32 protein-coding genes and 3 tRNA genes (1 of these 35 running past the window's edge) are annotated in these 41,857 nt (G+C 40.0%); 20 read left to right on the forward strand and 15 right to left on the reverse strand.

Annotation, left to right across the window (positions count from 1 at the left end; genetic code table 11):
• The 4 genes from BM130_RS08370 to dinB all read right to left on the reverse strand — a co-directional run.
• On the reverse strand, positions 1-535 hold the 5' portion of the coding sequence (locus BM130_RS08370; RefSeq protein ID WP_010526443.1) for a Fe-S cluster domain-containing protein. Its footprint begins 329 nt before the window's first position; only the first 535 of its 864 coding nucleotides appear in the window; it begins with the start codon at positions 533-535; its stop codon lies beyond the left edge, outside the window.
• Positions 536-539: 4 nt separating this feature from the next.
• A complete protein-coding gene (locus tag BM130_RS08375) occupies positions 540-962 on the reverse strand; it encodes a SoxR reducing system RseC family protein (protein WP_010526442.1) in 423 nt (140 codons plus the stop codon).
• A gap of 177 nt (positions 963-1,139) precedes the next feature.
• Positions 1,140-4,076 carry a DNA polymerase III subunit alpha gene (locus BM130_RS08380; protein ID WP_010526441.1) on the reverse strand — a complete coding sequence of 979 codons (2,937 nt, stop codon included), beginning with the start codon at positions 4,074-4,076 and terminating at the stop codon, positions 1,140-1,142.
• 8 nt (positions 4,077-4,084) lie between these two features.
• A complete protein-coding gene (dinB, locus tag BM130_RS08385; RefSeq protein ID WP_010526440.1) occupies positions 4,085-5,227 on the reverse strand; it encodes a DNA polymerase IV in 1,143 nt (380 codons plus the stop codon).
• Positions 5,228-5,468: 241 nt separating this feature from the next.
• Here dinB and BM130_RS08390 point away from each other — a divergent pair, with 241 nt between their 5' ends.
• From BM130_RS08390 to BM130_RS08405, 4 genes are all read left to right on the forward strand, one after another.
• The gene (locus tag BM130_RS08390; RefSeq protein ID WP_254771982.1) at positions 5,469-6,800 is read left to right on the forward strand and encodes a bifunctional folylpolyglutamate synthase/dihydrofolate synthase; all 1,332 of its coding nucleotides are present in this window, start codon (positions 5,469-5,471) and stop codon (positions 6,798-6,800) included.
• Between the two features lie 59 nt (positions 6,801-6,859).
• Positions 6,860-6,937 (forward strand) — tRNA-Val (locus BM130_RS08395).
• A 31-nt stretch (positions 6,938-6,968) separates the two neighbouring features.
• Positions 6,969-7,043, forward strand: a tRNA-Val gene (locus BM130_RS08400).
• 131 nt (positions 7,044-7,174) lie between these two features.
• Positions 7,175-7,837, forward strand: a complete 663-nt coding sequence (locus BM130_RS08405) for a redox-sensing transcriptional repressor Rex (RefSeq protein WP_010526438.1) — start codon at positions 7,175-7,177, stop codon at positions 7,835-7,837.
• A gap of 79 nt (positions 7,838-7,916) precedes the next feature.
• On the opposite strand, the gene BM130_RS08410 is transcribed toward BM130_RS08405, so the two are convergent.
• Both BM130_RS08410 and BM130_RS08415 read right to left on the reverse strand, forming a co-directional pair.
• A complete protein-coding gene (locus BM130_RS08410) occupies positions 7,917-9,278 on the reverse strand; it encodes a sensor histidine kinase (protein ID WP_010526437.1) in 1,362 nt (453 codons plus the stop codon).
• Positions 9,268-10,644, reverse strand: coding sequence for a sigma-54-dependent transcriptional regulator (locus tag BM130_RS08415; RefSeq protein WP_010526436.1), 1,377 nt, complete (start codon positions 10,642-10,644; stop codon positions 9,268-9,270). The genes BM130_RS08410 and BM130_RS08415 overlap by 11 nt, the downstream gene beginning before the upstream one ends.
• Positions 10,645-11,106: 462 nt before the next feature.
• Here BM130_RS08415 and BM130_RS08420 point away from each other — a divergent pair, with 462 nt between their 5' ends.
• From BM130_RS08420 to BM130_RS08465, 10 genes are all read left to right on the forward strand, one after another.
• Positions 11,107-11,787, forward strand: a complete 681-nt coding sequence (locus BM130_RS08420) for an ABC transporter ATP-binding protein (protein WP_010526435.1) — start codon at positions 11,107-11,109, stop codon at positions 11,785-11,787.
• A 35-nt stretch (positions 11,788-11,822) separates the two neighbouring features.
• Complete coding sequence (locus tag BM130_RS08425) at positions 11,823-14,252, forward strand: ABC transporter permease (protein ID WP_010526434.1); 2,430 nt, start codon at positions 11,823-11,825, stop codon at positions 14,250-14,252.
• A 172-nt stretch (positions 14,253-14,424) separates the two neighbouring features.
• Positions 14,425-17,430: a protein translocase subunit SecDF gene (gene secDF / locus BM130_RS08430; protein WP_010526433.1), complete on the forward strand. Its 3,006-nt coding sequence runs from the start codon at positions 14,425-14,427 to the stop codon at positions 17,428-17,430.
• Between the two features lie 167 nt (positions 17,431-17,597).
• The gene (gene tatA, locus BM130_RS08435) at positions 17,598-18,050 is read left to right on the forward strand and encodes a twin-arginine translocase TatA/TatE family subunit (RefSeq protein ID WP_044138382.1); all 453 of its coding nucleotides are present in this window, start codon (positions 17,598-17,600) and stop codon (positions 18,048-18,050) included.
• A gap of 11 nt (positions 18,051-18,061) precedes the next feature.
• On the forward strand, positions 18,062-19,006 hold the full coding sequence (locus BM130_RS08440) for a calcium/sodium antiporter (RefSeq protein WP_010526431.1): 945 nt from the start codon (positions 18,062-18,064) through the stop codon (positions 19,004-19,006).
• A gap of 102 nt (positions 19,007-19,108) precedes the next feature.
• Positions 19,109-19,762, forward strand: coding sequence for an ABC transporter ATP-binding protein (locus tag BM130_RS08445; protein ID WP_010526430.1), 654 nt, complete (start codon positions 19,109-19,111; stop codon positions 19,760-19,762).
• A gap of 42 nt (positions 19,763-19,804) precedes the next feature.
• Positions 19,805-20,572 carry a TIGR02757 family protein gene (locus BM130_RS08450; protein ID WP_010526429.1) on the forward strand — a complete coding sequence of 256 codons (768 nt, stop codon included), beginning with the start codon at positions 19,805-19,807 and terminating at the stop codon, positions 20,570-20,572.
• Positions 20,573-20,574: 2 nt separating this feature from the next.
• A complete protein-coding gene (locus tag BM130_RS08455) occupies positions 20,575-21,285 on the forward strand; it encodes a tRNA1(Val) (adenine(37)-N6)-methyltransferase (protein WP_010526428.1) in 711 nt (236 codons plus the stop codon).
• A complete protein-coding gene (locus BM130_RS08460) occupies positions 21,285-22,634 on the forward strand; it encodes an MATE family efflux transporter (protein ID WP_010526427.1) in 1,350 nt (449 codons plus the stop codon). The genes BM130_RS08455 and BM130_RS08460 overlap by 1 nt, the downstream gene beginning before the upstream one ends.
• Positions 22,635-22,845: 211 nt before the next feature.
• Positions 22,846-23,565: a 2-phosphosulfolactate phosphatase gene (locus tag BM130_RS08465; RefSeq protein ID WP_010526426.1), complete on the forward strand. Its 720-nt coding sequence runs from the start codon at positions 22,846-22,848 to the stop codon at positions 23,563-23,565.
• 132 nt (positions 23,566-23,697) lie between these two features.
• On the opposite strand, the gene BM130_RS15430 is transcribed toward BM130_RS08465, so the two are convergent.
• Positions 23,698-23,871, reverse strand: coding sequence for a hypothetical protein (locus BM130_RS15430; RefSeq protein ID WP_169313093.1), 174 nt, complete (start codon positions 23,869-23,871; stop codon positions 23,698-23,700).
• 1,025 nt (positions 23,872-24,896) lie between these two features.
• Between BM130_RS15430 and mutS the strand changes: the two genes are divergently transcribed.
• On the forward strand, positions 24,897-27,515 hold the full coding sequence (mutS, locus tag BM130_RS08470) for a DNA mismatch repair protein MutS (RefSeq protein WP_010526425.1): 2,619 nt from the start codon (positions 24,897-24,899) through the stop codon (positions 27,513-27,515).
• Positions 27,516-27,570: 55 nt separating this feature from the next.
• On the opposite strand, the gene BM130_RS08475 is transcribed toward mutS, so the two are convergent.
• The 3 genes from BM130_RS08475 to BM130_RS08485 all read right to left on the reverse strand — a co-directional run bounded on the left by BM130_RS08475 (position 27,571) and on the right by BM130_RS08485 (position 29,823).
• Positions 27,571-28,929: a methyl-accepting chemotaxis protein gene (locus BM130_RS08475; protein ID WP_010526424.1), complete on the reverse strand. Its 1,359-nt coding sequence runs from the start codon at positions 28,927-28,929 to the stop codon at positions 27,571-27,573.
• Complete coding sequence (locus tag BM130_RS08480) at positions 28,930-29,478, reverse strand: CZB domain-containing protein (protein ID WP_010526423.1); 549 nt, start codon at positions 29,476-29,478, stop codon at positions 28,930-28,932.
• A gap of 257 nt (positions 29,479-29,735) precedes the next feature.
• Positions 29,736-29,823 (reverse strand) — tRNA-Leu (locus BM130_RS08485).
• 688 nt (positions 29,824-30,511) lie between these two features.
• Here BM130_RS08485 and BM130_RS08490 point away from each other — a divergent pair.
• The 5 genes from BM130_RS08490 to BM130_RS08510 all read left to right on the forward strand — a co-directional run bounded on the left by BM130_RS08490 (position 30,512) and on the right by BM130_RS08510 (position 38,079).
• Positions 30,512-31,594 carry a 3-oxoacyl-ACP synthase III family protein gene (locus BM130_RS08490; RefSeq protein ID WP_010526422.1) on the forward strand — a complete coding sequence of 361 codons (1,083 nt, stop codon included), beginning with the start codon at positions 30,512-30,514 and terminating at the stop codon, positions 31,592-31,594.
• 458 nt (positions 31,595-32,052) lie between these two features.
• On the forward strand, positions 32,053-34,083 hold the full coding sequence (locus BM130_RS08495) for a protein-disulfide reductase DsbD family protein (protein WP_010526421.1): 2,031 nt from the start codon (positions 32,053-32,055) through the stop codon (positions 34,081-34,083).
• A 767-nt stretch (positions 34,084-34,850) separates the two neighbouring features.
• A complete protein-coding gene (locus BM130_RS08500; protein ID WP_010526420.1) occupies positions 34,851-36,170 on the forward strand; it encodes an OmpA family protein in 1,320 nt (439 codons plus the stop codon).
• Positions 36,167-37,450, forward strand: a complete 1,284-nt coding sequence (locus tag BM130_RS08505) for an OmpA family protein (protein ID WP_010526419.1) — start codon at positions 36,167-36,169, stop codon at positions 37,448-37,450. Before BM130_RS08500 ends, BM130_RS08505 begins: the two co-directional genes overlap by 4 nt.
• A 251-nt stretch (positions 37,451-37,701) precedes the next feature.
• Positions 37,702-38,079 (forward strand): thiol-disulfide oxidoreductase DCC family protein, encoded by a 378-nt coding sequence (locus BM130_RS08510; RefSeq protein WP_052298947.1) that lies wholly within the window; start codon positions 37,702-37,704, stop codon positions 38,077-38,079.
• Here the strand turns inward: BM130_RS08510 and BM130_RS08515 are convergent.
• The 5 genes from BM130_RS08515 to BM130_RS08535 form a co-directional block, all read right to left on the reverse strand.
• Positions 38,069-38,611 (reverse strand): DUF4924 family protein, encoded by a 543-nt coding sequence (locus tag BM130_RS08515; RefSeq protein WP_010526417.1) that lies wholly within the window; start codon positions 38,609-38,611, stop codon positions 38,069-38,071. The two genes, BM130_RS08510 and BM130_RS08515, sit on opposite strands and share 11 nt — an antisense overlap.
• 48 nt (positions 38,612-38,659) lie before the next feature.
• Positions 38,660-39,046: an RNA-binding S4 domain-containing protein gene (locus tag BM130_RS08520; RefSeq protein ID WP_029626464.1), complete on the reverse strand. Its 387-nt coding sequence runs from the start codon at positions 39,044-39,046 to the stop codon at positions 38,660-38,662.
• A gap of 8 nt (positions 39,047-39,054) precedes the next feature.
• Positions 39,055-39,681 (reverse strand): aminoacyl-tRNA hydrolase, encoded by a 627-nt coding sequence (pth, locus tag BM130_RS08525; protein ID WP_138956829.1) that lies wholly within the window; start codon positions 39,679-39,681, stop codon positions 39,055-39,057.
• Positions 39,682-39,825: 144 nt separating this feature from the next.
• Positions 39,826-40,410, reverse strand: coding sequence for a 50S ribosomal protein L25/general stress protein Ctc (locus tag BM130_RS08530; protein ID WP_010526414.1), 585 nt, complete (start codon positions 40,408-40,410; stop codon positions 39,826-39,828).
• A gap of 98 nt (positions 40,411-40,508) precedes the next feature.
• Positions 40,509-41,447 carry a ribose-phosphate pyrophosphokinase gene (locus BM130_RS08535; RefSeq protein ID WP_010526413.1) on the reverse strand — a complete coding sequence of 313 codons (939 nt, stop codon included), beginning with the start codon at positions 41,445-41,447 and terminating at the stop codon, positions 40,509-40,511.
• Positions 41,448-41,857 lie beyond the last annotated feature (410 nt).

The following is a 41,857-nucleotide window of genomic DNA, read 5'->3' on the forward strand; positions in this document are numbered from 1 at the left end:
AAGCGCCGCAGGCAACGCAATTGTCTTCGATGACTACCGGGAGTCCGGTTTTTTCATCCATGTACATGGCATCGAAGTTACAGGCGTCGACACAGTCGCCCAGCCCATAGCATCCGAAAGAACAGCCTGTTTCACCTCCATAAAGTGCCGATGCTGCGGCACAGGATGGTGCTCCTTCGTATTGATTAAGGCGCGGGCGGTGCTCGCAAGTTCCGTTACAGCGAACCACCGCAATTTTGGGTTCGCTTTTGGCCACTTCTTTGCCAAGAATTTGAGCGACCTTGCCCATTACTTCAGCTCCTCCAACCGGACAGTTCAGGTCGGATATGTCGTCGGCTTTTACCAATGCTTCGGCAAAAGCCCTGCAGCCGGGAAAACCACAACCTCCGCAGTTGGCGGCGGGCAACACTTCTTCTACCTGATCGATACGTGGATCTTCAAAAACTTTAAATTTTTGGGAAGCCAAATAAAGTATGACCGCTGCCAGTGCACCAAGGCCTGCCAAAGTCAATATGGTTATCAAAACAATACTCATAACGCTAATCCATAGATGGTTTTATGGTAAATGAAAATGTTTTTAAAAATTTTTTATTGAAAATTTTTATCAGCAAATAGTAAGGGACTAATATGGCTAAGGCTAACAGCCCGGACAGGTTTTCATCCTTGGTGAGCGAAAAGGTAACGATAAGTGTCCCAAGCATTAGAATAAGCGGGAGAATATAGGCCCACCAGGCAGCCTGAAGGCCCAGTCGGCTTTCGCCAACAAGGGTTACCCGATCTCCGGCAGAGTAAGTGCGATCGCTGGAAGCATCAATAATCTTTTCCTGAAGGTCGGCCGCGGTACATACTCCTTTGGCATGGCATGAAGCACACGCCGATTGGGTTAAAATTCGGACTTTGACATGATCGCCTTCAGTTTGTTCTACGATTCCTTCGTGTTCTATCTGATTTTTACCAGCCATCTAATTTCTCCCCTTAATGGCCACAAATGTATATAATTAGGCAGGATTGGCCTTTTAAGGGATCTATTTTTTGTTTAGAACAAATTAAAATAACTTTTAACAAGTTGTAGTATTGAGTAATAGCAAAGCATGCTTATGCCAATTTAGACATAATTGCATTGACGAAAAATTTCTGTATTATTCACTTCTTGGGTCGGGACGAAGGGGTAGTGGCGCCATCTTTTCCACTTCAATAGAAGGATATCCGAATTCGCTGACGATTTTTCCCTGAATCAGATATACCCCATTTCCGGCGAAAGGCCATCGTTTGACTACCTTGGGGAAATGTACGGTGTCGAAAAATTCGCCATCGGGATCCAAAAAAGTTGCGAAATGCATGATTTGCCGCTTGACGGTTTTGACATATTTAATGGTTACCAGTTGGCCCGTCATTCGAACGCGCCGTCCCACATTGTGTTGCAGGTCACGGGCTAAAAGCTCGCCGCGATATGATGTTTTTAACATATCGAAAAAGGAACAACTTACAGGAAATCCCAGCAGTTCTATTTCATCGTAGGCGTCTTCGAGCTTTTGTTGTTGAAGCTGGGGCAACCGGTATTGTTGCGTTGCAGGGTTGAATAATCGGGGTGCTTTCTTTTTCTTTTTTTCTTTGGACAAAAGCAGATGAGCCTCCCACAACAACTGTGGTTTGCTCTTCCCGGTAAATCGAAATGCTCCCAGCCGGATGAGCAGAAGAAGCTGTTCACGGGTAATGCCGGTACGCGATACAAAATCTTCCAGGCTGTGATAAACGCCGTTTCTGTTTCGTTCCTTAATGATGGCCAATGCTGTTTTTTGTTCCAGATCGTGCACATGAATAAATCCCAGGTATATATCTTTCCCTGATATTGATGTCATATATTGAGATTTATTGACGCAGGGCAGATGAATGATGCCGCCTAATCGTCGGGCTTCGTTAACATAGAGCCATGTGGCGTAAAATCCACCAAAATTATTGATTACTGCCACCATGAATTCTAACGGATAGTGTGCTTTAAGGTATAAACTTTGGAAGCTCTCTACGGCATAAGATGCCGAGTGTGCTTTGGAAAAGGAATAGCCGGCAAAGGATTCGATTTGTCGCCATACTTCTGCCGTTAGTGCTTTATCGTAACCTCGTTGATGGCAATTAGCAAAAAATTTATCCACGATGGACTGAAAGGCTTTTCGGGATCGATATTTGCCACTCATGGCGCGGCGTAGCACGTCCGCATCGGCCAGGTCGAGACCCGCAAAATGGTGACACACTTTGATGACATCTTCCTGATAGACCATGATGCCAAAAGTCTCGCTTAGTTGTTCTTTTAATATGGGATGTGCGTACTCAAAGCTGTCGGGGTTATGAAACCGACGGATATATTCGCGCATCATACCTGAACGCGCCACCCCGGGCCGGATAATAGAGCTGGCCGCAACTAATGTCAGGTAATCCCGGCACCGCAGTTTTTTGAGTAGTCCGCGCATAGCCGGACTTTCGATGTAGAAGCAACCGGTGGTTTCACCCTTCTGGAGTAATTTTTTGATTTTGGTGTCTTTTTTAAAGTCATCGATGCGATGAATATCAATATTCTTTCCGTGATTTTGGTATACAATATTGATGCAGTCACGGATATGTCCAATGCCACGCTGTGACAGGATATCAAATTTTTCAAAGCCGATCTCTTCGGCGGTGTACATATCCCATTGTGTGGTTGAAAACCCTTTGGGCGGCATGTCCAATGCGGTGTAATCGGTGATGGGGGCTTCAGAGATAAGGATGCCGCCGGCATGAATAGTCCGCAGGTTAGGGAAGCCGGCCAAACGATGAGCTGTTTTCAGGATCATTTTCCCCAGATTGTCGGGTTCAAATCCCCTGGGTTGGAGTACTAACTGATCGATTTCTTCCCTGGGTAAGCCATAAATTTTTCCCAGTTCGCGAATGGCTGCCCGTGCCTGAAAAGTGGAGACGGCTCCCAATAAAGCGGTGTGTGCCCTGCCATAACGCTTGAAAATATAGTTTTGTACTTCTTCCCGCTCTTTCCAGGAGTAGTCGATATCGAAATCGGGTGGCGAAGAGCGTTTGGGATTGAGGAAACGTTCAAAATAGAGGTTTAATTCGATGGGGTCCACATCTGTAATTTTCAGACAATAAGCCACTACGCTGTTTGCACCGCTGCCTCGTCCCACATGATAGAAGCCGTGCGAGAGCGAATATCTGATAATGTCCCATACCATCAGATAGTAGGCTGCGAAGCCCAGTTTGTTGATGATGGATAATTCTTTTTCCACACGTTGGCGGGCAACAACATTGTCGGGTCCGTAGCGTTCCTTGAGTCCGTCTGAAGCCAGTTGAGCCAGCAGTTGTTCGTCGTCGTATCGGCTGCCGGTGTAAGTTTGTTTGTTTTTGCTGCCTTCAAAGCTGAAATCGAAAGAGAGCTGTTTTAACAGCGTGTTGGTGGTTTTTATGATTTCGGGCCAATCACTGAAAGCTTTCAGTAATTTCTGATGCGGTACCATCCAGTCGTATGGTGATGCCAGGTCATCGGGGCTTAGTCGGTCGAGCAGAATATTGCGGTCGATAGCCCTTAGCTGGCGGTGCAGTTCCATATCCTGACGGTTGTTAAAGACCACCGGTTGCCAGATGAGTATCCGTTCCTGGTGGTTACGCCATGGCGAAGTTAATAATTGTCTGAGTTGAAAATGACGAATGCCGATATATTCATTGTCTTTTAGTTGTTGTGGTGTTTTGTTGCCCCATGGCCATACAATGATGGCATCATGGAACGATGGCGGATTGGCAGGTAGGGGTTGTCCTTGTAAACGGTAATGACTTAAAAAACGATTTAATTCACCAAATCCTTTAAAGTTTTTGGCGATGCCGGTATAGAGCCACTGGCTGTTGTTGCGAAATTCGATACCGACAAGTGGTGTGATCTTGTTTTGTTGACAGGCTTTTACAAATTCAAATATTCCGGTGGTGTTGTTAATATCGGTGAGAATAAGTACATCGATTCCCTGTTTGGCAGCTGTGGCTGCCAGCTCTTCGGGTGAAAGGGTTCCGAAACGAAGACTGTAATATGATTTGCCTGCGATCATTTGTTGGTTTATACAGCTCTTCCTACTGCGCCGGCACCAAACCGGTGTCGTACGTTGTCGAGTGCGCGATAAAGTTGTACCTGACGTGGTGTGTCTTCAAATAAATTGAGTTGCGGAGCACCGCTGACAAGGTGGGATAGTCGGACACCAACGAGCCGCACCATTACTCTGCGTGTATAAAGGCGGGTTAGCAGCTCTTTGGCGACAGGGATGAGAAGATGATCAAAAGATGTGTAGGGTATCGTTTTTTGGAGTGTTCGGGTTTCAAAATCACTGTATTTAATTTTTACGGATATGCATCCGGTGAGCTTTTCTGCTGCCCGAAGTTGATAAGCCAATTTCTCGGTCATTTTTACCACATGGGCCATTAGCATTCTTATGTCTCCCGTATCTTGTTCAAAGGTACGTTCACTGCTTATGGATTTTTTTTCGGAATAGGGGACAACAGGTGTGGTATCAATTCCGTTGGCTCTACGCCAAATCTCTATTCCGTTTTTGCCAAGGGCATGGTACAACATTTCGGCAGGCATCTCTGCCAACGTTTTGATGCGATCAATTCCCATCGAACGCAGCAACTTGTAGGTTGATGGTCCAATCATGGGTATTTTGCGGATGGAGAGTGGCCATAAGAAGGGACGTACTTCGTTGTGACCAACTTGTTTTTCCCCATTGGGTTTGGCTTCTCCGGTAGCTATTTTGGAGACGGTTTTATTAATCGAAAGGCCAAAAGATATTGGCAGACCTGTCTCTTTTATAATTCTGTGCCGTAACTCGCGGCTCCATTTCAGACATCCGAAAAAACGATCCATCCCGGTAAGGTCGAGGTAATGTTCATCGATCGATGCTTTCTCATATAATGGGGCCGATTCCTCAATGATTTGGGTTACCAGGCGTGAATAACGGCTGTATACTTCCATGTCGCCGCGAATATAATAGGCATGAGGACATAGGCGACGGGCCAATTTCATAGGCATAGCCGAATGCACTCCAAAACTGCGGGCTTCGTAGCTGCAGGCGGCTACCACCCCCCGGTCTGACATGCCGCCTACAATGACCGGAACTCCCTGAAGACGCTTGTTAAGCAAACGCTCTACCGAAACAAAAAAAGAGTCCAAATCAAAATGAACAATGTGCCTATTATTAATGTCCATGCTTTAAAATGATTATTAATTAATCTTTTTTGAGACTACAATTTAAGCATAAAAAATAAAAAATGGAACGTGAATGGGATTGTTTATTCAAAAAAAAGTATGTTTAAGATTTGATCAGCCGTGAGAATTGCATTAGGTCAATGTGTTAAATGAATACTATTTGGTTAGAAGTAATTGAGAAATGTATGTTGTAGTTGTTAATTCGTAAATTCTTTTAAGTTTCTATGGGGAATAGGGTGCGATGACTTCAAAAAAATGCGACTTTTGTGGTGCTAATATTATTGAGATGACGTATCAGGAAACCATTCAGTACTTATTTGAGCAGCTTCCGATGTATCAGCGTACCGGGAAAGCTGCATATAAGAGCGGTTTGGAAAATACTTATGCACTTGATCGCCATTTTGGCCATCCTCACCGTAAGTATAAAACCATTCATGTTGCAGGGACCAACGGCAAAGGTAGTGTTTCACATCTGTTAGCTTCTGTTTTGCAAAGTGCAGGATATCGGACCGGGCTCTATACTTCGCCGCATTTGCTTGATTTCAGAGAGCGTATCCGTGTTAATGGGCAAATGATTTCGGAGCAGGCTGTGACCGACTTTGTTGAAGGAAACAGAGCGATTATTGATCGGCTTCATCCATCTTTTTTTGAGATGACAGTAGCAATGGCATTCGATTATTTTGCGCATCAGAAGATTGATGTGGCGGTGGTTGAAGTAGGGCTTGGCGGCCGGCTGGACTCTACTAACATTATTATGCCCGATTTGTCGGTAATTACCAATATCGGCCTGGACCATACTATGTTTTTGGGGCATACGCTTTCGGCCATAGCACGAGAAAAAGCCGGGATTATCAAAGAAGAGGTGCCGGTTGTAATAGGACGTTATCAGGCCGAGACAGCCACTGTTTTTAATCAGGTGGCTTTAGAACAGACCGCTCCGATTTATTATGCACAGCAAATGTTTAAAATAGAGAAGGTAGAACGGGATGATGCTTTTCAGAGGGTGCATGTGGTTTCGGATAATTTTTCAGGAATGTTTTACTTGCCTTTGCCGGGAATTTATCAGCAGGAGAATTTGTTGACGGTTTTAACATCGGTGATGTTACTGAGAAAGAAGGGCTATGCCATTGGCGATGACGCGCTTTATAGGGGGGTTGAAAAAGTGTTGGAACAAACCGGGCTGGCAGGTCGGTGGCAAATTATATCGCGTTGTCCGATGACGATATGCGATACGGGTCATAATGCCGATGGAATAGAGCGGGTGGTGGCCCAACTGAAACATACGTCGCATGAAACAATGCATATTGTTTGGGGGATGGTTAACGATAAAGATATTTGTAACATTTTAAAGTTACTTCCCAAAGATGCCTGTTACTATTTTACGCGGGCATCAATTCCCCGGGCATTGGATGAAAAGAAGCTGGGAGAGGAGGCTGCAAAGGTGGGGTTACAGGGAAAAACTTATCCAAATGTGCAGGTGGCGATAACCGCTGCTAAAAAAAATGCAACGGATAAAGATTTGATTTTCATAGGAGGAAGTACCTTTGTGGTAGCTGAAGCTCTTGAAAAATGAATTTTTTGTTTGGTGATTGAGAAAAACTCTTCTATCTTTGCATCGCTTTTGAGAAAAGAGGGCGATTAGCTCAGTTGGTTCAGAGCACCTGCCTTACAAGCAGGGGGTCAATGGTTCGAATCCATTATCGCCCACCACTCGTATAACATAATCTACTTTTTCTCAAAAGGGCGATTAGCTCAGCTGGTTCAGAGCACCTGCCTTACAAGCAGGGGGTCAATGGTTCGAATCCATTATCGCCCACCTAATTACAGGACCTTTTAAAGGTCCTTTTTTTTTGTTTAGTGTTGAAGTTTTTTTTTATTGACGATTTTCTTCGTCAGTTAAAAACTTCATTTAAATTTGTATGTTACAACCAGATTAAAAAAGTCTGCATGGAAGAAGGAAGTAACAAAAAAAGAAGTTTTACCGTGCCGGAGCCTGCATTACGTCGAATGCCGTGTTATCTGGCTTATCTGAAAATAGCTTCCCGTAAGGGAGAAAAATACATTTCGTCTACTAACATTGCCGGGGATATGGGGGTTGATCCTACTCAGGTGACCAAAGATCTTTCCTATACGGGTATTTCCGGAAAAACTCGTGTCGGCTATGAAGTGGAACCCTTAATTGATGCCTTGGAAGATTTCCTGGGCTTCAGGAAAGTGGACAATGCTTTTTTGTTTGGTGCCGGAAGTCTGGGACGAGCCCTTTTGCATGACCATGGTTTAAAACAGTACGGATTGAATGTGGTCAAGGCATTTGATATAGACCCGGCCGTTGTAGGACGCGAAATTGTTGGAGTTCCGATTCATCATATCGATGATTTTAAACTGATGCGGGAAGAGGGTGTGGAAATTGGTATATTGACCGTACCCACCGAGAGTGCTCAACAGGTTTCCAATTTGATGGTCGAGGGCGGCATTCGTGCCATCTGGAATTTTACTCCTGTCCGCATTAAAACACCGGACGATGTTGTGGTTCAGAATACTTCCTTATATGCTCATCTGGCGGTTATGTTTAACCGTTTGTATGAAATAAAACAAGAGAAGAAATTCTGAAACCGGTTCAGGGTATCGGATCTATTGTATCCTTTGTTCTTGTATCTTATATCTAATAATCTCTAATAATCTTTTATTTTTAAAAGGTTAAAGAGAATCTGGTTTCTACTCCCGGCTTGGAGTAGGCATTAATGCTTCCGCCGTGTAAGCGCATTATTTGCCGTGAAAGACTCAGACCGATTCCCGAACCTTGTGGTTTGGTGGTGAAAAACGGGATGAAAATTTTGTCCAACACGTCGGGCAGGATCCCTTTTCCATTGTCGATGACTTGTATGGTAATGCGACCGCTTTGGTTAAGGAATGCCATGATGTCGATTTGTGGGTTTTCACGCCCTTCGAGGGCATGAATGGCATTTTTTAGAAGATTGATCAGTACTTGTTCAATGAGGTGTTCGTCGGCTGACAGCTCCAGGGATTCAGGCTCTACAATGACTCTGCATGTGATGCCTTTTTCGTGAATCTCTTTTTCGTGCAGTTCCCGTATATTGTTAAGTAATCGGGATACTTTGAAGATGGTAAAATTGGGTGTCGGAATGCGGGTTAAATTGCGATAAGTATTTACAAAGTGTAGCAGTCCGTCGGTGCGTTTGTGTATGGTTTGTATGGCTTGTTCTACCTCTTTCAGCGATTCGGTTTCTTCCTTTCCTATGTTCAGCGCTTCGAAAGAGTTTATGATATTGTGCATTAATTCCTGAATGGTAGATGAAAGAGAAGATATAGGAGTAATGGAGTTCATAATTTCGTGGGTGAGTACACGTATCAGTTTTTGCCACGATTCCATCTCTTTTTCGTCCAGTTCCTGTTGAATATTTTTGATGGAAACCAGCATAATGGCCCGATTATGGATGCGAAACTCCGTAGCATAAATTGCCAGCTGAAGAAGGTCGTCTTTTTGGCGAACCCTTACCAGAATATTTTCGCCGTGTTTAATTGTAAGAAGTTTTTGAACAATTTCGGGGCTGAATTCGCGTAATCCTTGTATGTTGTGAAGCGTTCGTACCTGGAATAGTTTTTTTGTGGCGTTGTTGATTAGTTCAACTTGTCCGTCTTTCTGAAAAGCGATAAGAGCTATGCCAATGTGTTGAATAACGGTTTGAAGGTAGAAATAGTTTTCTTCTTTTTCGGCTCTTACGGCCTGAAAGTCTTGAATTACCTCGTTGAAAGATTTTTTAAGCTTATCGAACGAAGAGTCTAAACTTTCTACCTGGAATGTGCGTGTGAAATCGGAATAGCGGATAGACTCGAGAAAGTTATTCAGCACCCGGTTTGTGCGATCCACATAAAAAATCATGGCCACTATTTGAAATACAATAAGCAATCCTACCAGTATTAAGGTCATGGTGAGGTTGGTATTGTACCAAAGGAAAGAAAATCCGAATATGGTAGCTGTAAGCAGGATGGTGCGTGTGATGTAGTTGATTCTGAAATTATTAAAGCCCATATTTTTCCATTCTTCGGTAAAGTGATGTACGTGTCAGTCCCAGCTCGGAGGCTGCCTTTGAAATATTGCCGTTGTGCAATCGGAGTACTTTTTTTATAACTTTCTGTTCAATTTCTTCCAGGTTGTAGGTGTCAAATTCAAAAGAATCGGTTACTGTTCCATGCGAAGAGAGAGGAAAATCGTGTACATCCAGATTAGAAGAGTCACTCATAATCACGGCTCGCTCCAACACGTGTTGAAATTCACGGACATTGCCGGGCCAGGGATAGGCTCTGAATTTTTTGATAACCTGATTGCTCAGCTTGTTGATTTTTTTCTTGTATTTTTTAGAGAATATTTTCAAGAAATGTTCGGCCAATAGTGGGATATCTTCCGGCCGTTCCCTTAGCGGCGGTATCTCTATTTCGACGGTATTGATTCGATAGATAAGGTCTTGTCGAAATCTGTTTTCAATAGCCATTTGTTTCAATGGCATGTTGGTAGCACTGATAAGTCGGATATCGATAGGTTTGGCTTTATTGGCGCCCACTCTGGTAACTTCGCGACGTTCCAGTACGGTAAGTAGTTTGGCTTGCATGGGCAGAGAAAGATTGCCGATTTCATCTAAGAAAATGGTACCTCCCGAAGCGAGCTCAAATCTACCCGGCCGATCGGTTTTGGCATCCGTGAACGCCCCTTTTACATGTCCAAACAGTTCGCTTTCAAAAAGGGTTTCGCTTAAAGCCCCCAAATCTACGCTAATAAAAGGTTCTTCTTTTCTCAGGGAGTTGCGGTGAAGGGCCCTGGCTACCAGTTCTTTCCCGGTTCCGTTTTCCCCCAGAATCAAAACATTGGCATCGGTAGCTGCCACCTTTTTTATGGTGTTAAACACCTGTTGCATTCCCGGTGACACACCTATAAAATCGGCAAAGGGTTGATCCATAATTGTATTGATTTCCCTTTGCTTTTCCCGGAGGTCGGATGCTTCACGTCGAGACCTGTTGAGTTTGATAGCCGAAGAGATCGTTGCCACTAACTTTTCGTTTTGCCATGGCTTGATGATAAAATCGGTTGCGCCCGCTTTTATGGCTTGTACCGATTTTTCCACATCGCCATAGGCAGTAATGAATAGGACAACTGCCAGCGGATCGATTTCCAATATTTTCTGTAGCCAGTAAAAACCTTCTCTGCCGCTAATGGCATCCTGCGTAAAGTTCATATCCAATAGGATAACATCGTAGTCGGTTTTTTTTATCAACCCAGGGATGTTTTCAGGATTTGTTTCGGTTGTGATAAGTTCGACCTGAGGACGTAAAAGTAGCTTTAACGCAAATAATATGTCGGTATTATCATCAACTGCTAGAATTTTCCCTATTTTGGTGGACATGACTAAATAATATTTTGATGTATTTTCAATACTTCAATTATTTGATTCTTGTGTTTATTAAAACAGAACACCTTCTCCGCTATCCAAAAAGCATCAGCCTGCTTTTACCTTCTGACGGACTCACTTTAGCCATGGTCTTTTGTGACCAAAGTTGCTTTTTTGTTTCAAATGTATTAAAAATTGTTTAGGTTTTGGCAAAAAAATGTTCGTTAACGGACATTTTTATGAGATTGTTATGGAATAAATTTCAAAAAGTACTGGTGTAAATGGTTGTTGGAAAATATGTTAAGGTTTTTGGCCGGATTTGTGTATGAAGAACAGTTATAACCTATATAATATGCGACCGTAGTATTATAGAAGTTTATATTAGGTTTGCTTTTATTTTAGATGGGAGGGATAGAAAAGGGGTGAGGTGTTCGTGAATGAACATATTGTGTTCGTATTCGTACATATATAAAATTTATGATTCACACAAGAAATTTACAGAAGATATACCAAAGGGGAGAATACGTTAAGTATGCATTGCAGAATATCAATGTAGATATTAACGAAGGAGAATATTTAATTATACATGGACCCTCTGGAAGTGGAAAGACTACATTGCTAGGACTTTTAGGCTTGATAGATGCGCCATCGGGGGGGGAAATTTTTTTTAAAGGTACAGAAGTTGGTTATATTTCAGACCGGGCGAGGGATAAAATACGTCGTAACCGCATTACTTTTGTTTTTGAAAAAATTCATCTCCTCGAAAATTTAACGGTATCAGAAAATATAGCCTTGCCCTTAATGTACTCGTCTTATACCCGGAAAGAGAAGAAACAGATTGTTCATAGGTTATTGGATCGTTTTCGGCTAACCCATTTAAAAAGGCAATATCCTTCTGGTTTGGGAAATTTAATGCAACAAAAGATTGCCTTGGCCAGAGCCTGCTGTTGCTCTCCAGATCTTATTTTGGCGGACGAACCTTGTGGTAAGTTGAGTTCCGAAGAGACAGATGAATTTATGGAGCTTTTCCGACAACTGAATGAAGAGGGTCAAACCATTGTGGTGGCCACTCATTCAGAAGAAAATATAAAATATGGCCAACGCGTTCTTCATTTGTTTGATGGCCATGTAGTTTCTCATTCGGGCTTTGTTCGATAATCACAGCAGGTTCAGTTTTTTATTTTAGAAGAATTATGCGCATTTGGAACTATATTGCAATATCATTTCGTACTTTATTTTTTCACAGAGGTTTTTCTTTGTTGACTCTGGTCGGCCTGGCGATAGGCATCGCCATGAGTATTTTTGTTCTGGAATATGTTCTTTATCAGTTTTCTTTTGACAGCCATTATGATGATGCCACACATATTTATCGTGTTATATCGAAAGGTAAAATGGAGAATGAAGACGTTAATATAGCCCTTTCTCCATTGGTCCTGGCATCGAGATTAAAGGAATATCCGGAAGTTTCATCCATAACCAGAGTTCTCGATTCAAACCCAAAGCCGGTAGAGAGTTTTTATGCAAAAACTTTTGAGTCTAAAATTATTTATGGCGATAGTTCTTTTTTTTCAATTTTCTCTCGTCCTTTTCTTCTTGGGAGTGCTGATCAATGGCGTTCCGATTCGTTAGGGGTAGTTCTTTCACAATCGGTGGCATCCGAATTATTTGTCAATCAAAATCCGTTGGGGAAGCCCATTTGGATTAATGAAACGGATACCTTTTGGGTACGGGGTGTATTTCAGGATGTGCCGGAAAACAGCCATTTCACCTATGGTATTGTTTTACCTTTTGCGGTCATTGAAAAACAGTTGAAAGCATTCTACGGGATTAAACATTATAACGAAGTTAACCAAAGCTGGTTTTCATTAATGACATTTGTTTATTGTAAGATTCGTCCAGGCACCGATGTACAGCAGCTGGAGGAGAGTTTTAATACTGATATTGAATCTGAGTTGGAAAGTCAGCGTCAGGCTTTGTTTGCTTCCTCTTCACAAACTTTTTTAAACTTTTCATTTCAGAACCTGGTGTCTATTTACTTGTTTTCCAAATGCGATTACGAAATAGGGAAAACTACCAATCCTTTATACGTTTTTATTTTTTTAGGTATAGCCTTATTTATTTTGTTGGTTACGGCTTTCAATGTTATGAATTTAACGACTTCAAGAGCGTCGGATAGAATCCGGGAAGCCATTGTCAGGCGTTTTTTTGGTGCAAAAAGACGGAATCTTGTGATTCAGTTTATCAGTGAATCGGTATTATTTAGTTTTATGGCTCTTTTTCTTGGGTTAGTATTGGTGGAGTGGTTACTTCCTTTTTTTGGAAATCTTTTCGGTGTTGATTTTTGGGGGATGGCTAACCGGGGAAAGATTAATTTTACATTACTGTTGTTAATTACTTTATTTGTTGGGGTGTTATCGGGGATATATCCGGCTACCGTTTTTTCCGGAGTGAAACCGGTTCAATTCAATGCTGCCCAAACGAGGTTTTCTTCCTATCCCGGCCTTTTGTTTCGTGGCTTTTTGGTCTTTGGGCAAGTTTTTCTGGCCGTATTGCTATGTACTATATCTTTGGGGATGTGGAGACAGATGGACTATATTGAGAACTATGATCTGGGATTTGATACTAACAATTTGATGCTGGTTGAGGGCATTCGTTTTTTAGGTGAGGAGGATGTTGATAAGGTGATGGACAAAATTAAGCGTATAGAGGGGATTTCAGCGGTAAGTAAAATTTATGTTAACCCTGGTGATCCTGTGCAAATAATGTCTTTTAACTTAGCGGCGGATAGTAATCAAACCTATTTTTTGTCGGTTTATTATGTTGATTGTACCGTATTTAATACGATTGGTTCCGAGATTAAAAAAGGTACCGTTTCTTGCCAAGATTCCAGTTGGGTACTGATTAATGAAGAATGTGCTTCGTTGTTGGGTATTGACGATATTGAAGGGCAATATCTGCAGACCGATTTTCCGGGGTCCGAAGGTGTTGTTAATTTTCAGATTGGTGGTGTGGTGAGCAATATTTATTGGGAGAGCCTCAAAAACTCTTTGCGCCCTGCAATTTATATTCCTGTTCGGCATCAAAGTCATGGATTACCACGAAGTTTTGCGGTTCGATATTCAGGGGTTGATTTTGATTTTGTATATCAGGAAATAAAAAATATTTGGGATGAGGTAGAAACACGTGCATCTTTTACTGCTCAACCTATTAGTGAGAAAATTAATACTTTTTATAGTGAAGATTATAGGTACAGTATGCTGTCTACAGCCTTTGCCATTTTAATTGTTATTATTGGTGCATTAGGCATGACCGGATTGGTATCTTTTATTATTTCCACACAACGTGAAGATTTATTGATGAGAAAACTTTTTGGTTATTCCGATATGAGAAATGTGTTTAGTTTGTTTTGGGGATATTTGGGATTTGTTGTTAGTGGAATTATATTGGCCTTGATATTTTCGGTGACAATTTTGAATTTTTGGCTTAGAACGTTTAGTATTCACACTTCGGTTGATAGTTTTTGCTTTTTATTGCCTGCTTTCTTATTGGCTGGTTTAGCTTTGGGAATAGCCTTTTATGGCGTGGCAAGGTTAAGAAAACAATTGTCATTACATCAGTTTTGATTGGATTGATTAAAAAAAAGTTAATTTAATATTGTTTGTATACTGAGGCATGAAAAATCAAATAGTAAAGGAGTTCTTTTGAGGGCACATAGTCAAAAGGTTTTAAAAAAAATCGATATATTTGCGCGTTTAGAAAAAAATGTGATTTAGAATTAACAAAAAATAACAACAAATGCAGAATAAAGGAGCGATCAGGCTATTTGCCATTCTTTTGGCTTTGGTTAGTTTGTATCAGTTAATTTTCACCTTTCATACACGCGAGGTTGAGAAACAGGCTGAGGAGTATGCCTTAAAGCGTGGGGGGAGTGATCCGAATCTAATCAGTCAATACAGGTTTAACTATCTTGATTCCATGAAGAATGAGGTAGTTTATAATTTTCTTTTCGGATTAAGAAAATATACCTATCAGGAATGTAAAGAGCGGGAAATTAATTTTGGTTTGGACCTGAAAGGTGGTATGAACCTTATCCTTGAAATTAAGGTTGAAGATATCATCAAAGCTCTTTCAAACTACAGTCAGGATGAAACCTTTCATGAAGCCTTGAAACTGGCCAGGGAGAGAGAAAAAAATTCCACCGAAGATTTTATAACCTTATTTGGTGAAGCCTTTGAAGAGATAGCTCCTGAAGGTCGCTTAGCCGCTATTTTTAATACTGTTGAACTTAGAGGTAAGGTTGATTACAACTCAACCAACGAGGAGGTGCTTCAGGTCATTAGAGAAGAAGCTAAAGGGGCTATTGACAATGCCTTTAATATTCTACGAACACGTATCGACCGGTTTGGGGTTACTCAACCCAATATTCAGCGTTTGGCCCAAACAGGACGGATTCTTATTGAATTACCGGGAGTTGGAGATCCGGAGCGTGTGAAAAGCTTATTGCAGGGAACTGCTAATCTGGAATTTTGGGAAACTTATAACCAGGAAGAAATATTTGAAAGTCTTATAGAGGCTAATCGCGTAACCACCGAGCTTTTGGAAGCAGAAAAAAATGATACTACAAAAGCGGTTAGCACCGGGGCTGAAGAAGAAAAAGAGGATGACATTGCATTGCTGGATGAAATTGATAGTGACTCTCTGGGTGTGGAAGAGCAAGAGAAAGTAATCTCTTTATTCACTTATCTGGCGCCAAGTGGTCGTCCTAACAGCCCGGTTGTTGGATTAGCAACGTCCAGAGATACCGCTCAAGTAAATCGTTATCTGGCCATGAGCGAAGTTAAAGCTCAATTGCCGCGCGACTTAAAATTTATGTGGACTATTAAGCCCATTTCTGCTGATGAAGCACGGTACTGGACTAACCAACCTTTTGATAGCAAAGAAGAGTTATTTCAATTGGTTGCTTTGAGAGTTACCAGCCATGATGGTCGGCCCCCGCTTGAAGGAGATGCCGTTTCCAGTGCCAGGGCTGTCACCAATCAACAGGGTAATTATGAAATTGAAATGGCCATGAACAGTGAGGGTGCCAAAACATGGGCGCGCCTTACCAAAGCTAACATACAGAAGTCTATCGCTATTGTTTTGGATGGGTATGTCTATTCGTTCCCAACTGTTCAAAATGAAATAACCGGTGGTCGCAGTTCTATTACGGGCGATTTTACCCCGCAGGAAGCTAAAGACTTGGCCAATGTTCTGCAATCAGGTAAAATGCCGGCACCGGCTCGTGTGGTAGAGAGTACTGTTGTAGGACCATCGTTGGGTTCGGAAGCGGTTAATGCAGGACTTACATCTTTTATCTGGGCCTTTATTGCCGTTTTGATTTACATGATTGTTTATTACGGATTTAAGGCCGGTTTGGTTGCCGACCTGGCATTGGTTGCCAATATGTTCTTTATAATGGGTGTCCTGGCTGCCTTTAACGCAGTATTGACGCTTCCCGGTATCGCCGGTATCGTCTTGACCATCGGTATGTCGGTCGATGCCAACGTGTTGATTTATGAACGTATTAGAGAAGAGTTAAGGGCCGGTAAAGGACTTAAATTAGCCGTTGCCGATGGATATAAAAATGCTTTTTCGGCCATTATTGATGCCAATATTACTACCTTTTTAACCGGTTTGATATTGTTCAGTTTTGGTACAGGACCTATTAAAGGATTTGCTACCACATTGATGATTGGTATTGCTACTTCATTCTTCTCAGCTATTTTTATTACCCGGTTGGTTTTTGAAAGATTACTGAATAGTAAAGTAGATATTCGCTTTTCAACAAAGTTGACCGATCGTCTATACAAGAGTGCTCATATTAAATTTATCGAAAAGAGAAAACTCTTCTTTTTAATATCCGGTGTTTTAATTTTGATAGGGCTTGTTTCATTAACATTTAGAGGTTTGAAACAGGGAATTGACTTTACCGGAGGTCGTTCTTATGTTGTACGTTTTGAAGAGCCTGTATCTGCAAGCGAAATACAATCGGCTTTGGTCGATGCCTTTGAAGGTGCCAATGTTGAGGCCAAGACTTTCGGTTCCGACCATCAGATTAGGGTTACTACAAACTATCTGATTGATGAAGATGACAAAGAGACCGATGACCAGGTAATTAGTAAATTGTATGAAGGGTTGAAACCCTTCCTCGGTGAGAATGTTTCACTCAGCAAATTTCTTTCCGATTACCGCCAGAGCTCGCAAAAAGTAGGACCTACCATAGCTTCTGATATTAGAAGTAAAGCCGGTTATGCCATCTTTTTCTCTTTGGTGGTTATTTTCCTTTACATCCTCATTAGGTTCCGAAATTGGGAATATGGTCTTGGAGCTATTGGTGCTTTGGTGCACGACGTGCTCTTTGTGTTGGGAATTTTCTCTTTGCTCTATTCCATTATGCCTTTTTCGATGGAGATTGACCAGTCGTTCATAGCTGCCATTCTTACCGTGATAGGTTACTCTATTAACGATACGGTGGTTGTTTTCGACCGAATCAGGGAATTTAGGGGATTGTATCCAAAACGTGATATTAAAGAAGTATTTAATCTTTCGATGAATTCTACTATAAGCCGGACAATAAATACTTCTTTAACCACATTGGTTGTATTGCTGGTTATTTTCTTATTCGGAAGTGAAGTTATTCAAGGATTTGTCTTTGCTCTTATTGTTGGTGTTGTTGTGGGTACCTATTCTTCCTTGTTTATAGCATCACCCATCGCTTTCAATTTTATAGAGAAAAGAATGCGCAAGGGAAAGAAAAAATAAATTTAGCGAGGCCTTAAAAAGTACCTTGTTTAAAATTTGAGGTATTTGACTTCTATAAAATAAATTTTTGGTATAGAAAAAACTTAAATAGATGAATTGTTCCCCGGTAGGATAATATCCACCGGGGATTTTTTTTATATCTTTGGCAGAAATAAAAGGAGGCTATGATGATTACGTTTCTTTTTGGCATATCCATGGGCGAGATTCTCGTTGTCTTTTTGGTTGTTTTATTGTTGTTCGGTGCCGACAAGATTCCTGAATTTGCCCGAATGATGGGTAAAGGAATCAATGAATTTCGTAAAGCCGCTGATGATATCAAAAGGGAATTGGATGCCAGTACCAGTGATATTAAAGAAGACCTGAGTGAGGTAAAAGAGTATCTGGACGAACAAAAAAGTGAAGTTGAGAAAGAAATTAAACAAGTAGGTGAAGAGGTGGAAGACACTTTTGCTGACCGGAACCTTGATGCCTCAGGCGATGAAAATTCTTCTATTACCTCAAATAATCCTGAAGACGTGGATGAAGTGTCTCGTGATGTTTATGGCCTTGATAAAAAAGATGATTTTCAAGATGGAACTTCCTCATCTAACGACGATGAACCAGCTAAACCAACCAAATAGGTGTATTTTAAATGAATTTACTATTATATATTAAAGTAATTGCCGGATTCGGGCTTTTGTTTGCCAGTGGAAGTTATCTGGTGAAAGGCGGTGTAGAGTTGTCACGTCATTTTCGTATCAGCCCGTTGGTGGTTGGTTTAACAGTTGTGGCTTTCGGCACTTCGGCACCGGAGTTGTTTGTTAGTGTTGCTGCCGGATTTTCCGATGTTCCGGATATTTCTATAGGTAACATTGTTGGCTCTAACATTGCTAACATAGCCCTTATATTGGGTAGTGTGGCAGTTGTTTTTCCCATATCGGTTAAACGTCCGTCTGTTTTATATGATTGGGCGGTGATGATGTTGTCGTTTCTGTTGTTGTATTTTTTTGGAATGAACGGAAAATTACAACGATTCGAAGGCATTATATTATTTGGATTAATTATTGCCTACATTATTTGGTCGTTGATATATTCTCGCAGGCAATCGATTAAGAATGAAGAAGTTTTTCAGAAACCTGAGATGAGGTTATGGGTTTCTGTTTTAATTGTTGTGCTTTCGATAGTAGGATTGTATTTTGGTGCCGAATGGTTGGTGGCAGGTTCAAGTGAATTGGCCATTGGTTGGGGAATTAGTGAAAGAGTTGTTGGTATTTCTGTTGTAGCTTTTGGCACCAGTATCCCTGAGTTGGCGACATCGCTGGCCGCCGCTTTAAAAAAGGAGATGGATATTTCGGTTGGAAATATTATTGGGTCAAACATATTTAATGTTTTCTCAATTTTGGGGATTACAGCTACCCTGACCCCCTTGCGGGTGTCTGAACGGGTTATTTCTTTCGATATTTGGTGGATGATGGGTATTGGAATTCTTTTAATGTTATTTATGATTCCATTGAGAAAAGGATTAATAACCCGATTTAAAGGCATTATTTTACTGTTGATTTATATCGTTTATATATGGGCTTTATTTAAGCTGTAGGTAATAATTATATTATCTGTTTTTTGAGGGAAAATAGATATTTAAATCGATTTAAAAACTAATTATGACATTTGCCGAAAATTTTAAATTTAGCTTTCAGGGATGGTAGTAGGGCAAAAAATAGAAAAGCAGTTTGGAGATTTAAAAGTGCTTAAAGGCATTGATATTTCCATCGACCGTGGAGAGATTGTCACCATATTAGGTGCCAGTGGTGCCGGAAAAACCACTTTGCTTCAAATATTAGGTTCGTTAGACAAACCATCCAGTGGAGAGGTTATTATTAATGGTACCTATATTAATCGACTCACCGGTAATCAATTGGCCAAATTTCGAAATCAGCATATCGGCTTCGTTTTTCAATTTCATCAGTTGTTACCTGAGTTTACTGCCCTCGAAAATTGTATGTTGCCAGGACTTATTGCCGGAAAGAGTGCAAAACAAGCCCGACAGCAGGCTTTAAAACTTTTGTCCTATCTGGGATTAAATGACCGGTTAGAGCATAAACCCGCTCAGTTGAGTGGCGGGGAAAAACAACGTGTTGCCGTGGCCCGTGCATTAGTAAATGACCCGATGGTGGTTTTTGCAGATGAACCTTCAGGAAACCTCGACTCAAAAAACCAGGAGGAGTTGATGGATTTATTTGTGGACCTCAGGAAACAGTTCAATCAAACCTTTGTGATTGTTACGCACGACCAGTACCTTGCTCAAAAGGCCGACCGTACCGTCCATATCGTGGATGGCGTTATTGTTGATTAATTGGAGCAGGTTGCTGTCGCTGTTGATTCCCTTTTTAAATTTATGATGGATAATAAAGAGTTGAAGGAATTTTTAGATGAGAAGGCCGATTATTATCAATCCCGTTGGTTTATAGATGACGATCCCGTGCAAATCCCTCATCTGTTTCAGGAAAAAGAGGATATTGAAATATCAGGCTTCATCACGGCCATCTTATCGTGGGGAAAACGTTCCATGATTTTATCCAAATGTAAGGAGTTGATGCAGCGTATGGAGATGGCACCTTCGGATTTTGTTCGAAATGCCTCTGACCGTGAGTTTGACCGTCTTGCCGGGTTTGTCTACAGAACCTTTAATGAGGTTGATGCACGTTACTTTTTAAAAGCATTGCACGAAATATATGTTCAATATGGAGGCCTTGAAAAGGTTTTCTCTGTTGGATTAACCGACAACAACGGAATAGTGGATGCCATTGCCTATTTTCGTGAAGTATTTCTTTCTTTTGGTCCTGCCACAAGAACCGGAAAGCATATTGCCAATGTGAGAAAAAATGCTTCTGCCAAACGTATTAATATGTTTTTAAGGTGGATGGTTCGTTGCCATTCCCCTGTGGATTTTGGATTATGGTCTTCTATTAGCCCTGCTCATCTTTTAATCCCACTTGACATACATGTAGGAAGGGTTGCGCGTGCGTTGGGTTTACTGACCCGGCGGGCCAACGACATGAAAAGTGTTTTAGAACTCACCGGTCGTTTAAAAGAATATCGTCCTCATGACCCGGTTTTTTATGATTATGCTCTGTTCGGGTTGGGAGTATATGAAAAATTTTGAACATGTTTCATTTTAAGCAGTTTTCCATACAGCAAGAACGGGCTGTTATGAAAGTTGGAACCGACGGGGTGCTTATTGGTGCCTGGACACCCGTTTCGACCAATTACCAAAACATCCTTGATGTGGGTGCCGGAACCGGACTTATAGCTCTTATGCTTGCACAGCGTTGTGCTGAGGCATCCGTCGATGCAGTAGAGCAGGATATTCCTTCGTGTGAGGATATGGAAGCTAATTTTAGGGCATCTCCATGGTCAAACCGGCTGACCGCTTTTCGGTGTTCATTCCAGGAATTTTGCTGCGTTACCAACAATAAATATGATTTAATAGTTTGCAATCCTCCCTTTTTTTCAAACAGCTTAAAAAATTCTTCCAAAAGAAAAGCGCGTGCCAGGCATAATCATACCTTACCACCCGAGGATTTAATAGATGGGGTAAAACAACTTTTACGGCCAAATGGTATTTTTTCTTTAATTTTGCCGGCTTTGGATTACGAGGCTTTTCGCCTGCAAGCTTTTCGGAAGGGATTGTTTGAATATCAAAAGTTAAATGTTCGTCCCACACCTAATAAACCTGTTAAAAGGGTGATTTCGGTATGGGGACTTCAATTTCCGCAATTCGATATTATAGAAGAAGAGTTGGTTATTGAATTGTCACGTCATTGTTATTCGGAAGCATATACCAATTTAACACGTAATTTTTATTTGAATCTTTAATGCCCATACTTCAAAAATACAGAGCATATTATCGTTCAAATTTTTTGCTGGGTTTGCCGGTCATGCTGGCACAGGCCGGGCAGATGATAGTGGTTTTAGCCGATAATTTGATGGTCGGCCGTCTGGGTACGGTTCCGTTAGCTGCTGCATCTTTTGCCAATACCGTATATATTGTTGGAATGGTATTCGGGATTGGCATGGTTAATGGTTTAACGCCTTTGGTTGGGAAGGCCTGTGGGGGCGGCGATACCTTAAAAGCGGCCATGTGGTTAAAGCAGGGGCTTTATGCTTTTCAGGTTGCCACTCTGGCGTTGTCCCTGTTATTATGGTTAATATCCTATTTAATGCCTTTTATGGGACAAGCCGATGAGATTGTGCAGGAGGCTTTGCCTTATTACCGGATTTTGGTCGTGTCGATGATTCCTAATTTATTGTTTTTTACTTTTAAACAGTTTGCTGAAGGATTGGGCAATACCCGAATAGCAATGGTTATTACCATTGTGTCAAATATTGTGAATATTTTATTGAATTATTTATGGATATTTGGGAAATGGGGTTTCCCGGCCTTGGGACTCATGGGAGCAGGTTATGCCACCCTTGTCGCACGCATATTGATGGCTCTTTTTTTTATTGTGGTTTATTTTAGTCTTGATTTTTTTAAGGAATATCGACTTAAGTTAAAAAAGACGCACTTTTCGTGGAGTAAAAGTAAATATCTGTTGATGTTGGGACTACCCATTGGGGGACAACATTTTATTGAGGTCCTGGCTTTTAGTTTGGGCAGTATTATGATGGGATGGCTGGGCGCATCAGCTCTGGCTGCCCATCAGATTGTACTTAGCTTTGCCAGTTTTACTTTCATGATTTCTCAGGGAATAGCTGCTGCAACTACGGTAAAGGTAAGTCATTTGGTTGGTCAACGGTTTTACGACAAGATACGTACCGTTACCTTTGCATCATTGCATCTGGTACTTCTTTTCATGGGCTTTAGTGCCGTGTTGTTTATGGTTTTTCGAGAGGTGCTTCCGGCCTTCTTTATTCAGCAACCGGAAGTTATTGCCATTGCTGCCGGGTTGATGGTTGTGGCCGGTGGCTTTCAGTTGTTTGACGGTTTACAGGTAACCATGCTTGGGGCCCTTAGAGGATTGGAAGATGTGAGAATGCCTTTTGCGATGTTACTGATTGCCTATTTTTGTCTGGCTTTACCGGCCGGATGGCTCTTTGCCTTTGTGTTGGATGCCGGGCCTAATGGAATTTGGTTTGGCTATTTATTAGGTTTGGTTTCTATATCGTTGTTTCTTTTGTTGAGATTCCGTTGGATAACATTGAGAAAGATGAAACGAGCATGACCAAAAGGTTTGTTAAATCAAGAACAATTATAAAAGACAGAGGCAGAAGTGCTCAGGAAGAAGACAGAAGAAGTTTTTAGTGGTTGGTCATTAGTTGTTGGTTGCACTAATGACTATTAGCTAATTACTGAAAACTAATATTAAATTGCATTTGGCCAATAACTTAGTTGATTTTTATACTATTGAATCTGAATTATAAAAAATTGTAATAGTGAATTTAGATGTTATATTTTCATGGTCGGAGGTGACACCTGAACGGGTAAAAGGACGAATAGCGGTGGTTATCGATGTTCTGCGGGCCACCTCTGTTATGGTTACTGCTTTGAATAATGGTGCGTTAAAGGTTATACCGGTGTTAACGCCTGACGAAGCCTTTGAGTATAAAAAAAACAATGGGAAAGATATCCTTCTGGTCGGGGAGCGCCATGCCGATATAATTGAGGGATTTGATTTTAGCAATAGTCCGTTGGATATGTCACCTATTTCGGTAACCAACCAAACGGTGGTAATGACTACCACTAACGGAACCAAAGCTATAAGGGCTGCCGAAGAAGCCAAAGAATTGTATATTGCTTCCTTTTTGAATGCCCGGTCTACAGCTCAAATTTTGGCACAACAAGACGATGTGGTGTTAATTGCTTCGGGAAGTAACGGTAGTTTTACGATGGAAGATACTTTGTGTATGGGGTATATTACCAATCTTTTAGAGTCGGAACTTGGGAATGCTCTTGGCCTTACCGATGCAGCATTGGCCGCTCGTCAATTATTTATTAACGCTCAACAAAACCTGCTCGCATTGGCATCACAAGGAAAACATTACAGACTTCTGAAAAGTAAAGGGTTGGATGATGACATTCGTTACTGCTTTTCTTTGGACTCTATTAATCTGGTTTGTTACCGTAAGAATGGAGAAATTGTGGCTTTAAAATAAAAATTGGTTGCACATATGGGCTGTCTAAATGCTCTTTCTATGCCTTCCCTGAAATTGGCATCTTTGATGACGGGAACATTATTTTTGCCAACGATTTCAGGCAGCCCATATGTGAGATAATGACAATATTGTTTATTCCTCAACCTTTTTGTTAAGAAAAATATAGGCAAATATGCCACCAATAAGTAAAAGCATTGAAACAATCAGATAGATATTGTCCGAATAACTGTTTTTTGCATAAATGCCCAAAATAACCACAGCTGCCAGGATCATCAATACTCCCAGATTTTTCAGAAAATATTTCATAGTGTAAAGTGTTTGATTTTTGTTCCTTTTATTTAAAATGCGAAGATAAAAATATTAATTGATTCCAATAATTCAAAATCATAGAAAACCAAAAGCTTTTTAGGAATAAAATTTTTTTGATAGACTTCATTTAAATTTTTCTAATATTATTTTGTTCCTTTTTCGATTTAGTCGGCAACCGATTTTAATACTTTAGTGTTGGAAGAAATATTTAAAAATATTTGAATATTTTGATGGCACAAAAAAGATTATGTGATTGAGTCGCATCGGAGCATGTGATTGAGTCGCATCGGGGCATGTGATTGAGTCGCATCGGAGCATGTGATTGAGTCGCATCGAAGCATGTGATTGAGTCACATCGAAGCATGCGATTGAGTCGCATCGGGGCATGTGATTGAGTCGCATCGGAGCATGTGATTGCGTCGCATCGGAGCATGTGATTGCGTCGCATCGGAGCATGTGATTGCGTCGCATCGGAGCATGTGATTGAGTCGCATCGGAGCATGTGATTGAGTCGCATCGAAGCATGCGATTGCGTCGCATCGGAGCATGTGATTGCGTCGCATCGAAGCATGCGATTGAATCGCATCGAAGCATGCGGTAAAAATTCCTCTGTTTGTGTTATTATCATAAATATGAAACCGGAATGGATAGAATTTACTAATAAACGTAAGCCAAGCTTGTTTTATCCGTATAAAATTTACTTATATAATTAGTTTAAAGTCCATTATGGCCAACCCACACCCCTTAATCCCCTAAAGGGGAAATTTCCCAACCCGCTATCATAAAATCGATAAATTTCACTTCTGCCTTCTGCCTGTGCACTTCTGCCTCAAAGTTTTATACATGTTCTTTTGTGGCCATAGTCGCCATGCTCGTTTCATTTTATTAAAACGTCAGCAGATAAAAGCAGGTAAATAATCTTTGCAATATAAATTATCAATTATAGCCTCTCGTAAAATCTGCAAATCAATTGTTATCTTTGCCAATGGTAAACCGATGTTGAATTAAAAAATTTATTTCCATTGGCTAAATCAAAAGCATCCGTAGTAGAGACACCTCTGATGAAGCAATATTATAGCATCAAAAAGAAATATCCCGATGCTATATTGCTATTCAGAGTAGGGGATTTTTATGAAACCTTTTCGGATGATGCCATAAAAACATCCGAGATATTGGGTATCACGCTTACACGTCGTGCCAATGGTTCGGCATCATCGGTTGAGTTGGCCGGCTTCCCTCACCATGCACTGGATACCTATCTTCCCAAATTGGTCAGAGCCGGTCAAAGGGTAGCGGTGTGTGACCAATTGGAGGATCCAAAGCTCACAAAAAAAATTGTAAAAAGGGGCGTGACCGAATTAATTACGCCCGGTGTTGCCATTAATGATACCATTTTGGAGCATCGGGAGAATAACTTTCTGGCTGCTGTTCATTTTGAGGATAAACGCGCCGGTGTTGCTTTTTTGGATATCTCTACCGGCGAGTTTCTTACGGCCGAAGGACCCTTTGATCATGTTGAAAAACTTGTGGCAAGTTTTAAGCCTAAAGAAATACTTTTCGAAAAAGGTAAACGGAATATCTTTAGTGAAGTATTCGGCCCTCAACATTATACATATGGGCTCGATGACTGGGTCTTTACCTGGGAATCGGCTCATGACAGGTTGTTAAAACATTTTCAGACCACATCGCTCAAAGGTTTCGGTATTGATCAGCTAAAGCTTGGTGTGGTTGCCTCGGGTGCTATTTTGCACTACCTGGATATAACTCATCACCATCAGGTCAGTCATATTTCCGGTATTTCCAGAATTGATGAAGAGAAATATGTGTGGCTGGACCGGTTTACCATTCGTAATCTGGAAATTTTTTCACCTGTCAATGAAGGGGGGAGATCGTTAACTGATATCATTGACAAGACGGTTACCCCCATGGGTAGTAGAATGTTGAAGCGGTGGGTCGCTTTACCTTTGAAAGAGCTCAAACCCATTTTGGACCGTCAATCGGTGGTTGAACATTTCTTTAAAGACCCGCAGTTAAAGATGGATATTGAAGCCAATTTGCATCCTGTGGGTGATCTGGAGCGGTTGGTGTCGAAAGTAGCGGCCGGACGTATTAGTCCGCGTGAGGTGATGCAGCTGCATAATGCCCTGCGGTGTATTATTCCCATTCGTCAATTGTGCATGTCGGCCAATAACGAAGTGCTAAAACGAATGGGTGAACAGCTCAACCCCTGTGATACCATACGTGAACGTATTGCCAAGGAAATAGTTCCTGATCCGCCATCCTCGCTCAATAAAGGGAATGTTATTCGTGAGGGTGTGTCTGACGAACTGGATGAAATCAGAAATATAGCTTTTTCGGGAAAGGATTTCCTTAATGAACTGCAAAAACGCGAAATAGAGCGGACAGGAATACCAAGCCTTAAAATTAATTTCAACAATGTTTTTGGGTATTATATTGAAGTTCGGAATACGCATAAAGACAAAGTGCCACCGGAATGGATAAGAAAACAAACTTTGGTCAATGCCGAGCGATATATAACCGAGGAACTTAAAGAATATGAAAGTAAAATATTGGGTGCCGAAGAGCGCATTCTGGTTTTAGAAACAGAAATTTATAATGCATTGGTTACGGCATTGACTGAATATATTCCTGCCATACAGTTAAACTCTAATATATTAGCCCGGTTGGATTGTCTTTTAGGATTTGCCAAGCTTGCTGCAGAACACCATTATGTTCGACCGGTGGTTCACGAAGGCGATGAAATAGATATACGTGCTGGTCGGCATCCGGTTATAGAAACGCAGCTGCCGGCGGGTGAAGAATATGTGCCCAACGATGTTTATCTGGATAGCGAAACACAGCAAGTAATGATTATTACAGGACCAAATATGGCGGGTAAATCGGCCTTGCTGAGACAAACCGCTCTTATTGTTTTGCTGGCACAAATCGGTAGTTTCGTTCCTGCAGAAAGTGCTTCTGTTGGCTTGGTCGACAAGATTTTTACCCGTGTGGGAGCTTCAGATAATATTTCGTTGGGTGAATCTACTTTTATGGTGGAGATGAATGAGGCTTCAAGCATATTGAATAACCTTTCGCCGCGCAGCCTTGTCCTTTTTGATGAATTGGGGCGGGGAACCAGTACTTACGACGGAATATCCATTGCGTGGTCGATAGTGGAATATATACATGAAAATGCGCGGGCAAGGGCTAAAACATTATTTGCCACCCACTACCATGAACTTAATGAAATGGAGAAATCCTATTCCCGATGTAAAAACTATAATGTTTCGGTTAAAGAGGTAGGAAATAAGGTTATTTTCTTACGGAAATTGGTTCGGGGAGGTAGTGAACATAGCTTCGGTATTCATGTTGCACGGATGGCCGGTATGCCCCCAAGTGTTGTGAAAAGGGCATCCGAAATTTTAGCGGAGCTTGAAGAAAATAACCGTCACGGTTCTGTTTCAAAACCTGTTGAAGGGTTAGCCAAACATCGGGAAGGATATCAGTTAAGTTTTTTTCAGTTAGACGATCCGGTATTGCAGCAAATCAGGGATCAGATTATCAACCTCGATATTAACAATCTGACCCCTGTGGAAGCCTTAAATAAGTTGGATGAAATTAAGCGAATAGCCGGTCTTTAAAGACTTTACAGGTGTACATTGTATTCCATAATCTTGTATTTCTGTAAAACCGTTTCTATTTTACTTTGAAATAGTGCGTTAAATTGGTTAAACTTTCTGACTGATTATTTAACTCTTCGGCACTGGCCGAAAGTTCTTCAGCACTGGCAGCATATTCCTGTGTTACCTGGTTAAGTATTTCAATGGCTGAATTGATTTGTTCCGCACCACTTTTTTGTTCGGCGCTGGCGGCAACAACCTCTTCCATCATTGAGATAGATTCTTGGATTTCCGGTGCCAATTCATTCATTAGCTTTCTGGCTTCGGCAGAAGTGTTTATGCCATCGGCCGATAGTTTGTTGATTTCCATTGCTGCCTCTTTACTTCGTTCTGCCAGTTTTCTGATTTCCGTTGCAATAACAGAAAAACCTTTACCCTGGTCTCCGGCTCTGGATGCCTCTACTGCGGCGTTTAGGGCCAACAAGTTGGTTTGACGGGCAATGTCGTTGACGATGGATATACGTTTAACGATATTTTGTAATGTTATTCTGGCAATAGCACCTTTCTCATTACTTGTTTTTATTTTGGATGAGAGCTCTTCCAGAAACTGCTTTGTCTTTAAAGCGTGATTATAAGTCTGAGAGGTATTGGCAAGCGTTTCTTCCATAGAAGAGGAAATTTCTTCGATAGATGCTGCCTGTTCGTTGGCGCTGTTAGCAATTCCCTGAGAACCTGTGTTGATTTGATTGCCTGCCGAATAAATGGTTTTGGCGCCAACAATGATGTTTCCAATTATTTCGTTAAGTTTTTTGCGCATTTGTTCCAGAGAACGGGCTAAATCCCCTAATTCATCTTTTTGACGGACTGCCACGCTGCGCGTTAAATCGCCCTGTGCAATGGTTTTGGCGTCTTTAACTCTTTGGCCTATATGTTTATAAAAATAGAGACTAAAGAAAATTGCAGAAAGCAGTGATAATGTCAATACAATGAGGGTGGTAATAATCAGGGAAGATTTGGTGCGGGCAGCATTGACTGTTACTTCATTGTTGCTTTTTTCGATGGCTAATCTGGTTTCGTTAATAAGCTCATTGAAAAGATGAGATAATTGATCAATAACAGGAAGTGTTACGTTAGAATAGATACTGTCGGCTTTAGCCATGGCATCGAGGCGTTGGTTATTCCAGTTGATGATGCTGTCGAGACCATCGAGGGTTTTTTGAGCGTGACTTTTTGCTTGGTTATTGAATATATTTTGTGCCAATGTTACGTTACCTGCCTTCAAGGCTTGATTTATTTTTGCTGCAGAGGCGTGGAGCAGGGCATGTGGTTGATATAGTTGTTCTATCCATGACGCAATTGGCGGATATTTCCGGGACAGCTGTTGTGCTTCGGCAGAATGAAGCCACCTGCCTAATGTACAAGCTTTATCATTCAACTATATTTGATAATTGGGTTTTCCTTCCAAAATGCTGCCTTCTAAACTATTCATCCAAATTAGGTGTGCTACCTTAACTTTATTTAATTGCTCGGATAAATTGTGATCTGCCTGTTGGAATACTTCGCTTATTTGAATGGCAGATTGATGAAGGATATGGTGTGGCTCTTCAAACTTATCGAGAATAGTTGATAATGCCGGTACTAATTCTTCGGCTTTTTTGCGTCCTTCGCCATAGTACCATTTCCCGAATTCGCAAAGTTGAGGATTGGTTTCCACATTGAGATCTGTTACATTTTCATCGGTCAGGAGTCGGTTTACATTTGCCACCCATTGTAAATGAGCCGAGTGATAATGTTCGATATTACTTTGCAATTGGCCCGATTCCTGTATGGTTTTCGTATCGTTGGTGATGTTTGAAATACCGCGGTTGGCAATAAAAGCCAATAAAATAATAAAGAAGGATATTAAGCCAAAAGTGAGCCTGAATTTAATTTTTATACGGGCATCATTCCATTTCTTCTGCAGAAAAATAAGCCTTCGGTTCATGGGGGTATGCTTTTTAATGGGAAAATCTTTACCAATTGGAATTGGTAAGTATAAATTATCAATGATTAATTAAATAACTAATGATAAGAATATTTCAATATAGAAAGGTTGTGTTATTTTATATGCTAAGCAGATGGGCTTAAAAAAATAACACTAACATAATTTCATATCAAAAGATGGCTTGTGGAAATAAAAATTCCTCAAGTAAGACCCTGTGAAGCAAAAAAAGCTCTATGATTTAGGGTCATAGAGCTTTTTGGTACCCGGAGCGGGACTTGAACCCGCACAGCCGCAATGGCCACAGGATTTTAAGTCCTGCGTGTCTACCAATTCCACCATCCGGGCAGATGGGAATTTTTTCTTTTGCGCTGCAAATATAGTTTTTTCTACAATTACCAACAACAGACTTGCTGAAAAATCTTTCTTGTCTTTTTTATATTTCTTCCTTTAATGTCAAAATAATCATTAAATGACAATGATTTAAATAAGTCATAAAGCTTTCAATTTAGATTTATTTTATATGCCTGAAATCAAAAAATAAACAAATGAAACGAGCATGGCGGCTTTTGCCACAAAAGAGAATGTATAAATTTTTATTAAGCCATGCGAGTTCCATTCGGCCAATGAGTTAAATAAATTATATACGAATGAAACAAGCATGACCCCAAAGATTTGTCACAATAAGAACATGTATAAAAAGATTTGGGCACAAGTGCACAGGCAGAGGTCAGAAGTGAAACAAATCGCCAAAGAAAACCTTGGGACGGATTTATTGAAACATTCTTCGGTTATTATTGTTTTGATTTTTGTTAATATGTTTTAGGTGAAATTTATAATGTAAACAAAAGGCAAAAATGTCTTTTGCAAATAAAGAAAAAAGGTTCGAAATTTATTGAGTAATCACCTGCTTAGCCCATTTTGCAAGGAAATGTGGTGAGTGGAATTATCGTGGGGTAAATGGGGTAAGGTAAAATTAATCTCTGATATAAAAATTAGTTCCTTTGTACAGTAGAAATTTTTAATGAGAATGTAAATGGAAAATAAATTGTATTCAGTAATTGCAGGAACTGGGTCGTACATACCTTCACAGGTAATAAAAAACGAAGATTTTTTGAAAAATAGTTTTTTTTCGGCCGAAGGAGAACCGTTGAAAAAAACCAATGAGGAAATCATAAATAAATTTAAAGATATAACGGAAATAGAAGAGCGTCGCTATGTAGAGGATAAGTATGTAGCTTCCGATATAGGGTCGATAGCTGCTCAAAATGCGTTGGAGACAGCTAATATTGATGCAGAGACCTTAGATAAAATAATAGTTGCCCATAATTTTGGCGATATCAGCAAAGAAACGGGGCGAACTGATATCCTTCCGTCGTTGGCGGCTAAAATAAAATATAAGCTAAAAATAAAAAATCCCTATTGTGGCGCATACGATGTTCTGTTTGGTTGTCCGGGATGGATAGAAGCGATGATTCAGGCTGATTTTTATATTAAATCGGGAGCTGCTAAAAGGGTTCTGGTAATTGGTACCGAAACTTTATCACGAATTTCGGATCCGCATGATATAGACAGCATGATATATTCGGATGGAGCTGGTGCAGTCGTATTGGAGGCTCGGGAAAGTAATCAGCCGGAAGGTATCATATCACATATTTCCCGTAGTGATACATATGAAAATGCCTGGTTTCTTCATATGGGTTCTTCCTATAATCCGGAAGTGGACGCACGAGAGCAATATTTAAAGATGAATGGAAGAAAAGTTTATGAATATGCATTAAATACTGTGCCTGCTACCGTGAAAAAAGCCATTGAAAGTGCTAATATTGATATTTCGGATGTGAAGAAAGTGTTAATTCATCAGGCTAATGCCAAAATGGATCATGCTATTTTGAAACGTTTATTTAAATTATATGGTCTTAAAACCGTTCCCGACAATATTATGCCTCTCACTATAAGCAAACTGGGCAATAATTCGGTAGCTACCGTACCTGTGTTATTTGATTTGTTGATGAGAGAAAAGCTTGATAATCACCGTATAAATAGTGGTGATTATTTTGTTTTTACTTCGGTAGGGGCAGGTATGAACATTAATGCCATTGTCTACAAAATGCCTTAAGCAGGAATCTGGCGTAATTTTTGTTATTGTTTTTTCTGTTTGGGTCAAATGCCTTAAACCTTTTTTGGTATTAAGGCTTTTTATTTTTTTCTTTATATCTAAAAATGTACATATTTAAAAGTGACTGATATTATGTTCGGATTGCTAAAAAACTCCATAATGTTATTATATTGAAGATTTAGATTTGAAAAGGGAATTCACAAAAAATAAAGTAAATAGAGAAAAACGTGGCCAAATTAATTTGATGATATAGGAGGGTGATTCATATGATTAATTTCGACCAAGTATTAATTTGAGTCTAAAAAAGAGGGATGTGGGTCGAAAAAATGGCAGAAATATGATGAATCCTTTTTTTAGGGGAATAATTTTATATAACATCTTTCTTTTCTGAATAATTTATAATGTTGTTGTAAATAATAAATAATTTAAAATAATAAGCTTATAAGATTCGAAATGTTATGAAAAAGCAAAGGATTTTATTTGTTCTGTTTTTTTTGTTGAGTTTATTTTCAACTAAAGCACAGATTTTAGAGCCAATAAAATGGCGTTTTTCGGTTCAAAAAATATCGAATGACCAGGTAGAAATCATTGCTGAGGCTACCATCGATGAAGGATGGCATTTATATTCGATAAATCTTCCGGAAGGGGGGCCAATACCGACATCCCTAAATTTGGAGGCTACGGAGAATTATGAGGTGGCTGGTGAGGTCAAAGAAGTCCCCAAGCCTTCCACCCAGTATGATAATACCTTTAATATGGAGTTGGCCTGGTTTTCAAAATCTGCCAAGCTAATCCTTCCTGTTCGTCTTAAATCGCCCGATGTTAATGTAATTGAAGGGTATGTGGAATTTATGGCTTGTGATGATGAGCAATGCCTGCCGCCCGACCGCGTTGACTTTTCGCTTCCGATAGGAGATAGCGAGGCACTTGCATATGATGTTGCCGCAACGGCCGAAGATGATAACCTCTCGGCTTCTACTCAAGAAAGCCAAGCGAAAGAGACTTTAACTGAGACTTCGCCGGAAACGGATCAAATAGCATCCGATGACGTGGAAACCAGAAGTAATTGGGCTATATTCTGGATCTCATTTCTTGGGGGTTTTGCAGCTTTGCTGACACCATGTGTTTTCCCCATGATTCCGATGACCGTTAGTTTTTTTACCAAACAAAGTAAGACCAAAGCCACAGGAATCCGAAATGCTTTATTGTATGGAATATCAATCATTGTGATATATGTTATTTTGGGGACCGTAGTGACGGCCTTGTTTGGTGCCGATGTGCTTAACAAGCTTTCTACAGACCCATGGTTTAATCTTTTCTTTGCCGCATTGTTGATTGTCTTTGCCATATCTTTTTTTGGTGCTTTTGAGATTGTGTTACCCTCCTCCTGGGTAAGTGCAGCGGATAAAGGTGCCGATAAAGGTGGGTTAATAGGAATCTTTTTTATGGCCTTTACATTGGCTCTGGTCTCCTTCTCATGTACCGGCCCAATAGTGGGAACGTTGATAGTTCAGGCAGCTTCGGTAGGAGGTATGGCCCCGGTAATAGGAATGTTAGGATTTTCGTTGGCGTTGGCATTGCCGTTTACCTTGTTTGCTGCATTTCCGGGCTGGCTTAATTCATTACCCAAGTCGGGAAGTTGGCTTAATTCGGTGAAAGTATTTTTGGGATTCATTGAGTTGGCATTTGCCTTTAAATTTCTGAGTATTACCGATATGGTGTTGGGTCTGCATATCCTGGAACGGGAAGTGTTTATTGCTATATGGATTACCATTTTCGGGACGCTTGGCTTTTATTTAATGGGGAAAATACGGTTACCACATGATTCACCTATGGAATATCTTCCTGTTTCACGAATGATGTTGGCACTGGTGGTTTTTGCTTTTACAATTTACATGATACCAGGATTGTGGGGGGCACCGGTAAACCTTATCAGTGGTTTTCCCCCGCCGAGCAATTATGCTGAATCACCTCATGGAGTAGGCTATCGAGCCCCCGGCAATGGCGGTGGTACCACACTTTCTCTTACCGAAGATATGCATTTGGGACCTCAAGGTATTCCGGCATTTAATGACTATGAAAAAGCATTGGCTTATGCCAGGAAAGTTAATAAGCCTTTATTACTTGATTTTACCGGAAAGGGTTGTACTAATTGCCGGAAGATGGAAGATGCCGTTTGGTCCGACCCTGCGGTTAAGGATATGTTAACCAATGATTTTGTATTAACCTCGTTGTATGTTGATTTTAGGGAAGAACTTCCGGAGGATGAGAAATACGTTTCGTCAGTTACAGGAAAGAAAATTAGAACAGTTGGCAATAAATGGAGTGATTTCCAGATTACCCGTTTTCAGCGTAATAGTCAGCCCCATTATGTTATATTAGGCCTGGATGAAAAGAAATTGGTTCCTGATAGAGGTTATAACACTGATGTAGATGCCTATATTGATTGGTTAAAAAGAGGATTAAAGGCGTTTAATGAGCAACAGTAATGTGCCTTATGTTTGGCCTCTTCATCATTAAAATTTAATTAATCAATTAAGAGTTTAAAAAAGCAGATGGCTTGTGGGATATTATCCGGCAGGTGATCTGCTTTTTTAATTTTATTCTTGTTTGGTGTTATTGATACTGTCTTTGAATAATATCAAAAAAGTCTTCCTAACCCTTTTAGTGTTTTATCTCTCAATGAAACGAGCATGGCGACTTTTGCAACAAATTAAGGCAGAAGTGCACAGGCAGAAGGCAGAAGAAGTGATTAGTCATTAGTTAACAAGTGGTTAGTGTTAAATAACTAATGACTAACGACTAACCACTACTTATAAGAAGCAATATACCAACGAAGTAAGTAAAATTTATACGAATGAAACGAGCATGGCAGCTTTTGCCACAAAAGTACATGTATAAATTTGACTAAGCCATGCGAGTTTCATTCGACCAATGTGTTAAATAAATTATATACGAATGAAATATATGATTTATCGAAATATCACGGTAAATGTAATTACGACTTTTTTGATAGTTTATACGAAATATCTGGATTGAATTAATTGACTTTTCTTTTTATTCGCCGACCTATCTCTTAATCTACTTTTATCTATGTTAATCATTTGTTGGTAAAAATTTTCTTTACGCAGACGGTATTTACTTTTAGATTTGAATCATATAATGTTAATAAGTTGCCTAAAGACAAAATGTCAAATTGTTTTTAGCGACAAATAAGGCAAATATTTTTGGTAAATAAATTAACCCGTTCTGCAGTATGAAACACATTTTACCATTATTAATCGTTATAGTTTTTTTCGCAGGAAAAACCCAAATTTCGGCACAACGAATAGATTTTTACAATCTTGAGGAAGAGCAGTTATACGATCCTGACAAAAAATACAATACGTGGTCTTTAACCGCCGGCTTCGGCCCGGTAATATACTATACCGATGTAAATGATTATGTGTTATTTCCTTCATCACATTGGCGTTTTGGTCCCTCTTTCTTGGTAAGTAAACAGTTTGGAAGACCCTGGTCTGTTGATGCACAGTTTGTTACCGCTGATATGTACGGAGAAAAAAATAGCCGATATTTTTCCGGAAACTTTTATGATTTGACACTTAACCTTAATTTTAGCATTAACCAGCTTGTGATGTTTGGTCCTATTGCAGACCGCTTAAATGTGTACGGTAAGATTGGCTTAGGCGTTAATTACTTTAGGGCGCGGCAAAGGAGTTTGGTGACAGGAGATTGGATTACCGTAGCTGATGTTTACGATGGGACCCCTGGTTATCCCCGCCCCTACGGCTGGGCGGATACCGATTACTTAGCTATCGGTTATGATCGACAAAATCCTGACGAAAAAACCGATAGGGGCAGTGAAATGATGGTGCCCATAGGACTGGGTATCGATTACCGATTAAATAAGAGTTTCGACATTGGTTTTGAAATGACTTTGAGAAATCTTAATCAGGATAATCTGGATGTCAATCTTACCGGCGCGGATAATGATTCTTATATGGCTGCTCAATTTACCTTAACCTATAAAATCGGTAAAAAGAACAAACGTCATGCACTTTGGACCTATAAAGATTTCAACCTTGCGTATGAAAAAGAACGACAATTAAATCCTATGGGGCGCGAATTAGACTCTTTGCGTCAACGGTTAGATTATTTAGCTGCTAATGATTCATCGGTTACTGACACTACTTACATAACAAAAGAAACTATCGAGTGGCGATATAATCTGGTTGCTTCCATATTCTTTGAATTTGATAAGTCGGCTATAACTCGTGAAGCTCAAACCACGCTGGCCATGGTTGCGCGCTTTATGAAAGAAAATGAAAGTAGCAGGGTCATTGTTCAGGGATATTGTGACGAACGCGGGCCTGATGATTATAATATACGGTTAAGTGAGCGAAGATGCCAGGCAGTGGTGGATGTGTTGGTTAAAGATTTTGGTATAGATAGAAGCCGCTTTGAGATAGAACCCAGAGGCGAAAGTGAACTGTTGTCCAATACTAAAGAATTGGCACCGAATGGTATTCACAGTGTTAATCGTCGTGTAGATATTTTCCAAAAAATTGAAGAATGAGACTCTCTGTAATAATTTCTTTTCTGTTGTTTACGGGTGTATTACTGGGTCAGGGGAAAAAGGACTCCGTATTTATTAAAACACCCGAAATGATATATTCTTTTGGGCAGAAATATAATACATGGTCGGTTAATGGAGGATTTGGTTCTGTTTTTATGTATACCGACTTGCGAGAATACACTTTGATTCCTAACCGCGACATCCATTTTGGTCCGACAATTTCGCTGACAAAACATTTGGTACCGGCCTTCGGTTTTGAGCTTCAATATCTACAGAGTGATATTGCCGGTCGGGAAAACCAATATGGCTTTGAGGGTGATTTGATAGATATATCTGTAAATGGCATAGCTATTATAAATCAAATGTTACCACATCCCGGCCCCATTGATGACCACTGGAATTTTTACCTTAAGGTGGGTGTCGGAGCTACCTTATTTCGCAGTCGGCTGTTGTTCAGCGAAACCGGGAATGTAGTACAGCGTGGCGATTTATATGGATCTTCAAATCCACAATATGTAGTATTGGGATATGATAAAGATAACCCACAGAAAAAGGTTACCCGACAAAAAGAGATTGTTGTTCCTTTGGGCGTTGGAGTTATGTACCGACTAAATAATCGTTTTGATATGGGGCTGGAGAGTATCTTGCGATTTTCCGCCGCTGATAATATTGATAATATTTTGACCGGTGCCACAAATGATCGATATCTTTTTACCGCTTTAAATGTTAGTTATAAATTGGGTAGCAAAGAGCGGCGTCATATGCGTTGGACCTACCGTTCAGAAGGCATGGATTTTCTTGGTAGAAAACAAAAAAATAGTATTGAGGATGAGATAAAACGTCTTGCGGAAGATATTGCTAAATACGAGGCCAATAGGCCTGTAAAAAAAGATTCGGTCATTATTTCGGAAACTTTGAGAGTAATTTACGATCGTTATAATGTTAAAACGCTTTTTTTCAATAAGAAGCAACTAAATAGTTTCTCTTTGGCCGATCAGTATTTATTGGGACAAATTGCAGTAGAAATGCATCATTCCCCCCAAAAGGAAGTCTATTTGTATGGTTATAGTCATAGCGAAAAAGATGCGGAGTCCAATAAACTAAGGAGTCAAAAGCAATGCGAAGCCATCAAAAAATTTATGGTGGATGAGTTGGGAATTTTGCCCACTAAAATAAATATTGTAGCTCAGGGAGCAGATGATCCATTAAATCTTTCAGAACAAGCCTCTGAAAAGGTTCGTAATTTGGTAAAACAAAGAGTAGATATAATGGTTAAATAAGTACAGAGGCAAACGATTACTAAAAAAGTTGATTGCAACAAGGACTTGTATTATACAGAACACCGGCCACGGAGGGCTAGAAAGGAAGATTTTTTATCAAAACATAATTGAGATAAAGATTTTAATTTTTAAGGGTTCGGCATAAGTTCGGGGGGAAGACTGTTGGACGGATGAAAACGGGGTTATTAAAATCAGTGAATTAAATGAATATTTACCTTTAGAAAGATTGTTTGTTTGGCAAAGGAGGGAACGTGAAACCAATTACCGTAATATTTGATGGTTATTGTGTGCTGTGCAGCGGGTTCGCAAGGTGGTTCAAAAAAAGAGCAAAACTAAAAACGTATATGATTGCAGCACAATCGGAAGAGGGGCGGCAGCTATTGAAGGAAGCAAACATCTCAATGGAAAACTTTGATGAAGTGGTTGTTAAAAAAGAAGAAGGAAAATTTTTGTCGGGCCCTTTGGCTATTTTGTTTTTATTATCGAATGTTGGCAGAATAGGTCGGATTTGTGCCTGGATATTAAAATTATTGCCCGATGTTGTTATACGGTGGGGTTATCGTGTCATAGCCAAAAACCGGTACAAATGGTTTGGAAAGCGGTCAACCTGTACGGTTATTACAAATTGAGGTCACCTTTCTGGTCTTCCCGGTATTTGGCTGATAGCATGGATAATGATTTTCCAAAAACAGTTAAAGCTTCTTTGGTCGCATTGGTTATATCTTTGCCTTGAAGTTTGAGTGCAAAAGCATTATACAATGCTGCGAGCATTAGCTCAATATCATGTTTGGGGCTTGGTTGCATTTTTTTTTCGAGTTCTTTAATATGAGGAACAGCTTTCATAAACTGGTGCTGGTAGGCAATTTCTTTAGGTGAATTCATTAATCGAATATGCAGATGATTCATGTCATCCACGGTGTTGATTAAAACTTGCAGGTGTCCGGATTTTTCTTTCTTTTCATTTTTCATCATTAGGGTTAAGTTTTCATACCAATCATAGATTTGTTTTTTTACATCATCGGGCTGCTCATATTGAGAAATAATGTTTTTTTCAATTTTAAGCATGTCCAGGTCATTGGCCCTAATAATGTCTTCTATTTGCCACATATAAAGAACATATCCGGCAATATCGTTTTGTTTCTTGTGTTTTGCTACAATCATTGTATTAAAAAACCCGTTTGTGAAAATTTTGAATAGAGATTAAAGGAATTACCAACCATTTTGAAGGTTGTCCAATTCTCTACGTTCTTTTTTTGTTGGCCGCCCGGCCCCTCTGGGTCTATTCATCTTTTGCGCCATTCTGGCCATTTCCAGAAGTTCTATCTCTTCAGGAGGAGTGATATCTTCAATAAAGTCTGGAACAAGCTTTGCACCCATCCTTTTTTCCGACAATTGGAGTACCCTGTAAGTTTTTGTAGCAGGTGGAATTTTAATGGATATTTTATCCCCCTGACGAATGAGCCTTGATGATTTAACCGGTTGGTTATCAATTGTAACTTTCCCTTTTTTGCAAGCCTCAGCTGCCAAGCTACGGGTTTTAAATAGCCTTACAGCCCATAAAAATTTATCGATACGTACACTTTCTTCTTCACTCATAACATCGATCATTTATTGTTGTATTGGCTCATCGTTTGTGCCAATCCAATAGTGCCAAATGACTTTATAATTTCAATGGCTTTTTCCATTCGTTCAGGAAGAGCATTCCACTCATCGGGTTCCCATTTACCTAGCACATATTCAATCTGCCTGCCTTTGGGGAAATTATCGCCTATTCCAAACCTCAGGCGTGCATATTGATTGTGCCCTAATACTTGGTTAATATTTTTCAAACCGTTATGTCCGGCATCACTTCCTTTCCCTCGTAACCGTAATACGCCAAAGGGGAGAGCCAAGTCATCAACAACAATCAACAAACGATCGTTGGGAATTTTTTCCTTTTTCATCCAGTAATTTACGGCTTTTCCACTGAGATTTACAAAAGTGCTTGGCTTTAATAAAATAAATATGCGTCCTTTAAATTTAAATTCGGCAATTGAACCGTATCTTTTATCTTCGAACTCAATACCCTCTTTTTCTGCTAAAGCATCCAATATGTCAAAGCCAATATTGTGACGGGTATGTTCGTATTCTTTCCCAATATTTCCTAATCCGGTAATTAAATATTTCACAGTTTTATTTTGATAGTCAGAAGGATGAAAAAAATTATGCCATTTTTTGATAAAGAGGTTCATAATTTTAATAACCAAAAAAGTAGAGCAAAAATAATAGTTTAATCCGGAAAAAACGCCTAATTCAGGATTGATGTTCGGTTAAAAAATAAAACCTCCATAGTTTGATATGGAGGTTTTAAAAAAGTTAAAAGTATTTTATGTTGCCTAAGCTTCTTGACCTTCACTTTGTTGACCGGCAGCTCGGGCGGCTCTGGTAAGTTTAACCGCTGCCACAACCTGATTACTGCTATTAAGCAATTCAATATTTTCGAAGTTAAGTTCACCAACTTGAATACTTTTGCCGAGTCCTAAATTAGTGACATCAATTTCTAAAATGTCAGGTATATTTTTGGCCAGACCTTTAACTTTTAATTTCCGTTTTTCAAGGGTCAATTTACCCCCTGCTTTCACACCGGCAGCCAAACCATTCAATTTTACAGGTATTTCAATAGTAATGGGTTTATCATCGAATACCTGCAGGAAATCAGCATGAATAGCATTGTCTGTTACAGGATGGTATTGTACATCTTGAATAATGACATTATATTTTTGTCCATCAAGATCCAGATTGATGATGTGTACTTTGGGTGTGAAAATTAGTTTGTTAAAGTCCTTGAGCAGGGCAGAAGCATGAATAGTTTCCTTTCCACCATAAATCACACAAGGGATTTTACCTTCTTTACGAAGTTGTCGCGTTGCTGATTTTCCAAGATTTTCACGCTTGGTCGCTTTTAGTTCTATTGTTTGCATTTTAAAGATTTTAAATGTGTTACTCAAAATTAAGATTGTAATGTGAAACCTTAATTTCCCATCACACGGAGTATTTAAGCGGCCGCAAAGATAATAAATTAAATTACAAATTGAGTGCTTATTGATTGGTAATTATAAACTTTATCAATAGTATCAGCAAATAATTGGGCTGCAGAGAGAACTTTTATTTTATCCGATTTTTTTCGCAGCGGAATGGAATCGGTAACATAAAGTTCAGAGATCTTGGAGTTTTCAATATTTTCATAAGCCGGTCCACTTAAAACTGGATGAGTTGCAAAAGCGCGCACACTCTTTGCACCTTGCTCTATCATCATATCGGCAGCTTTTGTTAATGTCCCGGCAGTATCAACCATGTCATCAAGGATAACCACATTTTTCCCCGCAACATCACCTATAATACGCATTTCATCCACAACATTGGCCTTTGAACGATGTTTATGACAAATAACCATCGGTGCATTGAGAAATTTTGCATATGCATTGGCTCTTTTGGTTCCTCCTACATCGGGCGACGCAACAACCAAATTGTCTAAATTTAATTTGCGGATGTGAGGAACAAAAATGCTGGACGCATATAAATGGTCAACGGGAATGTCAAAGAATCCCTGAATTTGATCGGCGTGAAGATCCATGGTTATAATTCTGTCTACACCTGCTGTGGTAAGTAAATCAGCCACCAGTTTGGCGCCAATAGCCACTCTGGGTTTATCTTTTCGATCTTGCCGAGCAAAGCCAAAATAAGGGATAACTGCTACCAATTTGTAGGCTGAGGCCCTTTTTGCTGCGTCAATCATCATTAATAATTCAAAAAGATTGTCAGAGGGGGGAAATGTGGATTGGATAAGAAAAACATGGGCTCCTCGAATCGTTTCTTCGAATGCGGTGGTAAATTCTCCATCACTGAACCGCATTACATTTACATTTCCTAATTCTCGTCCGTTACAAAGGCTTATTTTTTCGGCCAAATACCTGGTACTGGTCCCTGAAAAGATTTTGATAGGTGCTTTGGGTGGCATTTAAAGTGTTGTTTAAAGTCTTGTTTTTTAGTTGTTTTGTAGGGAATTATTTCTCTGCAAAGATAAGAAAAATCAACTTTTATCAGTAAAAACTCAAAATTAATGTTCCATGCGACCGGCTGTTTAAAGATTGTATCATATCAATGAAATTTGTCTAATTTGTTGGTATAATGGAATTCAGGTAAACCTTAACTTGCATTTTACAATTGGGGATTATGAAATCCAAAATGATTACTGCTTTGTTAATTTTACTGGAGTTTCCTCAAAAATCCGCTGAAAAGAGACAAAACATATAGATCCTTAGGCAATTAGAAGGAAAGAAATCTGAAAAGTCATTTTAAAAAAAGATTCCTTAAAAAAATTGCGTCCATTTTACGATCTTCGCTGTTAGACTAAACTTCAGAACGCTT

Origin of the sequence: Thermophagus xiamenensis (assembly GCF_900112795.1) — a bacterium.
Lineage (GTDB): Bacteria > Bacteroidota > Bacteroidia > Bacteroidales > Marinilabiliaceae > Thermophagus > Thermophagus xiamenensis.

Coding starts and splice junctions, on each gene's coding strand:
- BM130_RS08375 (WP_010526442.1), bottom strand. CDS start 962: ATGGCTGGTAAAAATCAGATAGAACACGAAGGAATCGTAGAACAAACT.
- BM130_RS08380 (WP_010526441.1), bottom strand. CDS start 4,076: ATGATCGCAGGCAAATCATATTACAGTCTTCGTTTCGGAACCCTTTCA.
- dinB (WP_010526440.1), bottom strand. CDS start 5,227: ATGGACATTAATAATAGGCACATTGTTCATTTTGATTTGGACTCTTTT.
- BM130_RS08390 (WP_254771982.1), top strand. CDS start 5,469: ATGACTTCAAAAAAATGCGACTTTTGTGGTGCTAATATTATTGAGATG.
- BM130_RS08405 (WP_010526438.1), top strand. CDS start 7,175: ATGGAAGAAGGAAGTAACAAAAAAAGAAGTTTTACCGTGCCGGAGCCT.
- BM130_RS08410 (WP_010526437.1), bottom strand. CDS start 9,278: ATGGGCTTTAATAATTTCAGAATCAACTACATCACACGCACCATCCTG.
- BM130_RS08415 (WP_010526436.1), bottom strand. CDS start 10,644: ATGTCCACCAAAATAGGGAAAATTCTAGCAGTTGATGATAATACCGAC.
- BM130_RS08420 (WP_010526435.1), top strand. CDS start 11,107: ATGATTCACACAAGAAATTTACAGAAGATATACCAAAGGGGAGAATAC.
- BM130_RS08425 (WP_010526434.1), top strand. CDS start 11,823: ATGCGCATTTGGAACTATATTGCAATATCATTTCGTACTTTATTTTTT.
- secDF (WP_010526433.1), top strand. CDS start 14,425: ATGCAGAATAAAGGAGCGATCAGGCTATTTGCCATTCTTTTGGCTTTG.
- tatA (WP_044138382.1), top strand. CDS start 17,598: ATGATTACGTTTCTTTTTGGCATATCCATGGGCGAGATTCTCGTTGTC.
- BM130_RS08440 (WP_010526431.1), top strand. CDS start 18,062: ATGAATTTACTATTATATATTAAAGTAATTGCCGGATTCGGGCTTTTG.
- BM130_RS08445 (WP_010526430.1), top strand. CDS start 19,109: ATGGTAGTAGGGCAAAAAATAGAAAAGCAGTTTGGAGATTTAAAAGTG.
- BM130_RS08450 (WP_010526429.1), top strand. CDS start 19,805: ATGATGGATAATAAAGAGTTGAAGGAATTTTTAGATGAGAAGGCCGAT.
- BM130_RS08455 (WP_010526428.1), top strand. CDS start 20,575: ATGTTTCATTTTAAGCAGTTTTCCATACAGCAAGAACGGGCTGTTATG.
- BM130_RS08460 (WP_010526427.1), top strand. CDS start 21,285: ATGCCCATACTTCAAAAATACAGAGCATATTATCGTTCAAATTTTTTG.
- BM130_RS15430 (WP_169313093.1), bottom strand. CDS start 23,871: ATGAAATATTTTCTGAAAAATCTGGGAGTATTGATGATCCTGGCAGCT.
- BM130_RS08480 (WP_010526423.1), bottom strand. CDS start 29,478: ATGAACCGAAGGCTTATTTTTCTGCAGAAGAAATGGAATGATGCCCGT.
- BM130_RS08490 (WP_010526422.1), top strand. CDS start 30,512: ATGGAAAATAAATTGTATTCAGTAATTGCAGGAACTGGGTCGTACATA.
- BM130_RS08495 (WP_010526421.1), top strand. CDS start 32,053: ATGAAAAAGCAAAGGATTTTATTTGTTCTGTTTTTTTTGTTGAGTTTA.
- BM130_RS08500 (WP_010526420.1), top strand. CDS start 34,851: ATGAAACACATTTTACCATTATTAATCGTTATAGTTTTTTTCGCAGGA.
- BM130_RS08505 (WP_010526419.1), top strand. CDS start 36,167: ATGAGACTCTCTGTAATAATTTCTTTTCTGTTGTTTACGGGTGTATTA.
- BM130_RS08515 (WP_010526417.1), bottom strand. CDS start 38,611: ATGATTGTAGCAAAACACAAGAAACAAAACGATATTGCCGGATATGTT.
- BM130_RS08520 (WP_029626464.1), bottom strand. CDS start 39,046: ATGAGTGAAGAAGAAAGTGTACGTATCGATAAATTTTTATGGGCTGTA.
- pth (WP_138956829.1), bottom strand. CDS start 39,681: ATGAACCTCTTTATCAAAAAATGGCATAATTTTTTTCATCCTTCTGAC.
- BM130_RS08530 (WP_010526414.1), bottom strand. CDS start 40,410: ATGCAAACAATAGAACTAAAAGCGACCAAGCGTGAAAATCTTGGAAAA.
- BM130_RS08535 (WP_010526413.1), bottom strand. CDS start 41,447: ATGCCACCCAAAGCACCTATCAAAATCTTTTCAGGGACCAGTACCAGG.